General features: G+C 67.8%; 57 protein-coding genes and 1 pseudogene (2 of these 58 cut by a window edge). 36 read left to right on the forward strand and 22 right to left on the reverse strand.

Translation table 11 applies throughout. The features are described 5' to 3' along the window. The 4 genes in view from RC1_RS00280 to RC1_RS00290 are tightly spaced (at most 36 nt apart) and all read left to right on the forward strand, a layout consistent with a single transcriptional unit that may run on beyond the window. Positions 1-467, forward strand: partial view of a prohead protease/major capsid protein fusion protein gene (locus tag RC1_RS00280; RefSeq protein WP_012565309.1) — the final stretch only. 1,501 nt of this gene lie to the left of the window's left edge; the window shows 467 of its 1,968 coding nt (coding positions 1,502-1,968); the start codon falls outside the window, past its left edge; its stop codon occupies positions 465-467. A 3-nt stretch (positions 468-470) separates the two neighbouring features. Continuing rightward, positions 471-965, forward strand: coding sequence for an N-acetylmuramoyl-L-alanine amidase (locus RC1_RS00285; protein WP_012565310.1), 495 nt, complete (start codon positions 471-473; stop codon positions 963-965). A 12-nt stretch (positions 966-977) separates the two neighbouring features. Beyond that, a complete protein-coding gene (locus RC1_RS21635; RefSeq protein WP_012565311.1) occupies positions 978-1,151 on the forward strand; it encodes a hypothetical protein in 174 nt (57 codons plus the stop codon). A gap of 36 nt (positions 1,152-1,187) precedes the next feature. Then, positions 1,188-1,526 (forward strand): DUF2190 family protein, encoded by a 339-nt coding sequence (locus tag RC1_RS00290; protein ID WP_012565312.1) that lies wholly within the window; start codon positions 1,188-1,190, stop codon positions 1,524-1,526. 50 nt (positions 1,527-1,576) lie between these two features. Here the strand turns inward: RC1_RS00290 and RC1_RS21285 are convergent, their stop codons facing one another. Next, positions 1,577-3,292 (reverse strand): hypothetical protein, encoded by a 1,716-nt coding sequence (locus RC1_RS21285; protein ID WP_012565313.1) that lies wholly within the window; start codon positions 3,290-3,292, stop codon positions 1,577-1,579. A 64-nt stretch (positions 3,293-3,356) separates the two neighbouring features. Continuing rightward, a complete protein-coding gene (locus tag RC1_RS00305; RefSeq protein WP_012565314.1) occupies positions 3,357-3,980 on the reverse strand; it encodes a plasmid pRiA4b ORF-3 family protein in 624 nt (207 codons plus the stop codon). 98 nt (positions 3,981-4,078) lie between these two features. Here RC1_RS00305 and RC1_RS22605 point away from each other — a divergent pair. From RC1_RS22605 to RC1_RS20580, 6 genes and pseudogenes are all read left to right on the forward strand, one after another. Next, a pseudogene (locus tag RC1_RS22605) lies at positions 4,079-4,273 on the forward strand (head-tail joining protein); the annotation flags it as partial. 52 nt (positions 4,274-4,325) lie between these two features. Further along, positions 4,326-4,958, forward strand: coding sequence for a DUF6441 family protein (locus RC1_RS00310; RefSeq protein WP_041785035.1), 633 nt, complete (start codon positions 4,326-4,328; stop codon positions 4,956-4,958). A gap of 3 nt (positions 4,959-4,961) precedes the next feature. Beyond that, positions 4,962-5,411, forward strand: a complete 450-nt coding sequence (locus RC1_RS00315; RefSeq protein WP_012565317.1) for a hypothetical protein — start codon at positions 4,962-4,964, stop codon at positions 5,409-5,411. 48 nt (positions 5,412-5,459) lie between these two features. Further along, entirely contained in the window at positions 5,460-6,365 is a 906-nt protein-coding gene (locus RC1_RS00320) for a phage tail tube protein (RefSeq protein ID WP_012565318.1), read from the forward strand. 14 nt (positions 6,366-6,379) lie between these two features. Next, complete coding sequence (locus RC1_RS00325) at positions 6,380-6,739, forward strand: hypothetical protein (RefSeq protein ID WP_012565319.1); 360 nt, start codon at positions 6,380-6,382, stop codon at positions 6,737-6,739. Between the two features lie 137 nt (positions 6,740-6,876). Continuing rightward, complete coding sequence (locus RC1_RS20580; RefSeq protein WP_083759204.1) at positions 6,877-7,089, forward strand: DUF7697 family protein; 213 nt, start codon at positions 6,877-6,879, stop codon at positions 7,087-7,089. A 6-nt stretch (positions 7,090-7,095) separates the two neighbouring features. On the opposite strand, the gene RC1_RS00330 is transcribed toward RC1_RS20580, so the two are convergent. The 3 genes from RC1_RS00330 to RC1_RS00340 form a co-directional block, all read right to left on the reverse strand. After that, complete coding sequence (locus tag RC1_RS00330; RefSeq protein WP_012565321.1) at positions 7,096-7,470, reverse strand: type II toxin-antitoxin system RelE/ParE family toxin; 375 nt, start codon at positions 7,468-7,470, stop codon at positions 7,096-7,098. Next, positions 7,467-7,769 carry a type II toxin-antitoxin system ParD family antitoxin gene (locus RC1_RS00335; RefSeq protein WP_012565322.1) on the reverse strand — a complete coding sequence of 101 codons (303 nt, stop codon included), beginning with the start codon at positions 7,767-7,769 and terminating at the stop codon, positions 7,467-7,469. The genes RC1_RS00330 and RC1_RS00335 overlap by 4 nt, the downstream gene beginning before the upstream one ends. 96 nt (positions 7,770-7,865) lie before the next feature. Beyond that, positions 7,866-8,042 (reverse strand): hypothetical protein, encoded by a 177-nt coding sequence (locus RC1_RS00340; protein ID WP_234703811.1) that lies wholly within the window; start codon positions 8,040-8,042, stop codon positions 7,866-7,868. Positions 8,043-8,229: 187 nt separating this feature from the next. Here RC1_RS00340 and RC1_RS00345 point away from each other — a divergent pair, with 187 nt between their 5' ends. The 10 genes from RC1_RS00345 (at position 8,230) to RC1_RS00390 (ending at position 18,622) form a co-directional block, all read left to right on the forward strand. Next, entirely contained in the window at positions 8,230-10,902 is a 2,673-nt protein-coding gene (locus RC1_RS00345) for a phage tail tape measure C-terminal domain-containing protein (RefSeq protein WP_012565324.1), read from the forward strand. Then, positions 10,899-11,495 carry a hypothetical protein gene (locus RC1_RS00350; RefSeq protein WP_012565325.1) on the forward strand — a complete coding sequence of 199 codons (597 nt, stop codon included), beginning with the start codon at positions 10,899-10,901 and terminating at the stop codon, positions 11,493-11,495. The genes RC1_RS00345 and RC1_RS00350 overlap by 4 nt, the downstream gene beginning before the upstream one ends. Further along, entirely contained in the window at positions 11,492-12,175 is a 684-nt protein-coding gene (locus tag RC1_RS00355; RefSeq protein ID WP_012565326.1) for a hypothetical protein, read from the forward strand. Before RC1_RS00350 ends, RC1_RS00355 begins: the two co-directional genes overlap by 4 nt. Beyond that, positions 12,172-12,741: a hypothetical protein gene (locus RC1_RS00360; protein WP_012565327.1), complete on the forward strand. Its 570-nt coding sequence runs from the start codon at positions 12,172-12,174 to the stop codon at positions 12,739-12,741. The genes RC1_RS00355 and RC1_RS00360 overlap by 4 nt, the downstream gene beginning before the upstream one ends. Beyond that, on the forward strand, positions 12,738-13,157 hold the full coding sequence (locus tag RC1_RS00365) for a DUF6950 family protein (RefSeq protein ID WP_049766607.1): 420 nt from the start codon (positions 12,738-12,740) through the stop codon (positions 13,155-13,157). The genes RC1_RS00360 and RC1_RS00365 overlap by 4 nt, the downstream gene beginning before the upstream one ends. Next, positions 13,157-14,587: a phage tail protein gene (locus RC1_RS00370; RefSeq protein ID WP_012565329.1), complete on the forward strand. Its 1,431-nt coding sequence runs from the start codon at positions 13,157-13,159 to the stop codon at positions 14,585-14,587. The genes RC1_RS00365 and RC1_RS00370 overlap by 1 nt, the downstream gene beginning before the upstream one ends. A 4-nt stretch (positions 14,588-14,591) precedes the next feature. Then, the gene (locus tag RC1_RS00375; RefSeq protein ID WP_012565330.1) at positions 14,592-15,860 is read left to right on the forward strand and encodes a hypothetical protein; all 1,269 of its coding nucleotides are present in this window, start codon (positions 14,592-14,594) and stop codon (positions 15,858-15,860) included. Positions 15,861-15,863: 3 nt separating this feature from the next. Further along, the gene (locus RC1_RS00380) at positions 15,864-17,291 is read left to right on the forward strand and encodes a glycosyl hydrolase family 28-related protein (protein WP_012565331.1); all 1,428 of its coding nucleotides are present in this window, start codon (positions 15,864-15,866) and stop codon (positions 17,289-17,291) included. Positions 17,292-17,317: 26 nt separating this feature from the next. Next, positions 17,318-17,590 (forward strand): hypothetical protein, encoded by a 273-nt coding sequence (locus RC1_RS00385; protein WP_012565332.1) that lies wholly within the window; start codon positions 17,318-17,320, stop codon positions 17,588-17,590. Between the two features lie 285 nt (positions 17,591-17,875). After that, complete coding sequence (locus RC1_RS00390) at positions 17,876-18,622, forward strand: phage Gp37/Gp68 family protein (protein ID WP_012565333.1); 747 nt, start codon at positions 17,876-17,878, stop codon at positions 18,620-18,622. A gap of 5 nt (positions 18,623-18,627) precedes the next feature. Here RC1_RS00390 and RC1_RS00395 read toward each other — a convergent pair whose 3' ends face one another. The 13 genes from RC1_RS00395 to RC1_RS00455 form a co-directional block, all read right to left on the reverse strand. Next, positions 18,628-19,449 carry a three-Cys-motif partner protein TcmP gene (locus tag RC1_RS00395; RefSeq protein WP_012565334.1) on the reverse strand — a complete coding sequence of 274 codons (822 nt, stop codon included), beginning with the start codon at positions 19,447-19,449 and terminating at the stop codon, positions 18,628-18,630. Between the two features lie 22 nt (positions 19,450-19,471). Further along, a complete protein-coding gene (locus RC1_RS00400) occupies positions 19,472-22,153 on the reverse strand; it encodes a DEAD/DEAH box helicase (RefSeq protein ID WP_012565335.1) in 2,682 nt (893 codons plus the stop codon). Further along, positions 22,150-23,178 carry a virulence RhuM family protein gene (gene rhuM / locus RC1_RS00405; protein WP_012565336.1) on the reverse strand — a complete coding sequence of 343 codons (1,029 nt, stop codon included), beginning with the start codon at positions 23,176-23,178 and terminating at the stop codon, positions 22,150-22,152. The genes RC1_RS00400 and rhuM overlap by 4 nt, the downstream gene beginning before the upstream one ends. After that, the gene (locus RC1_RS00410; protein WP_012565337.1) at positions 23,175-24,839 is read right to left on the reverse strand and encodes a site-specific DNA-methyltransferase; all 1,665 of its coding nucleotides are present in this window, start codon (positions 24,837-24,839) and stop codon (positions 23,175-23,177) included. The genes rhuM and RC1_RS00410 overlap by 4 nt, the downstream gene beginning before the upstream one ends. Next, positions 24,836-26,587: an AIPR family protein gene (locus tag RC1_RS19760; protein ID WP_184446228.1), complete on the reverse strand. Its 1,752-nt coding sequence runs from the start codon at positions 26,585-26,587 to the stop codon at positions 24,836-24,838. Before RC1_RS19760 ends, RC1_RS00410 begins: the two co-directional genes overlap by 4 nt. A gap of 73 nt (positions 26,588-26,660) precedes the next feature. Then, a complete protein-coding gene (locus RC1_RS00420) occupies positions 26,661-29,525 on the reverse strand; it encodes an SNF2-related protein (protein WP_049766609.1) in 2,865 nt (954 codons plus the stop codon). 16 nt (positions 29,526-29,541) lie between these two features. Further along, positions 29,542-29,991, reverse strand: coding sequence for a type II toxin-antitoxin system VapC family toxin (locus RC1_RS00425; RefSeq protein ID WP_012565340.1), 450 nt, complete (start codon positions 29,989-29,991; stop codon positions 29,542-29,544). Between the two features lie 14 nt (positions 29,992-30,005). After that, the gene (locus tag RC1_RS20585) at positions 30,006-30,266 is read right to left on the reverse strand and encodes a type II toxin-antitoxin system Phd/YefM family antitoxin (RefSeq protein WP_234703812.1); all 261 of its coding nucleotides are present in this window, start codon (positions 30,264-30,266) and stop codon (positions 30,006-30,008) included. A gap of 678 nt (positions 30,267-30,944) precedes the next feature. Then, a complete protein-coding gene (locus RC1_RS00435; protein WP_012565341.1) occupies positions 30,945-32,147 on the reverse strand; it encodes a molybdopterin molybdotransferase MoeA in 1,203 nt (400 codons plus the stop codon). Continuing rightward, positions 32,144-32,653 carry a cyclic pyranopterin monophosphate synthase MoaC gene (gene moaC / locus RC1_RS00440; protein ID WP_012565342.1) on the reverse strand — a complete coding sequence of 170 codons (510 nt, stop codon included), beginning with the start codon at positions 32,651-32,653 and terminating at the stop codon, positions 32,144-32,146. The genes RC1_RS00435 and moaC overlap by 4 nt, the downstream gene beginning before the upstream one ends. A 4-nt stretch (positions 32,654-32,657) precedes the next feature. After that, positions 32,658-33,470, reverse strand: coding sequence for an indole-3-glycerol phosphate synthase TrpC (gene trpC / locus RC1_RS00445; RefSeq protein ID WP_012565343.1), 813 nt, complete (start codon positions 33,468-33,470; stop codon positions 32,658-32,660). Further along, positions 33,467-34,519 carry an anthranilate phosphoribosyltransferase gene (gene trpD / locus RC1_RS00450; protein WP_049766610.1) on the reverse strand — a complete coding sequence of 351 codons (1,053 nt, stop codon included), beginning with the start codon at positions 34,517-34,519 and terminating at the stop codon, positions 33,467-33,469. Before trpD ends, trpC begins: the two co-directional genes overlap by 4 nt. A gap of 11 nt (positions 34,520-34,530) precedes the next feature. Continuing rightward, positions 34,531-35,145 (reverse strand): anthranilate synthase component II, encoded by a 615-nt coding sequence (locus RC1_RS00455; RefSeq protein WP_012565345.1) that lies wholly within the window; start codon positions 35,143-35,145, stop codon positions 34,531-34,533. A 105-nt stretch (positions 35,146-35,250) separates the two neighbouring features. Between RC1_RS00455 and cueR the strand changes: the two genes are divergently transcribed. The 3 genes from cueR to RC1_RS00470 all read left to right on the forward strand — a co-directional run bounded on the left by cueR (position 35,251) and on the right by RC1_RS00470 (position 37,135). Continuing rightward, the gene (cueR, locus tag RC1_RS00460) at positions 35,251-35,652 is read left to right on the forward strand and encodes a Cu(I)-responsive transcriptional regulator (RefSeq protein WP_012565346.1); all 402 of its coding nucleotides are present in this window, start codon (positions 35,251-35,253) and stop codon (positions 35,650-35,652) included. Positions 35,653-36,164: 512 nt separating this feature from the next. Then, the gene (locus tag RC1_RS00465) at positions 36,165-36,863 is read left to right on the forward strand and encodes a divergent polysaccharide deacetylase family protein (protein WP_148213342.1); all 699 of its coding nucleotides are present in this window, start codon (positions 36,165-36,167) and stop codon (positions 36,861-36,863) included. Positions 36,864-36,931: 68 nt separating this feature from the next. Then, positions 36,932-37,135 carry a heavy-metal-associated domain-containing protein gene (locus tag RC1_RS00470; RefSeq protein WP_012565348.1) on the forward strand — a complete coding sequence of 68 codons (204 nt, stop codon included), beginning with the start codon at positions 36,932-36,934 and terminating at the stop codon, positions 37,133-37,135. 69 nt (positions 37,136-37,204) lie between these two features. Here RC1_RS00470 and trpE read toward each other — a convergent pair whose 3' ends face one another. Both trpE and RC1_RS00480 read right to left on the reverse strand, forming a co-directional pair. Further along, the gene (trpE, locus tag RC1_RS00475) at positions 37,205-38,734 is read right to left on the reverse strand and encodes an anthranilate synthase component I (RefSeq protein ID WP_012565349.1); all 1,530 of its coding nucleotides are present in this window, start codon (positions 38,732-38,734) and stop codon (positions 37,205-37,207) included. Between the two features lie 6 nt (positions 38,735-38,740). Beyond that, a complete protein-coding gene (locus RC1_RS00480) occupies positions 38,741-40,609 on the reverse strand; it encodes a SurA N-terminal domain-containing protein (protein ID WP_012565350.1) in 1,869 nt (622 codons plus the stop codon). Positions 40,610-40,848: 239 nt separating this feature from the next. Between RC1_RS00480 and tpiA the strand changes: the two genes are divergently transcribed. From tpiA to RC1_RS00545, 13 genes are all read left to right on the forward strand, one after another. After that, positions 40,849-41,604 (forward strand): triose-phosphate isomerase, encoded by a 756-nt coding sequence (tpiA, locus tag RC1_RS00485; RefSeq protein ID WP_012565352.1) that lies wholly within the window; start codon positions 40,849-40,851, stop codon positions 41,602-41,604. A 121-nt stretch (positions 41,605-41,725) separates the two neighbouring features. After that, positions 41,726-42,079, forward strand: a complete 354-nt coding sequence (gene secG, locus RC1_RS00490) for a preprotein translocase subunit SecG (RefSeq protein ID WP_012565353.1) — start codon at positions 41,726-41,728, stop codon at positions 42,077-42,079. A gap of 119 nt (positions 42,080-42,198) precedes the next feature. Further along, complete coding sequence (locus tag RC1_RS00495; protein WP_012565354.1) at positions 42,199-43,827, forward strand: CTP synthase; 1,629 nt, start codon at positions 42,199-42,201, stop codon at positions 43,825-43,827. 74 nt (positions 43,828-43,901) lie between these two features. After that, a complete protein-coding gene (gene kdsA / locus RC1_RS00500) occupies positions 43,902-44,744 on the forward strand; it encodes a 3-deoxy-8-phosphooctulonate synthase (RefSeq protein WP_012565355.1) in 843 nt (280 codons plus the stop codon). A gap of 44 nt (positions 44,745-44,788) precedes the next feature. Next, on the forward strand, positions 44,789-45,412 hold the full coding sequence (locus RC1_RS00505) for a lysophospholipid acyltransferase family protein (RefSeq protein WP_012565356.1): 624 nt from the start codon (positions 44,789-44,791) through the stop codon (positions 45,410-45,412). A 171-nt stretch (positions 45,413-45,583) separates the two neighbouring features. After that, positions 45,584-46,864 carry a phosphopyruvate hydratase gene (gene eno, locus RC1_RS00510; RefSeq protein WP_012565357.1) on the forward strand — a complete coding sequence of 427 codons (1,281 nt, stop codon included), beginning with the start codon at positions 45,584-45,586 and terminating at the stop codon, positions 46,862-46,864. A 190-nt stretch (positions 46,865-47,054) separates the two neighbouring features. Beyond that, a complete protein-coding gene (locus RC1_RS00515) occupies positions 47,055-47,417 on the forward strand; it encodes an FtsB family cell division protein (RefSeq protein WP_012565358.1) in 363 nt (120 codons plus the stop codon). A gap of 171 nt (positions 47,418-47,588) precedes the next feature. Beyond that, positions 47,589-48,602, forward strand: coding sequence for a pyruvate dehydrogenase (acetyl-transferring) E1 component subunit alpha (pdhA, locus tag RC1_RS00520; RefSeq protein WP_012565359.1), 1,014 nt, complete (start codon positions 47,589-47,591; stop codon positions 48,600-48,602). A 27-nt stretch (positions 48,603-48,629) separates the two neighbouring features. Further along, positions 48,630-50,024, forward strand: coding sequence for a pyruvate dehydrogenase complex E1 component subunit beta (locus RC1_RS00525; RefSeq protein WP_012565360.1), 1,395 nt, complete (start codon positions 48,630-48,632; stop codon positions 50,022-50,024). A gap of 27 nt (positions 50,025-50,051) precedes the next feature. Then, positions 50,052-51,458 carry a pyruvate dehydrogenase complex dihydrolipoamide acetyltransferase gene (locus RC1_RS00530; RefSeq protein WP_012565361.1) on the forward strand — a complete coding sequence of 469 codons (1,407 nt, stop codon included), beginning with the start codon at positions 50,052-50,054 and terminating at the stop codon, positions 51,456-51,458. Positions 51,459-51,567: 109 nt separating this feature from the next. After that, complete coding sequence (gene lpdA, locus RC1_RS00535) at positions 51,568-52,974, forward strand: dihydrolipoyl dehydrogenase (protein ID WP_012565362.1); 1,407 nt, start codon at positions 51,568-51,570, stop codon at positions 52,972-52,974. 210 nt (positions 52,975-53,184) lie between these two features. Continuing rightward, positions 53,185-54,162: a lipoyl synthase gene (gene lipA / locus RC1_RS00540; RefSeq protein ID WP_012565363.1), complete on the forward strand. Its 978-nt coding sequence runs from the start codon at positions 53,185-53,187 to the stop codon at positions 54,160-54,162. Positions 54,163-54,182: 20 nt separating this feature from the next. Continuing rightward, positions 54,183-54,650, forward strand: a complete 468-nt coding sequence (locus RC1_RS00545; RefSeq protein WP_012565364.1) for a type II toxin-antitoxin system RatA family toxin — start codon at positions 54,183-54,185, stop codon at positions 54,648-54,650. 30 nt (positions 54,651-54,680) lie between these two features. Here RC1_RS00545 and RC1_RS00550 read toward each other — a convergent pair whose 3' ends face one another. Further along, a complete protein-coding gene (locus tag RC1_RS00550; protein WP_012565365.1) occupies positions 54,681-55,166 on the reverse strand; it encodes a CinA family protein in 486 nt (161 codons plus the stop codon). A 4-nt stretch (positions 55,167-55,170) separates the two neighbouring features. Then, positions 55,171-55,736: the 3' end of a bifunctional 2-C-methyl-D-erythritol 4-phosphate cytidylyltransferase/2-C-methyl-D-erythritol 2,4-cyclodiphosphate synthase gene (locus tag RC1_RS00555; protein ID WP_012565366.1), read on the reverse strand. 613 nt of this gene lie beyond the right edge of the window; 566 of the gene's 1,179 nt are visible here — the last part of the coding sequence; its start codon lies off the right edge, out of view; it ends in the stop codon at positions 55,171-55,173.

Here is a 55,736-nt window from a genome sequence, read left to right on the forward strand (position 1 = left end):
ATGCCGACCACAAGAACCTCGCCGGCACGGCGGCCCCCCCGACCGTCACCGCCATCGGCGACGCCCGCGCGGCGATGGCGAAGCAGACCGGGCTGGACCGGAAGACCGTGCTGAACATCCGGCCGTCCTTCCTGATCGTGCCGGCGGCGCTGGAACTGACGGCCGAGCAACTGGTGGCGCAGAACCTGACGCCGGCCAAGACCAGCGACATCGTTCCCGCCTCCATCCGTACCCTGACGCCCATCGCCGAGCCCCGGCTCGACGCCGCCAGCGCCACCGCCTGGTATCTGGCGGCCAACCCGGCCCAGATCGACACCCTGGAGTACGCCTATCTGGAGGGGCAGCAGGGCGCCTACATCGAAACCCGCAACGGCTTCGACGTGGACGGGGTGGAGATCAAGTGCCGGCTGGATTTCGGGGCCAAGGCCATCGACTGGCGCGGCCTCTACAAGAACGCCGGGGCCTGAGCCATGACGGACCCGTTCCCGATCCTCAGCATGCCCGGCCAGAATGTGCCTTTCGCCGTGCCCAAGCGGCCGGTGCATGTGGTCTTCATCCATTGCAGCGCCAGCGACCAGGCCGCCCATGACGACGCGGCGGTGATCGACCAGTGGCACCGCCGGCGCGGCTGGCGTGGCATCGGCTATCACGTCTTCATCCGCGGCGACGGCACGATCCAGCGCGGCCGGCCGCTGGAAGACGTGCCGGCCGCGCAAGCCGGGCACAACAGCGGCTCCATCGCCCTGTGCCTGCATGGCTTTCACCAGTTCTCCCCGGTGCAGTTCGACAGTTTGCGGCGGCTGGCCGACGCGATGGATGCGGCCTATGCCGCCCAGGGCAAGCGCCTGCGCTGGCGCGGGCACCGCGAGGTCGCCGCCAAGCTCTGCCCGAACTTCGACTACCGCGTCGTCCTCGGCCTGGATGCCGGTGGCTTCCGCCGCCCGGCTGTGCCGGCCCTGTCCTGAAGGAGGTCCCCCATGCGCTACCTGATCGAACGGCTGCGCGAGCGCAGCACCTGGCTCGGCGCCACCGCGCTGCTGTCCGCCTTCGGCGTCTCCCTCGACCCGGCCCTGGTGGACCAGATCGCCCTGGTGGGCGGGGCGGCGGCCGGCCTGATCCTGATGCTCACCCCCGACCGGCCCGCCCGCTGAGGACCCGGCCGAACCCGACCCCCAAGGAACCGCCCCATGAAGAACCACATCCAGCCCGGCACCACCCTGACCCTGGCCGCCCCTTATGCCGTGGCCTCCGGCGAGGGCGTGCTCGTCGGCGCCCTGTTCGGCATCGCGGTCGCTTCGGCCGCCGGTGGCGAGCCGGTCGAGGTCTGCCTGGTCGGCGTCTTCGACCTGACGAAGACTGGCTCCCAGGCCTGGAGCGCCGGGGACAAGATCTATTGGGACAACACCGCCCGCGAGGCGACCAAGACCGCCACCGGCAACACCTTGATCGGTGCTGCGGTCACCGCCGTCGACAACAGCGCCGGCGAGACCGTCGGGCGGGTCCGGCTGAACGGGACGGTGACGTGATGGTGGAAGGACTCCAGAGCGGACTGTGGGGGTCGCGCATGGCGAGGAACTCAGCATTCTTTGCTGGCAGGTTCAGTGGGTAATAACCCTGCCTGTCCAGATATCTTGATCTGCTGAGAACGCCGAACATGTGCGTGTGTCAACGCTGCCGCGCGCAGCACTGCGACGAAAAGTTTCTCCATCTCCAAATGGTCTCGTTCGGGAAATGCGTAATGAACCGCCCCACGGAGCTTACTCGCAGTGACAAGGTCAGCAGCGATGGCTTTCGCCACGCATGATGACCTCCATCCTTCGATCATGACCTTAAAACTACTGTATGCTTCCGCCTTCTCTTCAATGTTCATAGAAGGAGAGAAAATCGAACGCCTGACGTCGTTCTGGTTTCGCTTAAGAAGTTTTTCAATTTCAGTTCCGGTCCAAAGGTTCCTAAACATTTCGTGAAGATGATCACCTGAACCACCCATTGCGCGAGCAACATGTTCCACGGCGACGGTCAAGCCCTGAAGGTCGCTGGACATTCCAGCCAGCCGCGCGTCCACATCGCCGAACGCATGCCGTTCGAACGATTCCAAACGCAAGAACACGGCATCCTGACGCTCTTGATCGATGAAGTCAGCAAACGCGATGATCTCGTCGTCGGTCATGGCACCGGGACACTCGCGCTGCACAGCGGGTTGCAGCGTTCTGATTAGCCTGTCTTTTTGGTCACGCACCCAATCCGGCCAGACTGCGTCAAGCGTGAATTCACGATGACCGCTTTGACAACCCACAGACTCCTTTATGTCATCGAACGCCATGCCTGCGGCCATCCGGAGCATACGTATCGCTGCGGCCAAGTACACCTTGTATGCGTGGGCGATCAGGGTGCGGCCTTCGAATTCCCAGTCCGACCATCGTTCTGCCAGGAACTTGCACAACTCCAGAATCGCTGGCGACTGGACACCATAATGCTCCTGCGCTTTGCGTGCTGCCTCGATCTGCGCCTGATGATAAGCCTTCGCTTGATCCTCCGTCAGCCAGAACCGTCCACCACCATGATCGCGGAGGATGCGGCCCAACGCATGGTCTGCTTCCTCTTCCGACCAGACGACGGCATCCAGCGCGGCTTCGTGACTCTGAAATCCGTTCAACGCTCGTGTAGGCGCGGTGATTTCGCGCCACGTGTCAGCCGGCCTGCGACCATCGAAGACAGCATGACGTGCTCTCCTGGCCGCTTCCGCATCTGCCATGTTTAGTCGGAAATGGATGCCAATATCAGCGAACTCTGCTGCTACGAGTACCTGCCAGCCACTGTAAAAGTCTCGGACGTTGCAGTCTGCAAAAAGCTCAGGATATTTTTCATTCGCCACACTGACACGGCGATCCTGGTGAGACTGATAGACTTGTTGGGCCGGCCGCTGTAAGAACTCCACGAATGCCGGATCTGGCTCATCGAATGGATGTGGAATATCGCCGTAGACACCCGGGTGAGTTGTCCGAAACAGGCTGTTTTCCAACCTTACCGCTGCCCCCCAACGCGGGCCGTCTGGCTCTACCGCCTCCTGCATGGAGCCGACATCACTGTGGCCCTCCAGCCACATTCGGCGGGCCACCGGGTCGGGCCAGCGCAGCCGCAGCTTCGGCCGAAGTAGGCCGGCCATTTCCAATGACTCAAGAAGATTATTACCGTAGTACGCGCCACGAAACGCTCTAATCTCGCGTAGATTAGACACGAAATCTTTTGATGGCAGATAGCGCCTTACGTTGAGTTTCGGTGATTTTTGCATCGTGTGTCGTGCTTATTATCTCGTAGAAGCAACCAGATATTGATTATTCTGTATCGGAGATGAGTCATTTGGACTTTTTCGGCCGGCCGCGCCCCTTGATCCCGCCACGGCGGGCTGCGGCGATGCGGTCAAGCTGGATGTCTATGATGTACGTCTCGATGTCGTCGGGATCGTAGTCGTCACCGTACCAGTCCCGCATCGACGCGTGCTCCGGGTGGTTCGGATCGGCCATGGCATCCAGGAACATCTCGAAGCCCGGAACGCCGCCGCAATCCTCCGGCGGGCAGCGGCGCTGCCCATCGACGAACCGGGGATACTCCATGCCGGGATCGGCGGGCAGCGTCCGCTCGATCGCGATCTCGTGCTCCCAGCTGTCGCCGAAATCGTAGGTGTAGTGGAACCGGCGGATGCCACGGGCCAGCACCGCCGACAGCTTCAGGGTGCTGTCCCGGTAGACGGGAAAGGCCGGATCGGCGAACTCCGGATCGGGCACGCCGTAGCGGCGGTCGCCAACCCGGAACTCATGCAGATGGCTGAAGGTCCAGCCCATCGACACCTGGATGCACTCATGCAGCCGGGCGAAGTTGAGTTCGGCCGGCACCAGAAGCCGCCGCCACACCGGCGGAACGGTGTCCAGAAGCGTGACCTTGATCTGCAGCACGTCCGCAGAGGGGGCTGAGGTCGGCATCGGCGGTATCGGCTGGTGGTCCTTGGCGCAACACCCTAACCCGGCCGTACCTTGGACGGAAACCCGTGACCAATCCCTTCCAGGCCGCCATCGATCCGGTGTTCGCCGTCTTCGGCACGCCCGCCACTTATCTCGGCATCGGCGGGGTGTCGGTCCCGGTGCGGGTTGTCGCCCGGCGCCAGGACGTCGTCACCGGCTTCGGCGGTGGAGAGGTGGTCTGCGATGGAGCCCTGTTCGAGGTGCGCGCCGCCGACCTGACCGCCGCCGGCATCCGCCCCTGGGCGGGGGACCGCCTGTTGGTCGGCGACGACCTGTTCGAGGTGCAGGGCGCCCCGGTCCGCCGCGATCGAAGGCCGCCTCACCGAGATGCTGGCGGCCGACCTCGCGGCGGCGGAGCGCGCCGTCACCGCGGGCCTGCGCGAGGCCAGCGACGGGCTGAAGGCCGAGCTGCGCGGCCAGATCGCCGGCGCCGGCCTCGGCACCCGGCTGGCCCGGACCTGGCGCAGCGAGATTTATCCCAAGGGCGGTCGCAGCCTCCGCGCCGCCGGGCTGGTCTGGAGCAAGGCGCCCGGCATCGTCGGCCTCCACGCGGACGGGGCCATCATCCGCTCCCGCCAAGGTCTGTTCCTGGCCATCCCGACCCCGGCGGCCGGCCGGTATGGGGACGGCGGCAAGAAGATCACGCCGGGCGGGTGGGAGCGGCGCACGGGACTGCCGCTGCGCTTCGTCTACCGCCGCCGCGGCCTGTCGCTGCTGGTCGCCGACAACGCCCGCCTCAGCAAGCGCGGGCTGGCCACGGCCAACCGGGGACGACGGGGCGAGGCCGGCTTCATCCGTCTGGCCGGGCGCACCACGGTGCCGGTGTTCATCCTCGTGCCGCAGGTGCGCGTGAAGAAGCGCCTGGACGTGGCGGGGGCCGGCCGTGCCTGGCAGGGCCGGTTGCCCGGTCTGATCCTGCGCCACTGGAAGGAACCCTGACCCATGCCGAGCATCCGGGAGGCGGCCCTGTCCGCGCTGCTGGCGCGGCTCGCCGCCGTGCCGGACGCCATGGACGGACGGGAGGTCGCGGTGCCCGAGCGCATTCCGCCCGGCGGTCTGCTGATCCTGCGCGACGGCGAGCCGGGCGTGCCCGAGGTGACGCTGTCGCCGCTGCTCCACCACTACGACCATGTCGCCGAGATCGAGGTGCTCGTCCAGGCCGCCGACCCGCCGCTGGGCCGCACCGGTCCCGGCCGGGCGAGAGCCCTGGACGAGCTGCTGCGGGCATTGGCCGCGTCCCTGGCCGCCGACCGCACCCTGGGCGGCACGGTCGACTGGATGGCCTGGGGCGCGCCGGAAACCGAGGACATCGCCGTCGCCGGCGGGGCCGCCATCAAGGCCGCCCGCGTGCCGGTGACGCTGACCTACAGCACGCCCGATCTCCTGACCTGACCCCGGAGACCCCGACCATGGCCCGCGCCACCGGCGCCCACCGCGCAGTTGCTGGGTGCCTTCGAGACCGCCTACGGCACCGCCCCCGGCGGCAATTTCCACACGCTGCCCTTTGTCAGTTGCGACCTCGGCAGCCAGCAGCCGCTGGAAGCCTCCGATGTCCTCGGCCTGGGGCGTGACCCGGCCCCGCCATCCCGTGACGTCATCACTGCCGAGGGGCAGATCACCGTCCCGGTGGACCTGCGCAGCATCGGTTTCTGGCTGAAGGGGCTGTTCGGGCCGCCGGTCACCACCGGCACCGGCCCTTACAGCCATGTCTACACATCCAGGGCCGACACGCTGCCCAGCCTGGCGCTGGAAGTCGGTCACCCGCAGGTGCCACGTTATTTCCTGAACCTCGGCTGTCTGGTCAACAGCCTGAACCTGGGGTGGGCGCCGTCGGGCAAGGCCAATGCCACCCTGGCCGTGATCGCCCAGGTGGAGACGGATGCCGCCACCTCGTCCGGCGGCACCCCCACCACACAGGGTTTGCAGCGGTTCCACCAGTTCCAGGGACGCATAGCCAAGGATGGGGCGGCACTGGCCAACATCACCGCCGCGGAATTGACCTACGCCAACAACCTCGACCCCGTCCGCGTCATCCGCGACGACGGCAAGATCGAAGGCGCCGACCTGGGCGTGGCCGCCTGCACCGGCAATCTGGCGGCGCGCTTCGCCGACATGGTGCTGCTGGATGCCGCCACCGACGGCACCGCCATGGCGCTTGAATTCGCCTGGGTGATCGACGCCGACCGCTCGCTGACCGTAGCATTGCCGTCGGTCTTCCTGCCCAAGCCGCGCATCCCGATTTCCGGCCCGGCCGGCATCGAGGCCCGCTTCGACTGGCAGGCCGCCAAGCCGGACAGTGGGGCTTTCGCCACCGTCACCCTGAAGAACGACGTCGCCAGCTACTGACCGGAGCGCCCGCCATGATCCGCCTCGACCTGCTACGCGAGCCGTTCTGGCTCGACCTGGGGATGGGGGTGCGTCTGCACCTGCGTCCCTGCACCACGGCGCTGGTGCTGGCCGCCCGCCAAGCCGTGCGTGATACGGACATGACCGACGAACCGCCGGACCTCGTGCCGGGGACGCGCACTGCCACCTTCCTGAAGGCGATGGGCCGGCTGTCCATCCTCGGCTGGGAGGGGGTGGGCGATGCCGATGGCGCGCCGGTGGAACCCACGCCGGATGGGATCGACGCCCTGCTGGACCTGCACCCGGTGGCCGACGCCTTCAGCCTGCGCTACCTGGGACCGGTTGCGCTGCTGGAGCAGGAAAAAAACGTCTGAAGGCCCGCGCCGAATGGCACTTCGGCGGCGGGCCGGGATACTGCGCGAACTGCGCCACCGCCGGCCTGCCCTGTGCCGGGGGACGGCCGGGACCGACGGGCGCACGCTGCCCCTACGACGAGCACGCGCCGCAGACGGTGGAGGGCTGGCAGGTCTGGGATCTCGCCCTGGTTTGTGCCGGGCAGCTTCGGATCGCGCCGAGCGGGGCTGTGCTGGGTTTCGATCATGCCGCCGTCCTGGACATGGCGGCGGCGCAAGGCATGCCGATCGCCGCCATGACCATCCTGTTGCCGGCGGTCGAGGTGGCCTTGGTGGACGCGGCGAACGCCGAACGGAAACAGAGCGCCTGACAAGCGTTACGGCTCACCCATCTCATTTTCGACCGCGGGAAGATGTCGGCTGATGTCCATCGAGTCGTGCAGCAGGCGCAGGACGTCGATGGTCCGTTCATCCGTGTTCGGCGTGATGCGGAACAGGACGAAGTGCCGCCCCTTGTTGCCCGTCCGCGCCACATGCAGAGTCAGGAGGCCCGGCGCGATCTCATTTCGTTGTCTGACCCCGATGATCGTCGGACCCGAAACCAGGGCTTCAAGAGCCGCACTCAGAACCCTTGCGTAGGTGTTCGCCTGCCGGAGACCGAACCGGTCCGCCGTCCAGCGGAGAATCTCCTGAAAATCCCGCTCGGCCGCCGCCGACAGGCGGACCGTCCAGGTCGGACCGCCAGACGTCATGACCGGTCCCGGAGACCCGCCTGATCGCCGAGCACGGTTTCGGCCAATCCGGTCAGATGCCGCCCCAGGGCGTCGGCGGTGGTGAATGACCGGAAGCGACCGTCCTCGATGTCGGCGATCCCCAAGCGGGCCGCTTCACGCAGGGCGTCCAGCCGAGCGCGTTCTTCCGCCTCCCGGTCTTCGACCAGCCGCAGCCCCTCGCGGAGGACTTCGCTGGCGTTCTGGTAGCGACCGGACGACACCAGCCGCTCGATCAGGTCGGCTTGATGGTCGGTGAGAACCACATTGCGGGTCGGCATGGTCGGCCTCCGGTATGAACGCAACGATGGCATATTATGCCAATGACCGGGCCGCGCTCAAGTCGTGCCCAACGGTGTATTCCGAAGGTCTGTTGCTTAGGGCAGGTCGTCGCTATGGTACCGGTGCGCGTCGGGAATGCGCGCCGCCTCGATCCCCGCGATGTCGTCATCGCTGAGATCGGTGACCGCCAGGACCTGCCGGTCGAGACGCTTCAGACGCTCATACTCACCGGCCGAGAGGATCACCACGCTGGGGCGGCCGTACTTCGTCACGATCACCGGTTCGGCCAGGGCCTGGCCTGATAGCGGCCGAAGTTCTTCTGGACCTCGCCGGCGGAAACGGGCTGTGCCATCGCTCACCTTCCTTGTGTTACGGAAGATGCGGAACTCCGACCGACCCGTCAAGCAAGCCGTGGCCACCTTCCGATCAATCCGTCCCCCCATGCCAGCGGAATAGACCATGACCGACCGTACCATCGCCGTGCGCCTCGCCGCCATCGGCGGTGACCGGGTGCGGGCGGAGCTGCGCGAGGTTGGCACCACCGGGGAACGGGCGCTCCAGCGCATCGAGCAGGCCTCCCGGCCGGCCTCACGCGCCCTGCAGGCCGTGGATGCCGCCGCCGGTGAGGTCCGCGGCGGGGCGGAGGCGCTGGCGGGGCGGCTGGGGCCGGCGGGGGCGGCGCTGGCCGCCCTGGGGCCGGTGGGGCTGGCGGCAGCGGCGGCCATGGGCGTGCTCAGCCTCGGCATCACCGAGGGGCTGAGGGCGGCCGGCGAGGCCGAACAGTCCTACCGCCGCCTGGAGGCGGTGCTGAAGGCCACTGGCCAGTCCGCCGGGCTGACCGCCGACCAGATCGCCGCCTTCGCCGACGGCCAGGAGGCGGCGACGTTGGCCAGCGCGGAAGCGGTGCAGGATGCGGCGGCCGTGCTCGCCACCTTCCGCTCGGTGGCCGGCGACACCTTCACCCGCGCCTTGACCCTGGCCGGCGACATGGCGGCGGTGTTCGGCGGTGACCTGTCGTCCGCGGCCATGCAGTTGGGCAAGGCGCTGGAGGACCCGGTCGAGGGCCTGAGTGCCCTGCGGCGGGTCGGTGTGTCCTTCACCGGCAGCCAGGCCGAGGTGATCCGCAGCCTGGTCGAGACCGGGCAGGTCGCCGAGGCGCAACGCCTCATCCTGGATGCGCTGGAGCAACAGGTGGGCGGGGCGGCGGCGGCCGAGGCCGGCGGCGTCACCGGGGCGGCCAACCGGCTGTCGGACGCATGGGGCAAGCTGCTGGAAGCGATCGGCAAGACACCGGCCGTAGCATGGCCGGCCGAGGCAGTGCTCGACCTGCTGGCGCGGGCGGCTGACGGCTTGGCCGGCCTGTTCGAGGACACGCCGATCGAGCAGCGCATCGTCGCCCTGAACCGCCGGCTGGTGGAGGCGCAGGACCGGGCGGCGGAGATCCAGGGGATCGTCGACGCCGCCGGTGGACGCTTCGGCCAACGCCGGCTGGCCGACGCCCGCGCCGACGTGGCCCGCCTGGAAACCGACCTGGAGGCGCTGATCGCCGAGGCCCGCCGGCAGGCGGACGCCGTCGATGCCGACCAGCGGCAGGCCGACGGGGGCCGCGCCCGTGCCGAGGCCGAACGGCGGGCGGAGATCATCGCCGACTGGCGCCGGCGGCTCGACGACGGTCTGGCCCAACCGGCGAACGACCCGGCCGAGCGCATCGCCCGCGTTAACGCCGAACTTGACCGCACGCGCCAAGCGCTGGAGGCCCTGCGCAGCCCGGACGGCGGCAATGCCGACGCCGTGGACGCGGCACTCGCCAAGGCCGAGGAGCTGGCGCGGCGGCGGATCGCGCAGATCGAACAGCCCGACCGCGACCGGGCGGCCCGCGAACAGGAGGCCGAGACCAAGCGGCGGCAGGCCGCCCTGGACGCCATCGACGGCCAGATCGCCGCCCTGTCCCGCGAGCGGGATGCAGTCGCCCTGTCCGCCCGCGAGCGGGCCATCCAGACCGAACTACTGCGCGCCGAAGAAACCGCACGGCGCGGCGGTATCGCCCTGACCGAGGCGCAGCGGGAGGCGATCCATGCAGAAGCCGGCGCCAATTACGATGCCGCCGCCGCGACGGCTGAGCGCAACCGGCTGCTGGAGGAAGGATCGCGGCTGACCGAAAGCCTGCTCGACCCGACCGAACGCTATCAGGCGGAACTGGCGCGGCTCCAGACCCTGCTGGAGGCCGGCGTCCTCTCCTGGGAGACCTACCAGCGGGCCGTGGAGCGGGCGGCACAGGCCGATCCGGAGACCCAGAAGCGCAACCGCCTGCTGGAACAGGGGGCGTGGCTTACCGAGCGGCTGCTGTCGCCGACCGAACAGTACGCCGCCACCATCGCCAAGCTGAATGACTTGCAGGCGGCCGGCGCCATCACCGCCGAGAGCCGGGCGCGTGCCGAGGAACAGGCGGCCGACCTGGTGCTGGCCGCCAGCCGGCGCTGGCAGGACGGCGCGATCCGCGGGCTGAAGGACTATGCCGACGAGGCCGGGAACGCCGCCCTCCAGGTCGAGCGGGTGATGATGCGGGCCTTCGGGCGGCTGGAGGACGCGCTGGTCGATCTGGTCATGCGCCAGAAGCTCAATTTCGCCGACCTGCTGAACGCCATCGCCGAGGATTTCGCGCGGATGATGATCCGCATGTCCATCACCGCCCCCTTGGCGCAGGCGGCCTCGGGCGCCATCGCCGGCATCTTCCACGAGGGCGGCACGGCGGGCGGGGCCGCCCCCGGACGGGCGGTGCCGGCAGCGGCCTTCCTGGCCGCACCCCGTCTGCACACCGGCACCGTGCCCTGGCTGGCGCCGGACGAGATCCCGGCCATCCTGCAACGGGGCGAGATCGTGTTGAACCGGGCGCAGTCCGCCGCCGTGGCGTCCGCCGGGGCGCGCACCGAGGCCGGCACATCGGGACCAGTCTATGTGATCCAGGTCGATGCCCGCGGCGCCGACGATCCCGACGCGGTGGCGATGCGGGTGGAGGCGGCGGTGGATCAGGCGCTGGCGGCCCGGCTGCCGGGGGTGGTCAAGGCGGCGGCCGGCGTCGCGCGGTCGCAGGTGGCCGACGAATGGAGCCGGCGCGGAGGGCGCTTCGGGTGAGCGACCTCGTCTGGCCCCTGGACCTGCGGCCGGGCAGCCAGGAGTTCTACATCCAGACCCTCAGTGTGGTGTGGGCCAGCCCCTATACCGGACAGACCCAGGTGCTGGAGCGCGACGGCGCCCGCTGGGTCTGCCGGCTGACCTTCCGCCGGGGCGATCCGCTCGCCCGGCAGGTGGACGCCCTGATCGCCTCCTTGCGCGGTCCCGCCGGCACGGTGCTGGTGCCCGACTGGCGGACCCTGGCTGCGCGCGGGACGCTGGCAGGAACACCCCAACTGGTGGGCGGCAGCGGGCGCAGCCTGACCGTGGCCGGGTTTGCCCCAGGGGCAACGGGTGTGCTGCTGCCCGGCGACCTGATCCAGACCTCGCCCGGTCGCGCCCATCTGGTCACCAGCACCGTCACTGCTGGCTTGGATGGCGACGCCCTGGTGTCGGTGGAGCCGCGCCTGCGCGAACCGGTGACGATCGGTCCCCTGGTCACCTCGGCCTGCCGGGTGCGCATGCGGCTGTCGTCCGACGATGCCGGGCGGAACCCGACCCGGCCGCCGCGCCGCAGCGAATGGGCGCTGGAATTGTTCGAGGTGCTGCCGTGACCCCGGACTGGCCGGGCGACATCCATCCCGTCGCGGTGGCCTTCTGGTTCGAGCCGGTGACGGCGCAGACCGTCTCGCCGCTGACCCGGCAGACGCTGGCCCTGGAACGGGACGGCGCCCGCTGGGTGGCGGAGGTCACGGTGGAACTGTCCGGCACGCAAGCCGCCCGCTTCGGGGCGTGGCTGGCCGGCTGTCGCGGTCCCGTTGCCGCGTTCCGCGTGCCGCTCTGGCTGCATGAGGGTGCCGCCGGGTCGCTCCAGTCCATGGACGCCTACGCCGCCGCCATCGGCGTCACCCGCTTCAGTGACGGCACCGACTTCGACGACGGCGCCGGCTTCATCGAGGGAGCCGGGCAACCGCACATCACCGGCGGCGTCGCCGCGCGCCTGGCGGTGGCGGGTTTCGCGCCCTGGACCGACAGCGTCCTCAAAACGGGCGGCGCCGTCGCCGTACCGCCCGGCAGCGTCCACCTGCTGGTCGAGGCCGGGCGTACCGACATCGACGGCCGCATGATCGTCACGGTGCGGCCCAAGCTCCGCACCCCGGTCGGCCGCGCACCCCTGCCAACCGAGGGGCTGGCCCTGCGCATGCGGCTGGCCGGCGACGATGCCGGCCGGGGTCTCACCCGGCCGCCGGTCCGGACCCGCTGGACCCTGAATCTCGTGGAGGACCTGCCGTGACCCAGCGCCTCAGCGCCCCCCTGGCGGCCGAGACCGGCCGGCCGGTGGTGCGGCCGGTGCTGCTGGCCCTGTTCGACTTCGCCGGTGGGGAGGTGCGGGTATGGTCGGGGGTGGGCGACCTGGTCTGGGAGGGGCGGACCTGGATCGGGGTCGGCAGCTTCGGCACGGTCGGGCCGATCGAGGAGACCACCGAGGTGCGGGCGACGGGCGCGCGCTTCCAACTGTCCGGCGTGCCCTCCGGCCTGCTGAACGAGGTGGTCGGCCTCAACGTCCAGGGCCGCCGGGCGCGGCTGTGGCTGGCCTTCATGGCGGAGGACTGGGGCGGTTTCGTCGACGCGCCGGTGCCGCTGTTCGACGGGCGGATGGACATGGTCGAGGTCACCGACGGCGGCCGGATAGCCACCATTGCCCTGGCCGCGGAAAACCGCCTGCGCGACCTGGAACGGCCCCGGCTGCGCCGCTACACCAGCCAGGACCAGCAGTCCGAGTTCCCCGGCGATCTGGGATTCGACTTCGTGCCGGAGCTTCAGGAACTGGAGATCCGCTGGGGGGCGCCCGCGGCATGACCCGGTTGCCCGACTGGCCGGAACGGCTCGACCAAGTGGTCGAGGCCGCGCGGCACAGCACCTTCGCCTGGGGGCGGGTCGACTGCTGCCTGTTCGCCGCCGACGCAGTCGCGGCGGTCACCGGCGTCGATCCGGCCGCCCCGTGGCGGGGGACCTATGCCGATGTCCGCACGGCCGCCCGCCTGCTGGCGCGGATGGGGGGCCTGGAAGCAACCGCTGCCGGCATGGCCCGCCACCACGGCTGGCCCGAGACGCCCCCGGCCTTCCTCGGCCGGGGCGACGTGGCCCTGGTGCGGCTGGACGACGGCCGCCAGGCACTCGCCGTCTGCCTGGGCGCCGCCCTGGTCCTGCCCGCCGCGCGCGGACTGGCCACGCTGGAGCGCGACCGGGTGCTGACGGGCTGGAGGATCGGCTGATGCCGCCGGCCGTCATCGCCGTCGGCGCCTCCATCGCAGGGTCCGCCGCCGCGGCGGCCGTGGGCGGGGGGGTGATCGGCGCCATCGTCGGCGCCACGGTCACCGTGGGCGTGTCCTATCTCGGTAACCGCATCGTCGGCCCGCCCAAGGCCCCGGCGGTCGACCTCGGCCAGTCCATGCTGGACGCCCGCAGCGGCCGCACGCAGATGCTGGTGCAGCCGGTGACCAGCCACCGCGTGGTCTACGGCGAGGTGCGCGTCGGCGGCCCGCTGGTCTTCGCCCACACCCGGACCGAGGGCGGGGGCAGCAAGCTCGACATGCTGCATCTGGTCGTCGTCCACGCCGCCCATGAGGTGGAAAGTCTGGGCGCGGTCTGGTTCGGCGACACCGCCATCATGCTGGACGGCGGCGGGGCGGCCACCGCGGCCCCCTGGGCCGGCAAGGTCCAGGTCTGGAGCCATGCCGGCCTCCCCGACCAGGGGGCCGACGCCGTGCTGGTGGCGGAGGGCGGGGGGCGCTGGACGCACAATCACCGCCTGCGCGGGCGGGCCTACACCCATCTGCGCCTGCGCTACGATCCGGAGGCCTTCGCCGGCGGCATCCCCAACCTGAGCCGGTTGGTGCGCGGGCGCAAACTCTGGGATCCGCGCGACGGCGCCACCCGCTGGTCGGCCAATGCCGCGCTGTGCATCCTCGACTACCTGATGGCGCCCTGGGGGCTGGCCGCCGGCCCCGACGAGATCGACCTCGCCGGCTGGATCGCCCAGGCCAACATCTGCGACGAGCCGGTGGCGACCCTGACCGGGGCCGAACCCCGCTACACCTGCAACGGCGTGCTCGATCTGGCGGGCCGGCCGCTGGACAATCTGGAATCCCTGCTGACCAGCTGCGCCGGGCGGCTCAGCTTCACCGGCGGCAAGTGGCGGCTGGCGGTGGGGGCGTGGCAGCCACCGACCGTCATCCTGGGGGAGAACGAGCTGCGGGCGCCGGTGACCTACCGGCCCTGGCGCTCGCGGCGCGATCTGGTCAACACCGTGCGCGGCGCCTTCACCAGCCCGGCCCACAACTGGCAGCCGACCGACTATCCGCCGGTCGCCGACGCCCCTTCCATCGCCACCGACGATGGCGAGGCGGCGCTGACCCTCGATCTGCCCTTCACCACCTCCCACACCATGGCCCAGCGCATCGCCCGCATCGCGCTGCGCCAGAACCGCCGCCAGAAGAGCCTGGACTGGCCCGCCAATCTGGCCGGGCTGCGGCTGGCGGCGGGCTATCCGGTGGCGGTGTCGCTGGGGCGCCTCGGGCTCGCCGGCACGCCCTTCCGGGTGGAGACCTGGCGGCTGACCGAGGAGATGGGCGTCGATCTGGCGCTCGCCGAGGACGCCGCCGAGGTCTACGCCCACGATCCCTCCTGGCTGAAGGCCATGTAGCCCCATGCGCGATGCCCGTTTCATCCTGCCCGGCGTCCGCGCCGCCCTGGAGGCCAAGGCCCCCGCCGACCACGGCCATGTCCTCGACGACGTGGCGGGGCTGTCCGCCACACTCGCCGGCAAGGCGCCGGCCGCCCACACCCACGCCCTGTCCGACCTGCCGGTCGCCACGGCCGGGGAGAGCCATGCCGCCCGGCTGGTCCGGGCCGACGATCCGCGCCTGTCCGACAGCCGGGCGCCGCTGGCCCATGGGCACGCGCTCGCCGACCTGCCGGTGGCCGGGCCGGGGGAGAGCAGTGCGGCCAAGCTGGTGCGCGCCGACGATCCCCGGTTGTCCGGCGGTGGCGAAGCCGGCGGGCCGGCGGCCCTGCGCAATCTGGTGGTCAACGGCTGCGCCCGCGTCTCTCACCGCCCGGCCGCACCCCTGGCCTCCACTTGGCAGCCGGGGGAGGTCGATCTGTGGCGGGTCCGCGCCGATGGCAACCCCAGCGCCGGCACGGTCAAGCGCGCGACCGGCGTGTTCACCCTGTCGCCGTCGGGCTCCGCCTGCCTCGTCCAGGGCGCCACCCTGGGCAGCGGCGGCGCCTTCCACTGGCGCCTGCGTCTCGAGGGGGCGGACGCCTTGCGGCTGCGCCACGGCCCGGCGGTGCTGTCGGCCCGCGCCTACCATGACTGCGGGCGCGATGTCGGCTGGACCCTGACGCTGGCCCGCGCCGGCGCCCCCGACGGCTTCGCCAGCGTCAGCACCATCGCCACCACCACCGTCACCGTGCCCCACGACAGCAACACCGACCTCGTCCTGGCTGTGCCCGACATGGGCGCCTGCGAGACCGGGCTGCAGATCACTTTCACCGCCGCCTGCGGGGCGGTGTCCGGCCGCTGGTTCTATCTGGGTGCCGTCCAGTTGGAAGCGGGAAGCACCGCTACGGAGTTCGACCTGCGCCCCATCGCCCTGGAGACGGCCCTGGTCCACCGCCAGCTTCGGCCGATCGCCACCGCCGTCGGCCGGGCCAATTCCGGCACCAACGTTCAGCTCTCGGTGAGCCATTCGGGGCTGCGGGCGCCGCCCGAGTACCAGACGACCGCCCCCCTCACCATCACCGACATGGTCACCGCCAACTTCACGCAAGCTTCCCTCGGCCTCGGCACCATCCACGAGCGCACCGCCGACGGGGGGCGCTTCGATGTGGGCACCTTCTCCGGCCTGACCAGCGGCACGCCGGTGGTGCTAACCAGCCTCGGCGGCCGCATCCTCGCCAGTGCGGAACTCTGAGCCATGGCATCCGCCATCGACGACGTGCTGATCCCCGGCCAGCCGGTGGACAAGCAGCGCCTGCGCGACTACCTGCGCGGCCGGGAGATCGCCGTGCCGCAGAGCTACGGCGGCATCCCCGACGGTGTGTCCGACTGCTCCGACGCCATCGAGGCAGCACTCGCCGCCTCGTCCACCGTGCTGCTGGTGCCGGGTACCTACCGCGTCTCGCGGCCCGTCGTGCTCGGCTATGGCCAAACCCTGATGGGGGTGGGTGAGGGCTCCGTCCTCCAGGCACGGCCCGATCCCTTCGACGGGGCGGCCCCCATTTACAGCCAGACCGGCTGGAACGCGGTGGAGGTGGTGGACGGCTACGCCTCCCTCCGCGACCTGCGCATCGTCGGCGGGGCTGCCGGCATCAAGCTGGTCGGCCGCGACGGTGCTTGCGTCAAGACGGTGATCGAGAACGTCTCGATCTGGGATGCGGTGATCGGCATCGTGCTGGACGGGTACGACAATCCCGACCGGCCCTGCTACTGGAACCACATCGCCCGCACCCTGGTCGCCCGGCCGCAGTTGCATGGCGTGCTGCTGACCGTGGACTCCGCCGGCGACACGCCCAACGCCAACAAGTTCCACGATGTCCGCGTCTATTCCCTGGCGGCACCCATGGCCGGCTGCGGGTTCTTCATCTCGGCCGGGCGGTTCAACAACAGCTTCGTCGACTGCGAAGCCAACCTACACCCCAATGCGGAGTCCTGCTTTCGGCTGGGGTTTTCGACCGACCAGAACCTGATCGTCAACTTCTACGCCGAGAGCCTGGGGCCGGTGCCGGGCATCCGCATCGACGGCGGCTCGCAGAACACCGCCATCCTCAACCTGTTCTCCGCCACCGGTGGGGCGCCGATCTGGGACACTACCGGCGCCCGCCGCTACACCGCCTTCAACGCCGGCCATCCGGTCAAGAACCACCTGAAGCGCACCGAACTGACCGAGGCGCGCATCGGGCGGCTGGAACTGGAGACCGCCTTCACCGAGGGTGTGGCGACCGTCACCCTCGATCCGGCACGGGCCGTCCACCTGATCAGCGCCTGGACTGGACCGGTCACCGCCGAACTGCCCGACCCGCACCCGCTGAACGGTGTGGTGCTGGTGGTCAAGAAGAGCGACAGCGGTCCCCATGCCGTGACCGTCACCCAGGCCGGCGGCGGCGGTCCCGACGCCGACCCGGTCCGGCTCGGCCGGCGCGGCGACCATGTCGTCGTCGTCTCCAACAGCGCCGCCTGGCACATCATCGCCGCCCGCTACGACCGCCCCGCCGCCGCCTGGCCCAATCCCTCCGGCACCGCCTTCACCCGCAGCCTGAACGCCGACGCCTCCACCCTGGCGGACGTCCGCGCCGTGCTGCGCGCCCTGATCCTGGACCTGAAGACTGCCGGGATCCTGTCCTGAGCCCCTGATTCGAAGGAGACCTGCCCATGACCACCGCCGAATGGGCCCTGCTGGTTGCCATCGTCGCCCACGGTGCCGCCATCATGGCGGCGCTGCTGAAGCTCGTCGCCTGGGGCACCACCAAGGTCGCCGTCATCGAAGGGCGGATCGGCACGCTGGAGCGCGCCGTCGACAACGACATCACCGGCCGCCGGGTCGTGGCGCAGATCGTCAACGACGTCGCCGTGATCAAGAGCGAAATCGCGGAGGTGCGGCAGGCGTTGCGACACGCCGAGCATCAATCCGATAAACAATCATAAAGCCGTGGCGGCAACTCAAGGAAAACGCGAAGATCGGCGCAGCCGGGTTCCGAGCGGGATTCTGCCGCCAAGGCATCCTTGTCGCCTACCCGCAAATCGCGCGGCGGGCAGGTGGCGACCTCCGCTTCCATCGTCACCGCCGCGATAAATTGCCGTCGGCGTTGGTTGCGGTGAAGTGGGCCAACAGGGCATTTTGGCTCCCAACATGCGCAGTTAACAATTTATGAATCATCGCCCATTTACGTTTCTCGGGAACGAGACGATGATCCCGCGGGGAGACGCACCGTGAGTACCAGTTCGAAGATCGAATGGACCGAGCAGACGTGGAACCCGACGACGGGCTGTACGAAGATATCCCCCGGCTGTAAGCATTGCTACGCCGAGGTGATGGCGCGCCGTCTTCACGCCATGGGTGCTGCCGGCTACGAGAACGGATTCAAGCTCGCCCTCCACCCCGAGCGCCTCGCCCAGCCTCTCGCCCGTCGTAAGCCGACGGTCTATTTCGTCAATTCGATGAGCGACCTATTCCACCGTGACATCCCGGACACCTTCCTGGATGACGTGTTCGCGGTAATCGGCCGGACCCCTCAACACACCTATCAAATCCTGACCAAGCGAGCGGAGCGGTTGACAGAGTATTTCGCGTCCCGTCGTTGCCCGCCGAACGTCTGGCTGGGCGTGTCGGTGGAGGACCGGGAGTATGGCGTGCCACGGATCGACTACCTGCGCCGGGTCGAAGCACAGGTCCGCTTCCTGTCCATCGAACCGCTGCTGGAAGACCTGGGGGCATTCGACCTCTCCGGCATTCACTGGGTGATTGTTGGAGGTGAGTCGGGCCACAAGGCACGCCCTATGGAGGAAGTCTGGGTCGAGAACATCAAGCGCCAAGCCGATAGCGCCAGCGTCGCCTTTTTCTTTAAGCAATGGGGCGGCTGGGGCGCCGACGGCGTCAAGCGCCACAAGAAAGCGAATGGGCGGGTATTCAAGGGGCGGACGTGGAACGCCTATCCGGAGATCAATACTGCGTATTGATTTGGTCAGAACAGCGACCTCTGGCCATTGTCCGTGGCAACGCTCCAGAACTTGTGTGCCAGTTCGTTTTCCGCAGCGAGCAGAAGCCAGTACAGGCGCTGTCCGGTGTTCCCGGTGATCAGTTCCATGCGGGTCGATGGCTTTTTTCCGAGACCAGCCACCAAGTCCCGCCAGTATTCAACCACCTGCTGTCGGATTGCTTGCTGCGGCCGGGCAAGGTCCACTTTCTCGCGCCATCCGGGCGCGAAGCTATCGAAGGCCGAACCATCCTGTCCAAGGTTGATTCCGAGATTCCGCTGAAGGTCCATTGCGCTCACATGGATCAGCATGTCGATTCGTTTCAATGTCGCGAGAGATTGGATAATCCTGAAATCCAGCGCCCCCAGGCTGAAGGGGTCGATGAAGGCGAAATGGAGGCCGTATCGATTGATGACCCCGGCTAATTCGGCGGCGGCATCGGCCGCCGACCCACTGAGTTCGCGGACCGGGGCCTTCAGCCGGTTGAGCCGTTCGACCGTAGCCTTACGTCGGTCGTCGTCGATATCGGCGACGTAAATGTCGGAGAACGGCGCCCCGCCATTCTGGCTGATCTTCCAGGCGGCGACGGCGCTGCCGTCGATCCATTCCCCGGTTTCCTTCACTTGTGCCCGCCCAGGCCCGCAGAAGAGGTCGATGAACGTCGCCGACCTCGCGGCACCCGTGAGGAATTTGTTGCGGGCCGCGCGGGAGATATCGAGATAGCGGCGCAGCCGATCGTGCTTCTCCTTCGCCCAGGTGCCAACCTCCTCAGCAGGCAGCCCATCATCTCCATTGATCAGCGCCCCCATGACGTCATCTTCCTCATTACCCTTACCTCGTTACGAATTGCCTCTCCAGCCCGGTGAGGGTCATGTTCTCGGCGATGGCGTCGTGCGGGATAAGCAGGTATTTCCATGGCTTGCCACCATAGGTGCCGGCGTGGCCGCTTGCATGGCGACACCACTTTACAGCTGCATCCCGTTTGGCCAGAACCTCCTCATCGGTCATTTGGTTGGCGGCTTTGGGCTCAAGCATGTAGATCGTGTCGGCGGCCTCGGCGACGAAGTCCGGCTGGTACTCGGCGTGGTCGGCGCCCCGCTTGTAGAAGATCTGGAACTGCCCCTTGGCCGGCTTGAACCATTTCAGCGATTCCCGCTCCAGGATCACCGACATCTTGCGCTCGGAGTCGGACTGGAACTTCTGGACCGGATAGAGGCATTTCTGGAAGCCGCTGAAAAGGTACTTTGCCATGTTGCTCTTGTCGGTCGGGGATGTGCGGAAATCCAATGGCGGTTCCGTCGCCGAGGCGGTGAAGGCGCTGGTCTTCAGCTCGGTGAAGCCTTTGCTCACCACCACCTCGTAATCGACCGCCTCCTCCCAATAGTGCGCCTGCATTTGGGCATGGACGAAGCGGGCGATTTCCCGTTGATGGAACCGCAGCACCCGTCGGGCGTCATCGGACGAAAGGTAGCCGAGGAGATGCGAGGTCATCTGGCCGGCAAGGTCGTAGAGCAGGTCGGCATGGTCGTCATAGGCGATGTCGTCGAAGTCGATCAGGCCGCCGACGATGTAATCTTCGAGCCGGCTTTCCTCGATCCCGCCGTGGCCAAGGCCGATGATTTCCAGGTGGTTGGTCCGCAGGTGCTGGACCCACAACTCCTCCGACGGCGCCTGGTAGTTGATCTTCGACAGATCGAGGGTGAACGGCTTGAAGCCCGACCGCACCTCGCCCTTGGGCACCACCAGAATGCGCGGGATATCGATGGTCTGCTGCACCACCAGTTCGGTGGTCTTCGCCACGACGGCCGCCAGGTCCGGCTTGCTTACCCCCTCCATCTCCAACTGCTGGGGCCGGTATTGCGCCGCCACTTCGCGCAGGACCGTCTCACGGACCTCCGGGTTCTGGAGGTACGTCACGCTGGGCAGCTTGCCGGGCTGGTTCTCCAGCCTGCGGATCACCTCGTAGGTGATCCGGGCAACCTTCTGCTCCTCGGGCGTGGCGAAAGCCGGCGCCTCGCCGCCAGAAGCCACGCTGGTGCTCGCCGTCATCTGTTCGGGTTGGAAGCCGAGCTTGGCGGCCAGCCGCGATTGCGACACCACGGTCGCCGTCTTTTGCTGGAATTGCTCTGGCGCGATGATCACCTGCTGGAGGCGGATGGTCGAGTTCGGCCGGTTCGCTTCCTCGACGATTTCCTGGAACTTGTCGTGGGCGACGATGTTCAGTCGGTCGACCGAGATCACGCCGGTCCGCTTGCCATAGGGCAGGCGCAAGCCACGGCCAATGGACTGCTCGATCAGCGTGCGGGCGTTGGCGGCCCGCAATGGCACGATGGTGTAAAGGTTGGTAACATCCCAGCCTTCTTTCAGCATGTTGACGTGGATAACGATCTCGGTGGGTTCCTCGGTGTGTTCCACCTTCAGCAACCGTTCGATCATCTCGTCTTCCTCGGCGCCGGTCTTGCTCGAATCGACCTGGATCACCTTGTGGGCGTACCGGCCCCCGAAGAATCTGTCCGACTGGATGAACTGCATGAGCTGCCCGGCGTGGGTTGTGTCCCGCGCGATGACCAGGACGAACGGCTTGACGATGGCATTGCCGGTCTGGCGGGCATAAGTCTCCAACTCGACCTTGACGCCTTCGTGCAGGCGCACGCCGTCTTCCAGCTTCAGGCGCTCGATCTCTTCGATCGACATGCCGGCCGGGTTGAAGTCCTTGCGGGTGACCACCGCCGGCTCCTTGACAAAGCCGTCGGCCATGGCACGACCCAGCGGGTAATCGAGAATGACGTTCTTGAACGGCACCGCGCCCCGGCTGGTCTCCACAAATGGCGTGGCGGTCAGTTCCAGTCCCAACACCGGCTTCAGCTCGTTGATGGCGCGGACCCCGGCCGAAGCCCGGTAGCGGTGGGATTCGTCCATCAGCAGCACAAGGTCGGGCAGGCCGGCGAGATAGTCGAAATAGCTCTCGCCGATGTACTCCGAAAGCCGTTTGATGCGCGGGGATTTGCCGCCCCGGACCTCTGAATTGATCTTCGAGATATTGAAGATGTTGATTTTACAACGGAGTAGCTCGTTGAGCAGCGCACCACGCGACTCGTAATTATCACCTGTAATGACTTCCGGAGTTTCAACGGAGAACTCGGCGATTCCCTTGAACACGTACTTGGGCGTGTTTGGGGTGAAATCGGCGATCAGTTTGTTGTAGATGGTCAGGTTGGGCGCCAGAACGAAGAAGTTGTTGATGCCATGCGCCAGATGCAGATAGGTGATGAAAGCGCCCATGAGCCGCGTCTTACCGACGCCGGTGGCCAGCGCGAAGCATAGGCTGGGGAAGTCGCGTTCGAAATCGGTGACGGTCGGGAACTCGGCTTTGATGGCCTCCAGCGCCGCCACTGCGTCGGCCACCTTCCTGGGCGGAATGACCTCTGTGATCCGGTCGAGAATTTCGAGCGACTGCCGCTGGGGCGGGCGTAGGCTGAGACGGCCGGCGATGGCGTTGACATGACGGTTCATCGCTTGGTCCCCTTTTTCGCCGGAGCCGGGCGCGGGTTGCGCGCCGTTGCCGCCTGCTCCGCGATGCGCTTCAGTTCGTCCAACTCATCGGCTTCCTCGGATGCCCGCCGTTCGGCCTCCTTTCGCTGGGTATCGAACAGGGCGTAGCGGTCGTGGGCGATCTTTTCCGCCTGCTTGGCCGAGACGCTCCCGGCGTTGTGGAGAAGCGGAAGCTCGTTCGCCTTGAGGAAGCCGTCGAGGATCGTCTCCCATTCGGCCAGATGGATTTGCTGACGCCGCGTGGAACGCAGCTCGGCGGTGTCGAGGAACATGCCGACGATCAAATTCAGTTCCCTGACCTCCGTTTCGCCCAGGTAATTCTTGGCGGTGGTTACGTCGGCCTTGCGGACACGCCCCCCCTTCCAGCTGGTCAAACCCATGTTGGGGGCGTTTTCATCGGCACGCGCGGCGATCAGTTCCGCCGCCGTATGGTGGGTCACGGCGTGGAGCATCTTGTTCTGGATGGTGGCGTAGAAGGTTGGTACCGTATCGGCCTTGGCGGTGTAATCGACGCTCAAGGCCAGGATGTCGCGGACCTTCTGATAGAATCGGGCCTCCGAGGCACGGATGTCCCGAATCCGTTCCAGCAGTTCATCGAAGTAGTCGAATTTCGGGTCTTTCAGGCGTTCGTCGTTCATGACGAAGCCCTTGACCAGATATTCCTTCAGCACCGTCGTCGCCCAGCGTCGGAACTGGACGCCCCGCTCGGAACGCACCCGGTAGCCAACGGCCAGGACCACATCCAGGCTGTACAGCCTGACCGGCTTGTCCGAATGGGCAACGTGCATGTTTTGCACATTGCTTTCCTCCCCAAGCTCACCGTCGGCAAACAGGTTGCCGATGTGCTTGGTGATCACCGACCGTTCGCGATCGAACAGAATCGCCATCTGTTCCTGGGTCAGCCAGACCGTTCCACCGCTGGACCGAAGCTGAATTTCGGTCCGGCCGTCCTCTGTGGTGTAGAGGATCACTTCACCCGTGCTCATTCGTCGTCTTCCCTGGTCCCACTGAAGAGGTCGGGTACAGGCGTTGTTGTCCGCCGTCCTGACTTGGCTGCGGGAAGCGGTGTAACCGGTTTCGGCGTCGCCTTTGGCAGGTTCTCGACCTTCAAGCTGTAGTCGTCATGCCCCCATTCGCAGCGGTTCTTGATGTGGTTGGGGATCTTCTTGACCGTCAGATTCGGCCAGCCATCCACCGCCCCCCGGAAGGCGGCGCACAGCACCAGCAGGCTGCGGTCCGGCCCGACCTCATCACTCAACTGCTGGAGCTGGTCCGGCCCCAGCGTCTGGGTGGTGACATAGATGAAGTCGCGCTCGGTCGAATGCCCATGCTGCCAATAAACGGCGTCGCTGGGCGCGTAGACGAAGCCTTCCAGCTTGCAGACAGCTTCCGCCAGCATGGCGGCGTTGTATTCCTTGGCTATGACCTCGCGGCCCCATTTGTCCTTTTCCAGCAACGACGGCGCCAACCGGAAATAACGGAAACCGCCGCCGCCCTGCCAGCCGACGGCCTCGGTAACGCCCCCCTTGTCTTCGCCGTCGATGACCTTCTTCAGGCGGGGGATGATGTGGGTGTGGCAGTGCTCGCCCAACTCCACCATGATCCAGCGGCGACCCATCTTGTGCGCGACGGCGCCAGTGGTGCCGGAGCCGGCGAAGGAGTCGAGAACTAGATCACCGGGGTTGGTGGCAATGTGAATAACGTTCATCAGCAACTTCTCTGGCTTCGGAGTGCCAAAGATGTCATCGTCAAAAAGTCCCAGAATCTCTTTCTTGGCGGCCTGATTGTCTCCAGCGAATGCGGCATCCCACCATGTCATTGGCGCCAAGCCAACTTCTTCCCCTTTGTACTGCTTGATGCGTGGCCTGCCGGTTCCACCATTCGGGAAATACACGCGACCATCCGCCAGATGTTTTTTGAAAACGGGTTCCGTCGCCCCCCAGCATCTGCCTGCGGGTGGCTTCACGATTTCGCCAGATGGCGTTTCAATGTCATACATTTGGTTGGCACGGTATCCCTGGGCACTAAAAGGGATTGAGCGCCAAGGCCCCTTAGTATCATTGTCTGGATTTGAATAGCTCCCTTCGTCACCGAGTCTATTTCGCACATCTTTCCAGCGCTGTGGTCCGGACGGCGCGTAAATAAGAATATGGTCGTGGGCGGAACCGATCGCGGCTCTATTTTCCCGTGATGTGCGCTTTTGCCATACAATATTTGCAATAAACGATGATCTTCCAAAGACTTCGTCCAGCAATATCTTCAGATAATGTGCTTCATTGTCATCAATGGTTATCCACAAAGACCCATCATCCGAGAGCATACGCCGGATAATTTCCAAGCGGTCGCGCATCAGCGACAACCACAGGGAGTGCTCGACTCCGTCCTCATAATGCTCGAACGCGCTCCCGGTGTTGTAGGGCGGATCGATGAAGACGCACTTTACCTTGCCGGCAAATTCCTGCTCCAGCGCCTTCAGGGCGAGCAGGTTGTCGCCGAAGATCAGGCGGTTGTCGAAGATGTCTTCATCCGTCACGCGGGCATCTGCGTGATGTGATTTTTCCGGGTCTTCCAGCAGGATGCGCGGCTCCAGCCGGGGCCGATCCTCCTTGCCGATCCATGTCAGTTCGAGTTTCGTTTTTCTACTCATGGGTTGTGCGTACCGGATGAAGGTGAAGACGTCGAGGCGGGTGTTGACGATGCGGCCAGACGGGCGGCGGCGTCCTGCTCGGCCAGTCGGTCGAGCACGGCATTGGCCAGCGGCTGGGCATCGGTCAGGTTACGGAAGATCGAGAGGTAGCCTTTGCTGGTCAGCCAGGGGTGGGAAACGGCGTAGATCAACTCGGACAGTTCGTTGACCTTCCGGGACAGGGTTGTCCGGTCGGCCTCCGACAAAGCCAGGTCCGAGCGCCTGATGAGGTCCGGCAGCCGGTGGGCGACGAAGGCCATGACGAAATACCGGCCGTGGCGGAAGAACATGCGCCGGTGATAGGCGGTCTCGGATCGCTCGGAGTCGGCGAGAATCTGGTCGATGAAGCCGAAGATGCGCACCGCGCGGCACGTCTTCAGGCCCGAAAGCGACGGTGTGAAGATTTGGCCGTAGTGGGCGCCATCCTGCTCCCAGAGCCGCCCGATCTCCTTCTTCGCCGTCACCACCAGATCGACGGCGTTCGGATGTGCCCGCCGTGGCGCGGCGTGGGCATCGCGGCTGTGGACAACCGGGAAGGACAGACAGGCCAGCGCCACGGCGGCCTCCTCCAGGGTGAAAGCATCCTCCCGCCGCGCCCTCGCTTCCGCCGACGGCCGGTAATGGTAGGTGATGCCCGCCAGGGCCAATTCCTGGCGCAGCCTTTCCTGGTTGGGATCCAGCGCCGCGAAGTCCACGCCGCGCACCACGTTCTGGTGATTGCGTGCCCGGGTGATTTCCAGCCCGAAATCGCCCGCGCCCGGGCCAATCTCGATGATGGTGATCAACAGTTTGGCGTCGGGAGAAATGGTTCCGGCGATGGCGGCGTTGGCGATGGAGCCGGCCGTCTGGGCGCCGTTGACAATGGACAGATTCTTGAATCCGAACACACAACGGGCATTGGTTCCAGCTGCTGGGGTGATCCTGTCGGCGACCGCCGTGAGGCCGTTGTTGAGGTAGAAAAAGTCACCCGGCCGCCCCCTGACGGTTCTTTCGATGGCCAGATTAACGCCGACCGATCCGAGGTAGTGCCGAATGTTGCGCTCGAACAGCGCCTTGCCGTGGTCCTCGACCAACTGGGCCAGCTCCGCCGCCGAAATCTGACCATACACTGCGTTGCGCGGCGCGGTGATGCAGGACCAGTTCTCCAGCGTGACCTGAGCATTAACGGTGACCGGCATTTGCTCGGCGATCAGCCAGTTGTGGACCTTTGAAAGGCCGGCCGCCTCCCACGCCATGCGCGGGGCAAACCGATTCATGTCCGCCTGTAGGGCATTCAGGTCGGCTGTTGCGTGGGGGCCGAGAGTGTCACCCAGAAAGGCGGGCACCACTTCGATCCGCACCCCGGCCGTATCGAGGGCTTCCTCGATCTCATCCAGGCGCCCCTGGATCGCCTGGTTGAAGTCGCCGAAGCGTCGCTCCAGGAGCGCCCTGATGCCGTTGATGGTCTTGAGCATTTCCTCCTGCGAGGGGGCCGCGCCGCCACGCTTGAATTTCGCCTGAACGAAAACAAGACGGCTTCCAGTGCGGTCGAAGAACAGGGCGTCGATGCCGCCATCGTTCTTGCCATCGGTGATCGCGCCCACTGCCATGGTGTCGTCGATGCCGCACAGCCCAACCAACACGTAGGCCGCCAGGGCTCGTGAGAGACGATCGGTGTCGTGTTGTTCCTCCGACCAACCGCCGCGCTCGGGCGTTTCGATCTTGGGCACCAACGGGAAGAACCTACGCCGGAGCGCAGCTTCGATCTGGGCAGTCTGTTCTTGAGGTGTCGGCATGGGAGGGTCACGCCAACGTCCAGCGGATCGTGAACAATGCTTGCAAGGAGGCGCTCTGCATCAGTTTCGCCTCAATCTGGGCGATCAGTTCCTCACGCTGCTTGTCCACCTGGTCCTGCGCATCGAAGAGCGAGCGACGCTTCTGGTTGCGCAAGCTTTCCAGTGCCTTGACCTGCTTCTGGCCGGCGAGCTTTTCCTCCAGCGTCAACGCCGTGGTCGCGGCGCGGCGGGCTTCCTTGATCTGGCGATCGATTTCCCTGATCTCCCGTTCCAGACCCAACTTCAGGTCGTCAGCCCAGCTGTCCAACTTCTCGGCCTCCGCCGCAAAGAATGTGGCATTGCGCTCCGAGATACCACGTTGGATGCCATTCTGTCGCCTATGGATAAGCTCATCCAAGGCTCTCCGCACGTCAGCCGGGATATCCAGGGCCGCGCCGACCTTCCCCGGAATGGTCAGCAGCCGCCGCAGAGTGTCGTCACTGAGGGGGCTGCCGGAATCCGCCACGCCCGTGAGCAGGAGATGGTCCTCGATCTGATCGAGGGCCTCGACGGTGAACAGCGACAGGCTGAGCCAGCCGGACTGTCCACGAAGATGTTCCAGGATGCTGACTTTGCCCTCGTGGCTATCGTAATCGAAGCAGACCTCGGCGACGGGCAGGTCGCGGCCTTTGGCCCGGACCAAAATGGCTTCGGCCAGCGGATGGTTGAGGCGGTAGAGGTGGGCTTCGCCGGTGCGACGGGGCAGTTCATAAAGGCCGAGCGGGATGTCGCCAACCCAAGCCGGAAACGGGCTCGATTTCAGACGAAAGGATGAGTCGTCGGGAAACTCTGCGTTATCGTCCAATTCGTAACGGGTCAGACGCATCAGCAGCCGCTCGAAACGGTCGAGATAGGCTTTCGATGCCTCATCACGTACCTTAAGTTTCTCCCGCACCTCGTCGTCAAAGTTCTCCAGCAACTGCTGACGGGTACGGGTCATCGCTTGGTCGATTTCCAAACTAAGCTCGAGCTGAAGCTGATCGAAAGCGGTTTTTATTTCATCCGGCTGTCGGCATTTCTGGTAGATGGTGGCGATGCGCTTTTCGAAGTCCACGCCGGATTCGATGGCGCCCAACACCTCGTCGCTGGCGCCGAACACGCCTTCGAAAAGCTGGAATTTCTCGGAAAGCAAACGGAAGACGCGTTGATCGGCCTCGTTCTTGCGATTGAGGAAGTTTACTACCACCACGTCATGCTTCTGGCCATAGCGATGGCAGCGGCCGATGCGCTGTTCTATGCGCTGGGGGTTCCAGGGCAGGTCGTAATTCACTACCAGCGAGCAGAACTGAAGATTGATGCCCTCGGCGCCGGCCTCCGTGGCGATCATGATCCGCCCCTGCTCGCGGAAATAGTCTACCAGAGCGGAGCGCATGTCGGCGGTGCGCGAGCCCGTCACCCGGTCGGAGCCTTCATGTCTGGCTTTCCAGGCGGTGTAGATTTCCTTTGAGCGTTCGTCGGTGTTGGTGCCGTTGAAGAGTACGATCCGGTCGGCGAACGGGCTGTCGGCCAGGGTACGGAGCAGGTAGTCCTGGGTGCGCCTGGATTCGGTGAAGATGATCGCCTTTTCTGCGGCGTCAAGCTCCCTGGCCTTGGCGAAGGCGACAGTGAGGGCCTTCAGTAGAGCCTTGCCCTTCTCGTTGTGTTCGATCGAGGTGGCAATTCGGGTGAACTCATCTAAATCGGCGATCTCCGCTTCAATTGCTCTGCGATCTACCTCGGACAACGACTCGGCCGCTTCATCCTCGGACCATTCCTCGGCGGTCGTGTCGAGAGCCTCGTAGTCTTGGTCGAGTTCCTCCTCAAGCGATTGGGATGGTTCAGGCTTGCGCAGCTTTTCCTTGAGTCGCGTCGACAGGGTGGTGAGGGCTCCGGCAATTGCGAAGGTGGAGGAGGCCAGCAGCTTGCGCAGAACCAGCGTCATCAGGGAACGCTGGCTCGCTGGCAGAGCCTGAAGATTGTCTCGGCGAAGGTACTCCGACACCAATTGATAGAGGCGATCCTCGCTATCGCTCGGGGTGAACTCCTCGATCAACGGCAGCCGCTTGGTGTACGGCACGTAAGCAGTGACCTGCCGACGAAGGGTGCGATGGCAGATCGGCTTCAGCCGCTCCTTAAGCACTTGGAACGCACGGTCCTGGCCTAGATTGGCAAACTGCTCACGGAAGCTCTTGAGGTCGCCGAAGGTATGCTCATCGATAAAGCTGACGAGGCCGTACAGTTCCAACAGGGAGTTCTGGAGCGGTGTCGCAGTTAGCAGCAGCTTCTGAGTATGACCCAGTGCGCCCTTGAGCGTATTGGCGATGACATTGGATGTCTTGTAGACATTCCGAAGACGATGGGCTTCGTCGATGACGACCAAATCCCAAGGCGCAGCCTGAACATCTGCTGCCTTGTTACGGGCGAACTGGTATGAGCAAATAACGATAGTGTCTTTGATTTCAAATGGGTGGACGTTCCCTGCCTTCATGGCTTCTTTGTAGGAGCCTGCTTCCAGAATTGCGCAAGGCAAAAAGAATTTTTCTTTCAGCTCCTGGTGCCATTGCTTGCGCAGATTGGACGGTGCAATGACGAGGATCCGTCGCTTGCGTTCGGCCCATTTCTGCGAAATCACCAAGCCGGCCTCAATGGTCTTGCCGAGACCAACTTCGTCGGCCAGGACGGCTCCTTTCGAGAGGGGAGATCGAAAGGCAAAGAGCGCTGCATCCACCTGATGCGGATTGAGGTCGACTTGCGCCCTAGCGACCGCGCCGGCGAGCTTCTCATCGCTGTCGGACGGGAAACGCCGGGTCAGTTCATGGGCGAGATACTTGCTGTGATAGGCGGTCAGATTCATTCGGCGCAGCACCCCGTCATTGCCCGTACTCCGGAAGGCTTACTCCTGCTGTGACAGGCAATCCGAGAAAAAGACCGGCCTTGAGCAGCGCTTTGTCAAGGCTATAGAAGGTCATGGCATGATGGTTCCGGGCAATGGCCAGATGGAGGGCGTCCTCAGCCCGCAGCCCAGTTTTGAAGTTTCTAAGGAATTCCTTCGCCAGATCGAAGTCGTCGGCGTTCGGCAGGACCACGGCAAAGGATTCGTCCACCATGGTCTCGAATCGGGCATTGATCTGCGCGGCGGCTTGGGCATCCAATCCCCCCATTCGGACTTCCCGGGCGATGAGCGAAGAGAACTCGACCCTTGTCCAATGGCTGACGGTGAGTTGATCGGCCGGCAACCCACGGACAAACTCCGTGATCTTGTCGCTGATCGGCTCTGGGAGGAGGAGCGGCACGAGAAAGCTGGTGTCGAAATAGAGCATTCCCCGTGTCCGCCTCACAGCCCTTCATCTCGCGCCTCACGCAGCAACTCGGCGCTGGGCCGGCGCAGTCGCGGCATGGTGGCGCGAAAGGCAGCGAGGTCGTCCAGGCGGAGCGGGTGCTTCAGACGGGTGGCGGGACGGATATGGGCAACAGCACGGCCACGGCGGGTTATGACCACTTCCTCGCCGGCCTCGACCTTGTCCAATAGCTCACTCAAATGCGCCTTCGCCTGAGCCAAATTGACCGTGACCATGGCAGCCTCGCGTATGGTCATGAAACTGGTCACAGCATAGCCGAGAGCCGCCGGTATGGCGACAAATTCGTTGGGAGGTGCGCGCGGCAGGACCGGCGGTTTCAGAACCGTCGCCGATATCAGACACGAATCTGGAGAATGTTTGGCTCAGGCTTCCTTCCCTCCGCCACTATTTTTGAAGTAGACGCGCTGCTCAGCGCCTCGCTTCCAAAATAAACCCGATATATCAGAACAGTTCAGGCTCCCGGCAGAAGTTGTGCGCTTTCGGTGGCGCCCCCTCTCTTGCCATTTCGTCTCTCTGGGGCCGGCTTTCTCCATGGGAACTGAACCGCCGGCTGCCGCTATAGGTAAAACTCTGACCTTGATCAGGAACTTAGGGCATCTTCTCAAGGTTCCGGGTTTGATGATGAACGTGGCTGTCGGCCGCATCCGGAATCGAAGCAGCACTTTCATTCCCGATCCGCGGCCGGCCGACCGGTCGCATGACCCGTGTGGATGATGCGCCCGCGGGCTGGATGCGGCAGGATCGGGGCCCTTGATCAAGAGCCTCAGCCGATGTCCTCAAAACCCGGGAGAACGTGTCGTGGCTCGGCAGGCCGCCGGGAAGCTTCAGGAACTCCTCGAACAACGCCCGATGGTCCCGCGCAAGCATCCCTGCCGACGCACATCCGCCCTGGTCCGTGGAATGCCCGGAAAAGCTCAGAAACCGTCCAGCGGGATGATCTCGACCTCGGTGCCGGCGGGGGCCGCGGGCGCGAGCGGCGGGCGCACGATCAGGCAGTCCGCCGCCGCCAGGGCGGAGAGCATGGAACTGTCCTGCTTCGGAAAGGCGCCCGCCAGCAGGCTGCCGTCCGCCGCCCGCTCCAGCCCGGCGCGCAGATAGTCCTGGCGGCGGTCATTGGCGGCCAGGGGCGCTGCGAGTCGGGCGAGAGGGGCAGGCCCGTCGTCCGGCGGCAGACCCTGGAGGAGGCGCAGCAGCGGCCGCAGGAAGACCAGGGCGCAGACCAGGGTCGAGACCGGATTACCCGGCAGGCCCAGCACGGGGACGTCGCCCACCCGGCCGGACAGCAGGGGCTTGCCCGGCCGCATGGCGACCTTCCAGAAGTCGAGCCGCGTCCCCGGTGCGGCCAGCGCCTGCCGCATCAGGTCGTGCTCCCCGACGGAGGCACCGCCCGTCGTCACCAGCAGGTCGCAGCCCGCCGCCGCGGCCAGATGGCCGGCAAGGGCGGCAGGATCGTCCGGGGCGATGCCCAGGGTGACGGGCAGCCCGCCCTCCCGTTCGACCAGGGCAGCCAGGGCCAGCCCGTTGGAACTGACGATGCAGCCCGGCCCCACCGGATCGCCGGGCATCACCACCTCGTCGCCCGTGGCGAGGATCGCCACCCTTGGACGCCGCCGCACCGTCAGCCAGGGGACGTTCATCGCGGCGGCCAGAGCCACGTCGCGCACCGTCAAACGTCGGCCGGCGACCAGTCCGACCTCTCCCGTGCGGAAGTCCAGCCCCGCGGGCCGCACCCAGCGGCCCCGGCCGCCGCCCTCGCGCACGGTGACGGCACCGCCGGCCTCGTCGCAGTCCTCCTGCAACACGACCGTGTCCGCTCCCGCCGGCATCACCGCGCCGGTGAAGATCCGGACCGCCTCGCCCGGTCCGACCGTGCCGGGGAAGGGATGGCCTGCCGGCGCTTCCCCGATCCGGCGCAGGCTCGCGGGCAGGGGATCAAGGTCCGCCGCCCGCACGGCCCAGCCGTCCATGGCCGAGACATCGGCCGGCGGCTGGGTCAGGCGGGCCGCCACGTCGGCCGCCAGCACCCGCCCCAGGGCCTGCCCGATCCCCACCACCTCGGCAGGCAGCGGGGCGACGCCGTCTAGGATGCGCCCGCGGGCCTCGGCGACGGGGATCATGCCTCGTCCCCGGCCCGGTAGGTGCCGCTCTTGCCGCCCGATTTGTGGAGCAGGCGGATGCCGCCGATGGTCATGCCGCGGTCCACGGCCTTGCACATGTCGTAGAGCGTCAGCGCCGCGACGCTGACGGCGGTCAGCGCCTCCATCTCCACGCCGGTCCGGCCTTTCAGCGTCACCGTCGCCTCGATGCGGACGGCGGGACGGTCCGGCAGCAGGGCGAAGTCCACCGCCACCCTGGACAGGGCCAGCGGGTGACAGAGCGGGATCAGGTCGGCCGTGCGCTTGGCCGCCATGATGCCGGCGATGCGCGCCACCCCCAGAACGTCGCCCTTGGCGATGCCGCCGGACTCGATCAGGGCGAAGGTCTCGGGCCGCATGCTGACCAGGGCCTCGGCCGTCGCCACGCGCTCCGTCTCCGCCTTGGCGGAGACGTCCACCATGGCGGCGTTGCCGTGTTCGTCGAAATGGGTCAGCCGGGGGGCGCCCCCGGGATCGCCGGTGCCCACGGGGTCAGGCCGCGGTGGCCGGGGCGGGGGTGAGCAGGGCGCGCGTGGCGGCCGTCACGTCCGCCTGCCGCATCAGGGACTCGCCGACCAGGAAGCGGCGGGCGCCGACCGCGGCCAGCCGGGCGATGTCGGCGGGACCGTAGATGCCGCTCTCCGCCACCAGTGCCCGGCCGGGCGGCACCATGGCGGCGAGCCCCTCGGTCGTCGCCAGATCCACGGCCAGGGTCTTCAGGTTGCGGTTGTTCACGCCCAGCAGGCCGCCCGGCAGGGCCAGTGCCCGTTCCATCTCCGCCTCGTCATGGACCTCGACCAGCACGTCCATGCCGTAATGGATGGCGGCGGCGTACAGTTCCGCCGCCTGCCCGTCGTCCAGCGCGGCCATGATCAGCAGGATGCAGTCGGCGCCCAGTGCCCGGCTCTCCACGATCTGGTAGGGCTCCAGCATGAAGTCCTTGCGCAGTGCGGGAAGCGGCACCGCCGCCCGCGCCGCCTCAAGATAGCGGTCGTCGCCCTGGAAATAGGGGATGTCGGTCAGGACCGACAGACAGGTAGCCCCACCGACGAGATAGGCCCGTGCAAGGGCGGGCGGGTCGAAGTCCGGCCGGATCAGACCCTTGCTGGGGCTGGCCTTCTTGATCTCCGCGATCAGGCCGTGGCGGCCCGCCGCGACCGCGGCGTCCAGGGCTCGGGCGAAGCCGCGCGGTGCCGGGGCGGCACGGGCCGCCGCCTCCACCGCCGCGAGCGGCCGGTCGCGCCGGCACCGGGCCACATGCTCCCGCTTGTCGGCGCAGATGCGCGCCAGCACGTCCGCGCTCATGCCGCGGTGCTCCCGTTCGTGATGGCGACGAGCCGGTCCAGGGTCGCCATGGCGCGGCCTTCGTCGATGCAGCCGGCCGCATGCCGCACCCCGGAGCGGAGGTCGGGGACCGCACCGGCGACGACCAGGGCGCCGGCGGCGTTCAGCAGGACGATGTCGCGGTAGGGGCCATGGGCCCCGCCCAGCACGGAGCGCAGGGCGGCGGCGTTCGTTTCCGGATCGCCGCCGTGCAGGTCGTGCAGGCTGGCCCGGGGCAGGCCGGCCTCTTCGGGCGTGACCTCGAAGGTGCGGATGCGGCCGTCGCGCAGTTCCGCCACGTAGGTCGGGCCGGTCGTCGTGATCTCGTCCAGCCCGTCGCTGCCATGCACGACCCAGGCACTCTCCGATCCCAGGCGGAGCAGGACCTGCGCGATCGGCTCGACCCAGGTCCGGGCATAGACGCCCAGAAGCTGGCGCCGGGCGTGGGCCGGGTTGGACAGGGGCCCCATCAGGTTGAAGATGGTGCGGGTGCCCAGTTCGACCCGCGTCGGGCCGACATTGCGCATGGCGGTGTGGTGGCGCGGTGCCATCATGAAGGCGATGCCCGCTTCCCACAGGGCCTTGTGGACCAGATCGAACTCCGCCTCCACGTTCACGCCCAGGGCGGCCAGCACGTCCGCGGCGCCGGAGCGGGAGGAGATGGCACGGTTGCCGTGCTTGGCGACGGGCACGCCGCAGCCGGCCACCACCAGGGCGACGGCGGTGGAGATGTTGTAGGTGCCGGCGGCGTCGCCCCCGGTGCCGCAGGTGTCGATCAGTCCTTCCGGCCCCTCCACCGGGACGAGGCGGGAGCGGATGATCCGGGCGGCGCCCGTGATCTCGTCCACCGTCTCGCCGCGGACCCGCAGGGCCATCAGGAAACCACCCATCTGGGCCGGCGTGGCGTTGCCGGCCATGATGATGTCGAAGGCCGTCTCCGCCTCGGTCTCGCTGAGGGCGGCGCCCGTGGCCACCTTCGCCAGCAGGCTCTTGAAGTCGGGCATGTCGCCCGGGGTGCGTTCGGCGTTCATCGCTCCCCCGCTCAGGCCGCTTCGCCGGGGACGCGGCTCGGCACGTTGCGGCCGCCGCGGGCGATGTCCAGGAAGTTGTCGAGAATCCTGTGCCCGTGCTCCGAGGCGATGCTCTCGGGATGGAACTGGACCCCGTGGATCGGCAGGTCGCGGTGGGACAGCGCCATGATCATCCCGTCCTCCAGCTCCGCCGTGACCTCAAGGCAGTCCGGCAGGCTCTCGCGCTCGACGATCAGGGAATGGTAGCGCGTGGCCTGGAACGGGCTGGGCAGCCCCCGCATCAGTCCGGCGCCCGCATGGCGCACGCTGCCCATCTTGCCGTGCATCGGTTCCGGCGCCCGCACCACCTTGCCGCCGAAGGCCTGACCGATCGCCTGATGCCCCAGGCAGACCCCCAGGAGCGGCAGGCGCGCCTGCGCCGCCAGATGGATCATGGGCAGGCAGATGCCGGCCTTGTCAGGGTCGCAGGGGCCGGGCGAGAGAACCACCGCCTCCGGCCGCATCGCCAGGGCCTCTTCGGCCGTCAGCGCGTCGTTGCGACGCACCTCGACCTCGGCCCCCAGCTCGCCGAGATAATGGACCAGGTTCCAGGTGAAACTGTCATAGTTGTCGATGAGCAGCAGCATGGTCGGATTCTGCGGAAGAGCCGGGAGCGGGACGCGGGCACGTACCGTACAGCCTGCACCGGGGGATTTCCAGCGCGCGGCCTGTCACGCCGGAGGGGCCGGTCGATGAGAATCGGGGACGCAGCCGCCCGGTCGGGCGTTCCGGCCAGGACGATCCGCTATTACGAGAGCGTGGGCCTGATCGACGCCGCGGGGCGCGGGGAGAACGGCTACCGCGATTACGACGACACCGATGTCCGCACCCTGCTGTTCATCAGCCGCGCGCGGGCTCTCGGGTTTTCCATGAAGGAAGTGGCCGGGCTGCTGGAACTCTGGCGTGACCGGGCGCGCGCCTCCGCCGACGTGCGGGCGCTCGCCCAGCAGCACATGGCGGAGATCGACGCCCGCATCGCGGACCTGCAAAGCCTGCGCCGGACGCTCGGCGATCTGGTAGAACGGTGCCAGGGGGACGGGCGGCCCGACTGTCCGATCCTCGACACCCTGTCCGGTTCCCGCTGCCACGGCTGATCGACCATGCCCGAACCAAGGCGTTCCCCTTCACGCCCGCGTCGGAAGGGGCGCGCGAAACCCGTTCCCCTCTGGCAGAGGCTGCGGCGGTCCCGTTGGGCGCCCGGTCTTGCGGCCATGGCGCTCGTCCTTGTCCTCGGTCTCGTGGTCGGGGTCACCCTGTCACCGCCGCCGCTGCCCGACGGGGTGACGGAGGAACTGGACGAGTCGGGCATGGCCGAGGCGGTCCCCACGGAGGAGGCCGAACCGCTGCCGTCCGTCCGGCCGGCCCTGCCGTCCGCACCGCTGGCGCCGCCACCGGCCGCACCGCCTGTCGCGCAACCATCACCGCCCCGCCAGGCAGCGACGCCGGCCCCGGTCCGGCAGGCCGCCGCATTGCCGCCGGCAGCGGCCGTAACGCCGGCCCACCCGCCGGTGGCCCAGGGTCGCCCTTCTGCCGCCGCCCGCACCGCCGCGGCCCGACGCTGCCCCCCCCGGCGCCCGGGGGCGTGCCGGCATGGCAGCGCAATGCCGTGCCGACGCCGCCCGCCGAGGGGCGCCCCCGCATCGTCATCGTGATCGACGACATGGGGCTGGACCACCGTCGCAGCGGCCGGGTCGTCGCCCTTCCCGGGCCGTTGACCCTGGCCTGGCTGCCCTATGCCCGCGACCTGCCGATCCAGACGCGGCAGGCGCACCAGCGAGGGCATGAACTGATCGTCCACATGCCGATGGAGCCGGCGGGCAGTGGCGATCCAGGGCCGAACGCGCTGCTGGTGCGGCAGAGTCCCGAGGAGATCCGCAGCCGCCTGCGGACCAATCTGGACGCCTTCAGCGGCTATGTCGGCATCAACAACCACATGGGCAGCCGCTTCACGGCGGATGCCGCCGCGTCGGCCGTCGTGGTCGAGGAACTGGCGCGGCGGGGCCTGCTGGTGCTGGACAGCCGGACAACCGCAGACAGCCGGCTGCGCGACGAGGCGGTGCGCCGACATGTCCCCAGTGCCAGCCGGGACGTCTTCCTGGATCATGTGCAGACCCCGGCCGCCGTCTCTGCCGCGCTGGAGAAGGTCGAAGCCACGGCCCGCCGGCAGGGGCTGGCCATCGCCATCGGCCACCCGCACGATGTAACGACCGAGGCGCTGGCGCGTTGGCTGCCGACGCTGGCCGGCAAGGGATTCCAGCTTGTTCCGTTGAGCGCCGTGGTGCGGACCGGACCATCGGAGTCCTGAAACGGCGACGGAGCGGGCACCGTCCGCCCCCTCAACCGACCACTTCCGCAGATGAGAAGGAGACAACCATGGCTGCCATCTACCGGGTCGAGGGCATGACCTGCCAGGGCTGCGCCAATTCGGTATCGCGCGCGATCGAGACACAGACCGGCGCCACCCGGGCGCTGGTCGATCTGACCGCCGGCACGGTGTCCGTGGAGGGGCAGGTGTCCGAGGCGGAGGTGCGGTCCGCCATCGAGGCTGCCGGCTTCGACTTCAAGGGAACCGTCTGAAGGGGAGCCGCCTGAAGCGGAGCCGCCGGGCGGACGGGGCGGGTGCGCATCACCCGCCCGCTGCCCCGGTCACAGATCGGCGGCCGCCGCCTGACGGCGTTCTGCGGCGAAGCGCATCGCCTCTTCCGCCGCCTTGAACAGCGCTTTCGACTTGTTCACCGTCTCCTGGTACTCGGCTTCGGGGTCGCTGTCCGCGACGACCCCGCCGCCGGCCTGCACGTACATCATCCCGTCCTTGATCACGGCAGTGCGCAGGGCGATGCAGGTATCCATCGTGCCGTTGGCGGCGAAATAGCCGATGCAGCCGCCATAGATACCGCGGCGGGTCTTCTCCAGCTCGTCGATGATCTCCATGGCGCGGATCTTGGGCGCGCCGGACACGGTGCCGGCGGGAAAGCCCGCGATCAGGGCGTCGATGGCCGTGAAGGTGGGGGCCACCTGACCTTCGACGTTGGAGACGATGTGCATGACGTGGCTGTAGTACTCGATGGTGAAGCGTTCCGTCACCTTCACCGTGCCGACCTGCGCCACGCGGCCGACATCGTTGCGGCCGAGATCCAGCAGCATCAGATGCTCGGCCAGTTCCTTCGGGTCCGACAGCAGATCGGCCGCCAGCTCCTTGTCCTCGGCCGCATCCTTGCCGCGCCGGCGGGTGCCGGCGATGGGCCGGATGGTCACCGTGTTGTCGCGCAGCCGGACCAGGATCTCCGGACTGGATCCGACGACGGAGACATGGCCGAAATCCAGGAAGAACAGGAAGGGGGAGGGGTTCAGCCGGCGCAGCGCGCGGTAGAGCGCGAACGGCGGCAGGCTGAACGGCACGGAGAACCGCTGGCTCGGCACGACCTGGAAGATGTCGCCGGCCCGGATGTACTCCTTCGCTCGCTCCACCAGCGCATGGTACTCGGCGCGGCTGGTGTTGGAGGCAGGCTCCGGCAGGGGCTGGAGGTCGAGGTCCGTCCCGAGCGCCGCGGGCACCGGCCCCTCCAGGTCGGCGACCGCCTCGGCCAGCCGCTCCGTCGCCCGGCGGTAGGCCACATCCGCGTCGATGCCCGGCTCCTTGCGCACGGGCGTCACCACGGTGATGACATTCTCGATGCCGTCGAAGATCGCCATCACGGTCGGGCGGATGAGGATCGCGTCGTCCAGCCCCAGCTCGTCCGGATTGGCGTCCGGCAGACGCTCCATCAGCCGGACCATGTCGTAGCCGAGATAGCCGAACAGGCCCGCCGACATGGGCGGCAGGCTGGCCGGCAGCGCGATCCGGCTTTCCTCCAGAAGGGCTGCCAGCGCCTTCAGGGGCGGCTCGGGACAGGGCTCGAACGCTTCAGGGGCCTCCGCGAAGCGGCGGTTCACCTCGGCACGGTCACCCTTGCTGCGCCACATCAGGTCCGGCTTCAGACCGATCAGGGAATAGCGCCCCCGGACCGACCCGCCGGTCACCGATTCCAGCAGAAAGGCGTTCGGCCTGCCCTGCGACAGCTTCATCATCGCTGACACAGGGGTGTCCAGGTCGCTGACCAGACGGGTCCAGACGACCTGGGAGGTGCCCTGCCGGTAGGTTTCGGCGAAGGCGTCCGCTTCCGGAAAGACGCGCACGGTCGGTTACTCCGGACGGTAGAGGCTGTCGATCAGGCCGCGGTTCACGCTGACCGGGAACTGGCGCTGCAGGCCGCCGACATACTGGGTGACCAGATCGTCCGCCAGCGTGGCCTCCGTGGTGTCGCGGATGACCTTGACGCCGGCCGCATCGGGCACGGCCGGGATGATCTCGACCAGCCGGGCAGCCACCGGCCCCTCGCGGCCGTCGGCAACGGCGACGCCCCCCGGCTGCGCACCGAACAGCTCTTCGACCAGGGAAGCGGGAAGGGCCGCCGCCTCGGGACGGCGGGTGAAGGGCTCGCTGCGTGCATGGGTCGCGCCTGGCACCGTGGCCGCGAGCCGGGCCGGGTCGGCGCCTTCGCGGAGCTTCGCGGCCAGTTCGTCCGCCTTCGTGCGGGCGGCGGCGGCGCGCTGCTCCGCCGTCCAGTCGGCCAGGACCCGCTCCCGGATCGTCTCCAGAGGTTTGAGCGCCGCGGGCTGCACACCGTCCACGCGGACGGCGAAATAGCCCTGAGCATCCGTCTCTGTCATATGGCCGGTCTCACCCGACGGCAGCGCGAACGCCGTCTCCAGCACCTGCGGCAGGGCGGGAACATCCTGGACCGGGGTGCCGGCGGGTGTCGTGCCGCGGCTGTCCACGGCCTCGATGCGGACGATCTCCGCCCCGGCGCGCTGCGCCGCCTCTTCCAGCGTGGCGCCGCCGGCGAGATCGTCGTCCATCTGGTTCGCCACCTCGTAGAGCCGGTCCAGCGCGCGCTCCTTGCGCAGATCGGCGACCACCTGGTCGCGCACCTCGGCAAGCGGACGCTCATGACCCGGGGTGATGCCGCGGACGGTCAGGACATGCCAGCCCAGGGTGGATTCGACCGGGGCCGAGATGGCGCCCTGGGACAGACCGAAGACCGGCTCCACCAGTTCCGGCAGGAGCTGGTCGCGGGTCACCTCGCCCAGATCGATGGCCTCGGCGGCGGCCGCTTTCGCGGCCTGCTCCAGAGAGGCACCGCCGGCCACGGCATCGGCGACCGACTTGGCCGCCGCCTCGTCCGGCAGCACGGCCTGCACGACGGCACGCCGTTCCGGGGCGACGAATTCGCTGGCGCGGGCGCTGTAGGCCTGCTCGATGTCGGCGTCGCTGACCGTGATGTCGCCGGCAATGGCCTCAGCAGTCAGCTTGGCGACGGTCAGGCTGCGGTACTCCGGGGCCGTGTAGCGCACGGCGCGGTCCTGGTGGTACTGCGCCAGGACGGAAGCATCCGGCGCCGCCGGTTCCGGCATGGCGGTGGCCGGAACGGTGATGAGATCGGCCACCCGCTTCTCGTTGCGGAAGCGGAAGAGCGTCTCCGCCAGGGTCGTCGGGAGAATGGCGCCGATGCTGACGGAGCCCAGGAGCTGTCCGCGGGCCATGTCGGCCCGGACCTGCTCGACGAGGCCCTGTTCGGTCATGCCGTTCTGGCGCAGCAACGCCCGCATCAGGTCGGGGTCGAACTGGCCGAGCTGGTTGTGGAAGACGGGGACGCGGCGGATCTCGTCGGCCACCATCGCGTCGCTGGGCATGAGCCCCTTGTCCTGACCGGCGAGGCTGACCAGGGTGCGCTGCACCATCTGTTGCAGCGTCCGTTCCAGCAGGCCGAAGGCGCGGGCCTGTTCTGCCGTCAGGTCCGCTCCCATGACCCGGCGCAGCCGGGTCACCTCATCGCGGAATTCCTGATCCAGCTCCTGCGGGGTGATCTGGACATCGCCCACCTCCGCGACATGGCGGCCGAGGCCGCGCGTGAAGTCGCCAATGCCCCAGACCGCGAAGCTCGCGATCAGGAGGATGAACAGGATCTTGGCGATCCAGGAGCCGGCGGTGCTGCGGATTGCTTGGAGCATCGGGAGCTTTTGCGATCTCGAGAGGGGCCGTCATCGGGCCGAGGAAATGCGGCAACCCTGGGGTCGCCGAAGGCCGCGCATCATAGAAGCCGGTCACCGGCCCGGCAAGCCCGCCAGCCGCCGCATTCCCGCGGGTGGAAAAGCGTATCCGCGGCTGTTAAACGGGATGGCGCGACATGCCGATCCGGCAGCCAACCCGCAGAGCGCCGTCTCAAGTGCGCCAGCCAGGAGAAACGACCATGCCCGACCGCCGCCCGTTGATCGCCGGAAACTGGAAGATGAACGGCCTGCGCGCCGACGGAACCGCCCTGGCCCGGGATCTGGCCGGGCGGCTCGCGGCGGCCGGGTCGGCAGGTTTCGATCTGCTGGTCTGTCCGCCTGCGACACTTCTTCACGCCGTCGGCGAGGCCCTGGCCGGGAGCGGGATCGCCCTGGGCGGCCAGGACTGCCATGCGGCGGAGAAGGGCGCCCACACGGGCGACGTCAGCGCCTGGATGCTGGCGGACATCGGGTGCAGCCACGTCATCGTCGGCCATTCCGAGCGCCGCCACGACCACGGGGAGGACGACGCCGCCGTGCGCGCCAAGGCCGCAGCGGCGCACAAGGCGGGCCTGACCGCCATCATCTGCGTCGGTGAGACGGAGGCCGAGCGCGATGCGGGCGAGGCCGAGGCTGTCGTCGCCCGCCAGCTCGAAGGGTCGATCCCGCAGGGTGCTGACGCGGTCGACACGGTCATCGCCTACGAGCCCGTCTGGGCGATCGGCACCGGGCGGACCCCGACGGTCGCCGACATAGCGGCCATGCACGGCATGATCCGCCGTCGGCTCCACGGGCTGGTTGCCAGCCCCGATTCCGTGCGCATCTTGTATGGCGGTTCGATGAAGCCCGGAAACGCCGCCGAAATCATGGCCGTGGCCGATGTGGACGGTGGTCTGGTCGGTGGCGCCAGCCTGAAGGCGGACGATTTCTGGCAGATCGCCCTGTCCGTCCGATAGCACATTCGGGCTGGCGCGGGACGCGGACAGACTGTAAACACTGCGGCCGAGAGCACCGGCTTCCTGCCGCTTCCGGGCGTGCAGCGTTCCGGTGCTCCGTTCGTTGCGAAGGACAGTTCCCATGGAAAAGGTGGTTCTTGTCGTCCATCTGCTGATCGCCGTGTCGCTGGTCGGCGTCGTCCTCATCCAGAAGTCGGAAGGCGGCGGACTGGGCATCGGTGGCGGCACCATGGGCGGTCTCATGACGACGCGGGGCAGCGCCAATCTGCTGACCCGGACGACGGCGATCCTCGCCGCCTGCTTCTTCACCACCAGCCTCGTGCTGGCCGCGATGACCGGCGCCACCGGCCCGGCCGAGTCGATCTTCGACCGCACGGCGCCCGGCGTGCAGCAGGAGGCTCCCGCAGTGCCCGCCCCGGCGCCCGAGCAGCCTCCGGCCCAGCCGGCGCAGCCGACGGTCCCTGTCGGCCAGTAAGCCCGGACAACCGGCTGAGACGAAGAGGCGGCGGAAATGCCGCCTCTTTCCATTGGGGGGCATGGCGGCTGATCAGGCGCCGTGGCCCGGGATTTCCGATCGAGCTAGACTAGGCTTCCATGACGCGCTTTATCTTCATCACCGGCGGCGTTGTGTCTTCCCTCGGCAAGGGCCTCGCCTCGGCCGCCCTGGGGGCGTTGCTCCAGGCCCGCGGCTTCAAGGTCCGCCTGCGGAAGCTGGACCCCTACCTGAACGTCGATCCGGGCACGATGAGCCCGTACCAGCACGGCGAGGTCTACGTCACCGACGACGGTGCCGAGACCGACCTCGACCTCGGGCACTATGAGCGCTTCACGGGCGTGCCGACGCGCCAGAGCGACAACATCACGACCGGGCGCATCTACTCGAACGTCATCGCCAAGGAGCGCCGCGGCGACTATCTGGGCGCCACGGTGCAGGTGATCCCGCACATCACCGACGCCATCAAGGAGTTCGTCCAGGCGGACCTGACGGACGAGGATTTCTGTCTGGTCGAGGTCGGCGGCACCGTCGGCGACATCGAGAGCCTGCCCTTCCTGGAGGCCATCCGCCAGCTCGGCAACGAGCTGGGGCCGGACCGGGCGCTGTTCACCCATGTCACCCTGCTGCCCTACATCCCCGCGGCCGGCGAGCTGAAGACGAAGCCGACGCAGCATTCCGTGAAGGAACTGCTGAGCGTCGGCATCCAGCCGCAGATCCTGCTCTGCCGCGCCGACCGGCCGATCCCCGACAACGAGCGGCGGAAGATCGCGCTCTTCTGCAACATCAAGCAGGAAGCGGTGATCGCGGCGCTGGACGTGGACACCATCTACCAGGTGCCGATCAGCTATCACGAGCAGGGCTTCGACACGCAGGTGCTGAAGTTCTTCGGGATGCCGGTCGGGGGCGAGCCGGATCTCAGCCGCTGGCAGGAGATCGTCTCCCGCGTCCGCCATCCGGAGGGTGAGGTCACGATCGCCGTCGTCGGCAAGTACACCAGCCTGCTGGACGCCTACAAGTCGCTGGGCGAGGCGCTGACCCACGGCGGCATCGCCAACAACGTGAAGGTCAAGCTCGACTGGATCGACGCCGAGATCTTCGAGACCGACGGCGCCATCCACCGGCTGGAAGGGGTCCACGGCATCCTGGTGCCGGGCGGCTTCGGCGAGCGCGGGACGGAAGGCAAGATCAAGGCGGCCCAGTTCGCGCGGGAGCGCGGCATTCCCTATTTCGGCATCTGCTTCGGCATGCAGATGGCGGTGATCGAGGCGACGCGGCACCTCGCCGGCCTGGAGAATGCCGGCTCCTCGGAGTTCGGCCATCCCGATCCGGCCGTCGTCGGTCTGATGACCGAGTGGAGCCGCGGCAACCAGCTTGAGAAGCGGGCGGCCGGCGGCGACCTGGGCGGCACCATGCGGCTGGGCAGCTACGACTGCCACCTGCTGCCGGGGACCAAGGTCCGCGACATCTACGGCGCCGACTTCATCCAGGAGCGGCATCGCCACCGCTACGAGGTCAACATCAACTTCCGGGACAAGCTGGAGGCGGTGGGCCTGACGTTCTCCGGCCTGTCTCCCGACGGCGTGCTGCCGGAGATCGTCGAGCTGCCGACGCATCCCTGGTACATCGGCGTGCAGTTCCATCCGGAGCTGAAGTCCAAGCCGTTCGAGCCGCACCCGCTGTTCACCAGTTTCATCCGCGCGGCCATCGAGCAGAGCCGGCTGGTCTGACGCGGTACCGTCCGGCCGTCGGAACGGCCGGACGGACGCTTGAGGCAACCGCTATCAAGGGAAGGCCTGGAGACATGGTTGCGCCCCGCACCGTCGCCGTCCGCGATCTCACGGTCGCCAACGACCGGCCGTTCACGCTGATCGCCGGGCCGTGCCAGCTCGAATCCCGCCAGCACGCGCTGGAAATGAGCGGTGCTCTGGTGGAGATCACCCGCCGGCTGGGCATCGGGCTGATCTACAAGACCAGCTTCGACAAGGCGAACCGCACCTCCGTCAGCACCGCCCGCGGGCTGGGGATGGAGAAGAGCCTGCCCATCCTGGCCGAGGTGCGGGAAACGTTCGGCATCCCCGTGCTGACCGACGTTCACGCGCCCGAGCAGTGCGCCGCGGTGGCCGAGGTGGTGGACGTGCTCCAGATCCCCGCCTTCCTCTGCCGCCAGACCGACCTGCTGCTGGCAGCCGGCGAAACCGGCCGGCCGGTCAACGTGAAGAAGGGCCAGTTCCTGGCGCCGTGGGACATGAAGAACGTGGCGGCGAAGATCGCCAGCACGGGCAACGACAACATCCTCCTGTGCGAGCGCGGCGCCAGCTTCGGCTACAACACCCTGGTCAGCGACATGCGCTCGCTGCCGATCATGGCGGCCACCGGCTACCCCGTCGTCTTCGACGCCACCCACAGCGTGCAGCAGCCGGGCGGGCAGGGGACGAGCAGCGGCGGCCAGCGCGAATTCGTACCCGTGCTGGCACGGGCCGCGGTCGCCATCGGCGTGGCTGCCGTCTTCATGGAAACGCACCAGGACCCTGATCACGCCCCGAGCGACGGTCCCAACATGGTGCCGGTTTCGGAACTGGAATCCATCCTTGAGGTCATGGTGGCGCTCGACCGCATTGCCAAGGCGGCCCCTGTCCGGTTCTGATATTCCCTCTTCCTGCTCAACCCAAGGACCCGAAAGTACCGTCCGTGCAGATCCCCTCCATCGGTTCCGCCGTTCCGCGCCGTGGCACGCCGTTTTCCCGTTGGCTCGGCCGCACGGCGATGCGCCTGGGCGGCTGGCAGTTCGAGGGCGAGGTGCCCGATGCACCGAAGTTCATCATCATCGGTGCCCCGCACACGTCCAACTGGGACTTCCTCGTCGTGATGAGCGCGGCGCTCGCGCTCGCCATCGACGTCAAGATCATGGCCAAACACACGCTGATGCGGGGGCCGCTGGCCCCGATCATGCGCTGGTGCGGCGTGTTCGGCATCGACCGTCGTCGTGCCGGCGGCGTCGTCGGCCAGATGGCGGAGAAGTTCCGGCAGGCCGACAAGCTGACCATGGCCATCGCCCCGGACGGGTCGCGGACCGCGAGCGAGCACTGGAAGAACGGCTTCTGGCGTATCGCCCGGGCGGCCGACATTCCGGTTCTCCCCTGCGCGCTCGACTACGGGCGGCGCCGTGTCCGTTTCGGGCCGCTGATGCGGATGTCCAGCGACATCGCTGCCGATCTCGCGGCGCTGACGGACTTCTACCTGGGGACCCGCGGCGCCCGGCGGACCATCGACCGTCCGATCTCCTTCAAGGACATCGGAGCGGAACCGGCCTGACCGGCCCGGCTCGGCATCCACGGGGGCGGGCGGCCCCGGCGGATGCCGTCCGAATGCAGGGCAGTGCGGCCGTATTAGCCGACCAGTCCCCTTGCGGGGGGGCGCGGCACCCGCTATCCCGTTGATCCGTTCCGCGCCGATTCCGGTGCGCGTCACGAGGAGAAGGGGCCCATGTCCGCCATCATCGACATCCATGCCCGCGAGATCCTGGACAGCCGTGGCAATCCCACCGTCGAGGTGGAGGTGAGGCTGGAGTCCGGGGCTTTCGGCCGGGCTGCCGTGCCGTCCGGCGCGTCCACGGGCGCCCATGAGGCGGTGGAACTGCGCGACGGCGACAAGGCGCGCTACGGCGGCAAGGGCGTCCTGCGCGCCGTCGAGTCCGTGAACGGCGAGATCTTCGACACCCTGTCGGGGCTGGAGGCGACCGAGCAGGTCGCCATCGATTCCATCATGATCGAGCTGGACGGCACGCCCAACAAGAACCGCCTCGGTGCCAACGCGATCCTGGGCGTCAGCCTTGCGGTGGCCAAGGCCGCGGCGGATGAGCTGGACCAGCCGCTCTACCGCTATGTCGGCGGCACCAACGCCCGCACCCTGCCGGTGCCGATGATGAACATCATCAACGGCGGCGCCCATGCCGACAACCCGATCGACATCCAGGAATTCATGGTGATGCCGGTCGGGGCGGAGACCTGCGCCGACAGCATCCGCATGGGCGCCGAGATCTTCCACGCCCTGAAGAAGAAGCTGAAGGATGCCGGCCACAACACCGCCGTCGGCGACGAGGGCGGCTTCGCGCCGAACCTGAAGTCCACCGACGAGGCTCTGGGCTTCATCATGAAGGCCGTCGAGGCCGCCGGCTACCGCCCGGGCGAGGATGTGCTGCTGGCGCTCGATGCCGCCTCCACCGAGTTCTACCGGAACGGCCGCTACGAGCTGGCCGGCGAAGGCAAGAGCCTGGACGCCGCCGGCATGGTCGCCTACTGGCAGGATCTGGTCGGCCGCTATCCGATCGTCTCCGTCGAGGACGGCATGGCGGAGGACGACTGGGACGGCTGGAAGGCCCTGACGGACGCCATCGGCGGGTCGGTTCAGCTTGTCGGCGACGACCTGTTCGTCACCAACCCGACCCGGCTGTCCGAGGGCATCTCCCGCGGCATCGCCAACTCCATCCTGGTCAAGGTGAACCAGATCGGGTCCCTGACGGAGACTCTGGAGGCGGTCCGCATCGCCCAGAGCAACGGCTACACGGCCGTGATGTCGCACCGCTCGGGCGAGACGGAGGATTCCACGATCGCCGATCTGGCGGTGGCGACCAACTGCGGCCAGATCAAGACCGGCTCGCTGTCCCGCTCCGACCGGATCGCCAAGTACAACCAGCTGATTCGTATCGAGGAGGGCCTGGGCCGGGCCCGCATCTTCCCCGGCCGGGCGGCGCTGAAGCGCGGCTGAGGCAGAACCGACCCGTTGTGAGGGGTGGCCGGCGCCGGCCACCCCTTTTCCGTGTCTTTCCGGGACGCGGTTCCGCCGCATCCGGCCGGCTGCGTGGACCGGCGACGGTCTTCATGACCCCGGACAGCGGTCCATCTGCGGAAGCATTGACGGGCGCGGGCGGCAGTGTTTCCATGCCCGCATGATTGCAATGCACGCCCTCGGCTCCGCCTTCAACCGTGCCTTCCGGCAGATCATCGGGCCGGTTCTCGGCGCGTCGGTGGTCGCCTACTTCGCCTATCACACGGTCCAGGGGGATCGGGGGCTGGTGGCGCTCACCCACCTGCAAGGCGAGGTGGAGGAGGCGTCGCGCGTGCTGGCCGAGGTGCGCCATGAGCGCGAACAGCTCGAACACCGCGCCCGGCTGCTGCGGCCGGACAATCTCGACCCCGACATGCTGGAGGAACGGGCGCGCCTGCTGTTGAACAAGACGCATCCGGACGATCTCGTGATCCTCCTTCCGGGCCGGCCTGCTCCGCAATCGCCGCAGGACACGCAGCCCGGGTCCCGTTAACCCGCTGATCTGGCATTGATTAACGGGATTTGGGTTAACTGCCTTTTTCTCTGCAAAAACAGTATATTGCAGCGCACACACCTTGCAAAGCCCGTTGGGCGGCGCTAGCTCTACCTCCAACCCGCCGGGTGTATCACCACACCTGCGCCCCCGTGCACGAGGGAGGAGCCTGTGGCCATGTCCAAGCGCCGCGCCAAGGGTGCGGCTCCCGAAGCTGCGACGCTGCCCGGTCCCGAAGAGCTGCTGAAGTACTACCGCGAGATGCTGCTGATCCGCCGCTTCGAGGAGAAGGCCGGCCAGATGTACGGCATGGGCCTGATCGGCGGCTTCTGCCATCTCTACATCGGCCAGGAGGCGGTCGTCGTCGGCATCCAGAACGCGCTGCGGCCCGGCGACAGCATCATCACCAGCTACCGCGACCATGGCCACATGCTGGCCTGCCAGATGGACCCCAAGGGCGTGATGGCCGAGCTGACCGGCCGTCGCGGGGGCTATTCCAAGGGCAAGGGCGGCTCCATGCACATGTTCAGCCGCGAGAAGAAGTTCTTCGGCGGCCACGGCATCGTCGGCGCCCAGGTTCCCATCGGCACGGGACTCGCCTTCGCCCACAAGTACGCCAAGGATGACGGCATCGCCGTCTGCTACATGGGCGACGGGGCGGTGAACCAGGGTCAGGTCTACGAATCCTTCAACATGGCCGCCCTCTGGCACCTGCCGGTCCTCTACGTCATCGAGAACAACAAGTACGCCATGGGCACGGCGCAGACGCGCTCGTCCGCCGGCGAACTCTACATGCGCGGCAGCGCCTACGGCATCCCCGGCCGGCAGGTGAACGGCATGGACGTGCTGGAGGTGAGGGGAGCCGCCGACGAGGCGGTGGCCCATGTGCGCGGCGGCCAGGGGCCGATGATCCTGGAGATGAAGACCTACCGCTATCGCGGCCACTCCATGTCCGATCCGGCCAAGTACCGGACGAAGGAGGAGGTGAACAAGATGCGGTCGGAATCCGATCCCATCGACCACCTCAAGACGAAGCTGCTTGAAAAGTCCTACGCCGACGAGGACGCCCTGAAGGTCATCGACCGCGAGGTCAAGCAGGTGGTCACCGAGGCCGCCGAGTTCGCCACCCAGAGCCCCGAGCCCGATCCGTCCGAGCTGTGGACGGACGTGCTCGTGGACGCCTGACCCCGTCGCCGATCCGGAGGGAACGAAATGCCCGTGCAGGTCCTGATGCCGGCCCTGTCGCCGACCATGACGGAAGGCAAGCTGGCCAAGTGGGTGAAGAAGGAGGGCGACGAGGTCAAGGCGGGCGACGTGCTGGCCGAGATCGAGACCGACAAGGCCACCATGGAGGTGGAGGCGGTGGACGAAGGAACCCTGGCCAGCATCCTGGTGCAGGAGGGGACCGAGGGCGTGGCCGTCAACACCCCCATCGCCGTCATCACCCAGGAAGGCGAGAGTGCCGAGCAGGCCCAGGCCCGGACCGAGGAGAGCACGCCGAAATCCGCCGCCGCCCAGCACGTGAAGGGCGAAACGGGGACGGCGCCGTCGCTGCCCGCCGCCCCGCCGCCGTCCTCTCCGGCGGCGCCGCCCGCCTCCGACGAGGACCGCTTCTTCAAGGACGCGCCGGTCATCACCGTGCGCGAGGCCCTGCGCGACGCCATGGCCGAGGAGATGCGGCGCGATCCCACGGTGTTCCTGATGGGCGAGGAGGTGGCGGAGTATCAGGGCGCCTACAAGGTCAGCCAGGGCCTCTTGCAGGAGTTCGGCGCCGAGCGGGTGATCGACACGCCCATCACCGAACACGGCTTCGCCGGCCTGGGGGTGGGGGCGGCGTTCGGCGGCCTTCGCCCGGTCATCGAGTTCATGACCTTCAATTTCTCGATGCAGGCGATCGACCAGATCATCAACTCGGCGGCCAAGACGCTCTACATGTCCGGCGGCCAGATGGGCTGCCCCATCGTCTTCCGCGGCCCCAACGGTGCCGCTGCCCGGGTCGCCGCCCAGCACAGCCAGGATTTTGCGAGCTGGTACGGCCATATCCCCGGCCTGAAGGTGGTGGCTCCCTACACGGCGGCCGACGCCAAGGGGCTGCTGAAGGCCGCGATCCGCGATCCCAATCCGGTGATCGTGCTGGAGAACGAGATCCTGTACGGCCACTCCTTCCCGTGCCCGACGGACCCGGACTTCATCGTCCCCATCGGCCGGGCCAAGGTGGTCCGGCAGGGCACCGATGTCACCGTCACGGCCTATTCCCTGATGGTGGCGCACGCCCTTGCCGCCGCGGAGCGGCTGGCGGAGGAGGGCATCAGCGTCGAGGTGATCGACCTCCGCACCATCCGGCCGCTGGATGTCGAGACCGTCGTCGCCAGCGTGAAGAAGACCAACCGCCTCGTCTCCGTGGAGGAGGGCTGGGCCTTCGCCGGCATCGGCTCGGAACTGGCCGCCCTGATGATGGAGCACGCCTTCGACCATCTGGACGCGCCCGTGGTCCGGGTCCATGCCAAGGACGTGCCGCTGCCCTATGCCGCGAACCTGGAGAAGCTGGCGCTGCCGCAGCCGGACGATGTCGTCCAGGCCGTCAAGGCCGTGACCTACAGGCGCTGAGCCGGGAAACCGCTGGAGAATCTACCGATGCCGATCGAAATCCTCATGCCGGCGCTGTCGCCCACCATGACCGAGGGCAAGCTGGCGCGCTGGCTGAAGAAGGAAGGGGACGAGGTCAAGGCGGGCGACGTGCTGGCCGAGATCGAGACCGACAAGGCCACCATGGAGGTGGAGGCGGTGGATGAAGGCCGCCTTGCCCGGATCCTGATCGGCGACGGGACGGAGGGCGTGGCCGTCAACACCCCGATCGGCCTGATCGCGGAGGAAGGCGAGGACATGTCCGCCGCCGCTGACGGCGGAAAGGCTCCGCCGCCGGCCGCGCCGGCCCCGCGCGAAGGCGCGACCGGACCTGCCGACGCGGCCGTGGCGCCGAAACCCGGCCAGACGGCGACCGGCCCGGTCGGCGGCGCCAGCCCCAGCCTGCCCGAAAGCCGGGAACCGGCCGCGCCGGCCCGCCATGGCGGCGGGGAACAGGATGGCCACGACCGCGTCTTCGCCAGCCCGCTGGCGCGCCGCATGGCGCAGCAGGCGGGTCTCGACCTCGCCTCGCTCTCCGGCAGCGGTCCCCAGGGCCGCATCGTGAAGGCGGACATCGAGGCGGCCCTGGCCCGCGGCCCGCAGCAGAAGGAAGCCGCCCGATCCGCGACGAAGCCGTCGCCGGCTCCCGCCGCCCCGTCGGCAGCGCCGCAGCCTGCCGCTGCCGGCGCCGCACCGCGCGGGATCGACGCCAGGGACTATGCCGACAGGCTGGGCATGCCCTACACGGTCCTGCCCAACAGCGGCATGCGCAAGACCATCGCCAGACGCCTGACGGAGGCGTGGCAGACCATCCCGCACTTCGCGCTGACGGTGGATCTGGAGATCGACCGGCTGCTCGCCCTGCGGGCGGAGCTGAACGAGCGCTCCGGGGAGAAGGTCTCGGTCAACGACTTCGTGGTGAAGGCGGCGGCCCTGGCCCTGCGCAAGGTGCCGGCCGCCAACGTCTCCTGGCACGAGGACGGCATCCTCCAGTACGAGAACGTGGACGTCTCCGTCGCTGTCGCCACGGAGGGCGGGCTGATCACCCCGATCGTGCGCAACGCCGACCGCAAGGGCCTCTCCACCATCTCCGCCGAGGTCAAGGCGCTGGCCCAGAAGGCGCGCGACGGCAAGCTGAAGCCGGAGGAGTTCCAGGGCGGCACCTTCAGCGTCTCGAACCTGGGCATGTTCGGCATCCGTACCTTCACCAGCATCATCAACCCGCCGCAGAGCTGCATCCTGTCGGTCGGTGCCGGGGAGAAGCGGGCGGTGGTGAAGGGCGACGCGCTCGCCATCGCCACCGTGATGAGCTGCACGCTCTCGGTCGATCACCGGTCGGTGGACGGCGCCGTCGGCGCCGAATTCCTGAAGGTCTTCCGGCAACTGATCGAAGACCCCATCACCATGATGCTGTAAGGCGGCCCCGCAGGGTCGCCGGCCGGGACGCCGTGGCGCGTCCCGGCTTCTCCGCAAGGCATCCCGGACCGCTCCCGAGGCGGCCCACGCGACGGAACAAGAGGCAAGCATGGCCGACACGCAGTTCGATCTGATCGTCCTCGGCGCCGGTCCCGGCGGCTATGTGGCGGCGATCCGCGCGGCCCAGCTCGGCATGAAGACGGCCGTGGTGGAGCGCGAGCATCTCGGCGGCATCTGCCTGAACTGGGGCTGCATCCCGACCAAGGCGCTGCTGCGCACGGCCGAGGTGGCGCACCTGATCCAGCACGCCAAGGACTACGGCATCACCGTCGAGGGTCCGGTCCGTTTCGATCTCGCGCCCATCATCAAGCGCTCCCGCCAGGTGGCGGCGCAGCTCTCGGCCGGCGTGAAGGGCCTGCTGAAGAAGAACAAGGTCACCGTCATCGACGGCAGCGGCCGGCTGCTGGGCAAGGGCCGCCTCGCCGTCGAGAAGGACGGCAAGCCGGCCGGCGAATACGCGGCGAAGCACATCATCATCGCCACCGGCGCCCGCGCCCGCGTCCTGCCGGGCCTGGAACCGGACGGCAGGCTGGTCTGGACCTACAAGGAGGCGATGGTCCCCGAGCGCATGCCGAAGAGCATCCTGGTCGTCGGTTCCGGCGCCATCGGGGTGGAGTTCGCCTGCTTCTACCGACAGATGGGCGTCGAGGTGACGCTGGTGGAGGTGCTGGACCGCATCCTGCCGGTCGAGGATGAGGAGATCAGCGCCATCGCCGCGAAGCAGTTCACGAAGCAGGGCATCCGCATCCACACCGGGACCAAGGTCACTAAGCTGGAGAAGGCGGCGGACAGCGTGACCGCCACGCTGGACCTCGGCGGCGGCCGGACCGAGACGGTGACCGTGGACCGCGTGATCGCCGCCGTCGGCATCGTCGGCAATGTCGAGGACATCGGGCTGGAGGCGACCAGGGTGAAGGTGGAGCGCAACCACATCGTCACGGACGCGTGGATGCGCACCGACGAGCCCGGAGTCTACGCCATCGGCGATGTCTGCGGCGCGCCCTGGCTGGCGCACAAGGCCAGCCACGAGGGCGTGCTCTGCGTCGAGAAGATCGCCGGCGTGCAGGGCGTGCATCCCATGGACGTGCGCAACATCCCGGGCTGCACCTACTCGCTGCCGCAGGTGGCGTCGGTCGGGCTGACGGAGCGCAAGGCGCGGGAGGCCGGCCATGAGGTCCGTGTCGGCCGCTTCCCCTTCATCGGCAACGGCAAGGCCATCGCCCTGGGCGAGCCGGAGGGGCTGGTCAAGACCGTCTTCGACGCCAGGACGGGCGAGCTGCTGGGCGCCCACATGGTCGGCACCGAAGTGACGGAACTGATCCAGGGCTACACCATTGCCAAGACCATGGAGACGACGGAGGCGGAGCTGATGCACACCATCTTCCCGCACCCCACGCTCTCCGAAATGATGCATGAGAGCGTGCTGGCAGCCTACGGGCGCGCCATCCACTACTGACCGCCGGTCCCCCGCACCGCAGCGGCGCGCGGGGGCCATCCGGCCGAAGCCCGAAGGCCGAAGCCTGAAGTCCGAACACCCCGCCATCGCCGCGGCCAGGGGTCCGGCGCCCGGCCGGACGCGGACAGATCCAAGGCGGCGCAACGCCGCGCTTGGCCTTGCCTGCGCCCGGACCTATGTTGGCGCTGTCACAGCAAGGTCATCTCCACCATGCCCATCGCTCCCGACCGGGTCCGCCATCCCGAAAAGGCGAACCGGCCCGACAACCCCATCCAGCGCAAGCCGGAGTGGCTGCGGGTCAAGGCACCGACCAGCCCCGAATACGGGGAGACGCGGTCCCTGATGCGGGGCCTGCGGCTGAACACCGTATGCGAGGAGGCGGCCTGCCCCAACATCGGGGAGTGCTGGAAGAAGAAACACGCGACCTTCATGATCCTGGGCGCGGTCTGCACCCGCGCCTGTGCCTTCTGCAACGTCGCCACGGGCCGGCCGGACCAGCTCGACCCGCACGAGCCGGAGAAGGTGGCCGAGGCCGTCGCGCACCTGAAGCTGGAGCACATCGTCGTCACCTCCGTGGACCGCGACGATCTGGAGGACGGCGGCGCCGGGCATTTCGCCCGGACGATCCGCGCCATCCGCGCCGCCGCGCCCGGAACGACGATCGAGGTCCTGACCCCCGATTTCATGAAGAAGAAGGGGGCGGTCGAGACCGTGGTCGAGGCCCGGCCCGACGTCTTCAACCACAATCTGGAGACCGCGCCCCGGCTCTATCCGACGATCCGGCCGGGGGCGCGCTACTTTACCTCATTGCAGCTTCTGGCCCGGGTGAAGGAGATCGATCCGTCCATGTTCACCAAGTCGGGAATCATGGTCGGGCTGGGCGAAACGAAGGAAGAAGTGTTCCAGGTCATGGACGACCTCCGGGCCGCGGATGTTGACTTCATGACCATCGGCCAGTACCTCGCCCCGACACCCAAGCATGCCAAGGTCGATCGGTTCGTGACTCCGGACGAATTCGCCGGCTACGTGACGGTCGGCCGTGGCAAAGGGTTCCTGATGGTGGCCAGTTCGCCGTTGACCCGCAGCTCCTATCACGCAGGGGCGGATTTCGAGCGGCTGCGGGCCGCGCGGGAAGCGAAGCTCGCCGGACGGCCGGTCGCCGCCCCGGAAGCGACGTCCGCCGAGTAAGCCGGGAGTTTCTTGAGAGCATGCCCAGACATACCGAACAGAAGGTGTTCCCCTACAGCCCGGACCAGCTCTTCGCGCTGGTGTCGGACGTCGAGCGCTATCCGGAGTTCCTGCCGTGGGCCGTCGCGGCCCGCATCCGGCGGCGCGACGGCAACGTGTTCTGGGCCGACCTCGTGATCGGCTTCAAGATGGTGCGCGAGCGCTACACGTCGCGGGTCGTGCTGTCGCCGGACAAGCGCCGGATCGACGTGGAATACGCCGAAGGGCCGTTCGAGCACCTGGAGAACCACTGGGTCTTCCACCCGCATCCGGACGGCTGCGTGGTCGATTTCTATGTGGATTTCGAGTTCCGCAACAAGGTGCTGCAGAAGATCATCGGCGCCCTGTTCCACGAGGCCGTCCGCCGCATGGTGGCCGCGTTCGAGACGCGCGCCCACCAGCTCTACGGTGCGCCGACCGTCCGCCCCGCCGCCCGCCCGGTGCTCTGACCACAGGGCTCCGGTCCGGGCAGCCCCGGTTCAGAGCAGATCGAGCGCCAGTTCCAGGGAGCGCCGCACGGAGGCCAGACGGACCGCCGTGCGGTCGCCGGGGAAGACATGGCGCTCGACCCGGACCGGGCCGTCGCGCCGGGCCGCCCCCAGCCAGACCAGCCCCACCGGCTTCGACGCCGTTCCGCCCGTCGGTCCCGCGATGCCGGTGACCGAGAGCGCCACGTCGGCCCGGCTGTGTGCGAGCACGCCACAGGCCATGGCGGTGGCGACGGGCTCGCTGACCGCACCGTGCGCGGCGATCAGCGCTGCCGGCACGCCCAGCATCTCCGTCTTCGCCGCGTTCGTGTAGGTGACGAAGCCCCGGTCGACCAGGGCGGAGGAGCCGCTGACCGAGGTCAGGCAGCCGGCGATCAGGCCGCCGGTACAGCTCTCCGCCGTCGCCAGCCAGAGCCCGCGGGCCACGAAGGCGTCGCGGACCCGTTCGGCCAGGGCAGTCAGGTCGTCCGGGAACACCGTCTCACTTCCCCGCCGTCGGCAGGCCCGGCATGGGCAGCCGCACGGTCGCCGTCGCCAGGGCGGCGATGCCTTCGCGCCGGCCGGTGAAGCCCAGCCCCTCCGTCGTTGTCGCCTTGACGCTCACGCGGTCGGCGGCGATCCCCAGCAGCTCCGCCATGCGGGCCTGCATGGCCGGGCGGTGCGGGCCGACCTTCGGGCGCTCGCAGATCAGCGTCACGTCCACATGGGCGATGACGCCCCCCCGCTCCCGCACCATCTCCGCCGCGTGGCGGAGGAAGACGGCGCTGTCGGCGCCCTTCCAGCGCGGGTCTGTGGGCGGGAAGTGCTGCCCGATGTCGCCCGCGGCCAGCGCCCCCAGCAGCGCATCCGTCAGGGCATGCAGCCCGACATCGGCGTCGGAATGGCCTTCCAGCGCCTGGTCGTGGGGCACGCTCACGCCGCACAGCGTGACATGGTCGCCCGGATGGAACTTGTGGACATCGTAGCCGCTGCCGGTGCGGATGTCGGAGAGCCCGGCGTAGATCAGCCGCTCCGCGCGGGCGAGGTCGTCGGCGTGGGTCACTTTCA

It is taken from the genome of Rhodospirillum centenum SW (assembly GCF_000016185.1).
Lineage (GTDB): Bacteria > Pseudomonadota > Alphaproteobacteria > Azospirillales > Azospirillaceae > Rhodocista > Rhodocista centena.

What these genes read in the sequence shown, in the direction of transcription:
- RC1_RS00285 (WP_012565310.1), top strand. Translation starts at nt 471, where the DNA reads ATGACGGACCCGTTCCCGATCCTCAGCATGCCCGGCCAGAATGTGCCT.
- RC1_RS21635 (WP_012565311.1), top strand. Translation starts at nt 978, where the DNA reads ATGCGCTACCTGATCGAACGGCTGCGCGAGCGCAGCACCTGGCTCGGC.
- RC1_RS00290 (WP_012565312.1), top strand. Translation starts at nt 1,188, where the DNA reads ATGAAGAACCACATCCAGCCCGGCACCACCCTGACCCTGGCCGCCCCT.
- RC1_RS21285 (WP_012565313.1), bottom strand. Translation starts at nt 3,292, where the DNA reads ATGCAAAAATCACCGAAACTCAACGTAAGGCGCTATCTGCCATCAAAA.
- RC1_RS00305 (WP_012565314.1), bottom strand. Translation starts at nt 3,980, where the DNA reads ATGCCGACCTCAGCCCCCTCTGCGGACGTGCTGCAGATCAAGGTCACG.
- RC1_RS00315 (WP_012565317.1), top strand. Translation starts at nt 4,962, where the DNA reads ATGCCGAGCATCCGGGAGGCGGCCCTGTCCGCGCTGCTGGCGCGGCTC.
- RC1_RS00325 (WP_012565319.1), top strand. Translation starts at nt 6,380, where the DNA reads ATGATCCGCCTCGACCTGCTACGCGAGCCGTTCTGGCTCGACCTGGGG.
- RC1_RS00330 (WP_012565321.1), bottom strand. Translation starts at nt 7,470, where the DNA reads ATGACGTCTGGCGGTCCGACCTGGACGGTCCGCCTGTCGGCGGCGGCC.
- RC1_RS00335 (WP_012565322.1), bottom strand. Translation starts at nt 7,769, where the DNA reads ATGCCGACCCGCAATGTGGTTCTCACCGACCATCAAGCCGACCTGATC.
- RC1_RS00345 (WP_012565324.1), top strand. Translation starts at nt 8,230, where the DNA reads ATGACCGACCGTACCATCGCCGTGCGCCTCGCCGCCATCGGCGGTGAC.
- RC1_RS00365 (WP_049766607.1), top strand. Translation starts at nt 12,738, where the DNA reads ATGACCCGGTTGCCCGACTGGCCGGAACGGCTCGACCAAGTGGTCGAG.
- RC1_RS00370 (WP_012565329.1), top strand. Translation starts at nt 13,157, where the DNA reads ATGCCGCCGGCCGTCATCGCCGTCGGCGCCTCCATCGCAGGGTCCGCC.
- RC1_RS00375 (WP_012565330.1), top strand. Translation starts at nt 14,592, where the DNA reads ATGCGCGATGCCCGTTTCATCCTGCCCGGCGTCCGCGCCGCCCTGGAG.
- RC1_RS00380 (WP_012565331.1), top strand. Translation starts at nt 15,864, where the DNA reads ATGGCATCCGCCATCGACGACGTGCTGATCCCCGGCCAGCCGGTGGAC.
- RC1_RS00385 (WP_012565332.1), top strand. Translation starts at nt 17,318, where the DNA reads ATGACCACCGCCGAATGGGCCCTGCTGGTTGCCATCGTCGCCCACGGT.
- RC1_RS00395 (WP_012565334.1), bottom strand. Translation starts at nt 19,449, where the DNA reads ATGGGGGCGCTGATCAATGGAGATGATGGGCTGCCTGCTGAGGAGGTT.
- RC1_RS00400 (WP_012565335.1), bottom strand. Translation starts at nt 22,153, where the DNA reads ATGAACCGTCATGTCAACGCCATCGCCGGCCGTCTCAGCCTACGCCCG.
- rhuM (WP_012565336.1), bottom strand. Translation starts at nt 23,178, where the DNA reads ATGAGCACGGGTGAAGTGATCCTCTACACCACAGAGGACGGCCGGACC.
- RC1_RS00410 (WP_012565337.1), bottom strand. Translation starts at nt 24,839, where the DNA reads ATGAGTAGAAAAACGAAACTCGAACTGACATGGATCGGCAAGGAGGAT.
- RC1_RS00420 (WP_049766609.1), bottom strand. Translation starts at nt 29,525, where the DNA reads ATGAATCTGACCGCCTATCACAGCAAGTATCTCGCCCATGAACTGACC.
- RC1_RS00425 (WP_012565340.1), bottom strand. Translation starts at nt 29,991, where the DNA reads ATGCTCTATTTCGACACCAGCTTTCTCGTGCCGCTCCTCCTCCCAGAG.
- RC1_RS20585 (WP_234703812.1), bottom strand. Translation starts at nt 30,266, where the DNA reads ATGACCATACGCGAGGCTGCCATGGTCACGGTCAATTTGGCTCAGGCG.
- RC1_RS00435 (WP_012565341.1), bottom strand. Translation starts at nt 32,147, where the DNA reads ATGATCCCCGTCGCCGAGGCCCGCGGGCGCATCCTAGACGGCGTCGCC.
- trpC (WP_012565343.1), bottom strand. Translation starts at nt 33,470, where the DNA reads ATGAGCGCGGACGTGCTGGCGCGCATCTGCGCCGACAAGCGGGAGCAT.
- trpD (WP_049766610.1), bottom strand. Translation starts at nt 34,519, where the DNA reads ATGAACGCCGAACGCACCCCGGGCGACATGCCCGACTTCAAGAGCCTG.
- RC1_RS00455 (WP_012565345.1), bottom strand. Translation starts at nt 35,145, where the DNA reads ATGCTGCTGCTCATCGACAACTATGACAGTTTCACCTGGAACCTGGTC.
- cueR (WP_012565346.1), top strand. Translation starts at nt 35,251, where the DNA reads ATGAGAATCGGGGACGCAGCCGCCCGGTCGGGCGTTCCGGCCAGGACG.
- RC1_RS00470 (WP_012565348.1), top strand. Translation starts at nt 36,932, where the DNA reads ATGGCTGCCATCTACCGGGTCGAGGGCATGACCTGCCAGGGCTGCGCC.
- RC1_RS00480 (WP_012565350.1), bottom strand. Translation starts at nt 40,609, where the DNA reads ATGCTCCAAGCAATCCGCAGCACCGCCGGCTCCTGGATCGCCAAGATC.
- tpiA (WP_012565352.1), top strand. Translation starts at nt 40,849, where the DNA reads ATGCCCGACCGCCGCCCGTTGATCGCCGGAAACTGGAAGATGAACGGC.
- secG (WP_012565353.1), top strand. Translation starts at nt 41,726, where the DNA reads ATGGAAAAGGTGGTTCTTGTCGTCCATCTGCTGATCGCCGTGTCGCTG.
- RC1_RS00495 (WP_012565354.1), top strand. Translation starts at nt 42,199, where the DNA reads ATGACGCGCTTTATCTTCATCACCGGCGGCGTTGTGTCTTCCCTCGGC.
- kdsA (WP_012565355.1), top strand. Translation starts at nt 43,902, where the DNA reads ATGGTTGCGCCCCGCACCGTCGCCGTCCGCGATCTCACGGTCGCCAAC.
- eno (WP_012565357.1), top strand. Translation starts at nt 45,584, where the DNA reads ATGTCCGCCATCATCGACATCCATGCCCGCGAGATCCTGGACAGCCGT.
- RC1_RS00515 (WP_012565358.1), top strand. Translation starts at nt 47,055, where the DNA reads ATGCACGCCCTCGGCTCCGCCTTCAACCGTGCCTTCCGGCAGATCATC.
- RC1_RS00525 (WP_012565360.1), top strand. Translation starts at nt 48,630, where the DNA reads ATGCCCGTGCAGGTCCTGATGCCGGCCCTGTCGCCGACCATGACGGAA.
- RC1_RS00530 (WP_012565361.1), top strand. Translation starts at nt 50,052, where the DNA reads ATGCCGATCGAAATCCTCATGCCGGCGCTGTCGCCCACCATGACCGAG.
- lpdA (WP_012565362.1), top strand. Translation starts at nt 51,568, where the DNA reads ATGGCCGACACGCAGTTCGATCTGATCGTCCTCGGCGCCGGTCCCGGC.
- lipA (WP_012565363.1), top strand. Translation starts at nt 53,185, where the DNA reads ATGCCCATCGCTCCCGACCGGGTCCGCCATCCCGAAAAGGCGAACCGG.
- RC1_RS00545 (WP_012565364.1), top strand. Translation starts at nt 54,183, where the DNA reads ATGCCCAGACATACCGAACAGAAGGTGTTCCCCTACAGCCCGGACCAG.